53 protein-coding genes, 1 tRNA gene, 1 other RNA gene and 1 pseudogene (1 of these 56 only partly in view) are annotated in these 57,671 nt (G+C 67.5%); 27 read left to right on the top strand and 29 right to left on the bottom strand.

What is annotated here, in order from left to right; translation table 11 throughout:
* The 5 genes from IT779_RS04550 to IT779_RS04570 form a co-directional block, all read right to left on the bottom strand.
* Positions 1-891 carry the 5' end (the start) of an IPT/TIG domain-containing protein gene (locus IT779_RS04550; RefSeq protein WP_196147925.1) on the bottom strand. Its footprint begins 1,197 nt before the window's first position, so 891 of the gene's 2,088 nt are visible here — the first part of the coding sequence; it begins with the start codon at positions 889-891; the stop codon falls past the left edge of the window.
* A complete protein-coding gene (locus tag IT779_RS04555) occupies positions 888-1,124 on the bottom strand; it encodes a hypothetical protein (protein WP_196147926.1) in 237 nt (78 codons plus the stop codon). Before IT779_RS04555 ends, IT779_RS04550 begins: the two co-directional genes overlap by 4 nt.
* A gap of 20 nt (positions 1,125-1,144) precedes the next feature.
* Complete coding sequence (locus IT779_RS04560) at positions 1,145-2,377, bottom strand: YncE family protein (protein ID WP_196147927.1); 1,233 nt, start codon at positions 2,375-2,377, stop codon at positions 1,145-1,147.
* A 587-nt stretch (positions 2,378-2,964) separates the two neighbouring features.
* Entirely contained in the window at positions 2,965-3,411 is a 447-nt protein-coding gene (locus IT779_RS04565) for a hypothetical protein (protein ID WP_196147928.1), read from the bottom strand.
* Positions 3,412-3,672: 261 nt separating this feature from the next.
* A tRNA-Ala gene (locus IT779_RS04570) sits at positions 3,673-3,748 on the bottom strand.
* A gap of 119 nt (positions 3,749-3,867) precedes the next feature.
* Here IT779_RS04570 and IT779_RS04575 point away from each other — a divergent pair.
* Positions 3,868-5,262 carry a DUF222 domain-containing protein gene (locus tag IT779_RS04575; RefSeq protein ID WP_196147929.1) on the top strand — a complete coding sequence of 465 codons (1,395 nt, stop codon included), beginning with the start codon at positions 3,868-3,870 and terminating at the stop codon, positions 5,260-5,262.
* A 73-nt stretch (positions 5,263-5,335) separates the two neighbouring features.
* On the opposite strand, the gene IT779_RS04580 is transcribed toward IT779_RS04575, so the two are convergent.
* The 6 genes from IT779_RS04580 to pgm form a co-directional block, all read right to left on the bottom strand.
* A complete protein-coding gene (locus IT779_RS04580) occupies positions 5,336-6,037 on the bottom strand; it encodes a DsbA family protein (RefSeq protein WP_196148493.1) in 702 nt (233 codons plus the stop codon).
* Between the two features lie 121 nt (positions 6,038-6,158).
* Positions 6,159-7,232, bottom strand: a complete 1,074-nt coding sequence (locus IT779_RS04585) for a polyprenyl synthetase family protein (RefSeq protein WP_196147930.1) — start codon at positions 7,230-7,232, stop codon at positions 6,159-6,161.
* A complete protein-coding gene (locus IT779_RS04590) occupies positions 7,229-9,517 on the bottom strand; it encodes a terpene synthase family protein (protein ID WP_198428194.1) in 2,289 nt (762 codons plus the stop codon). The genes IT779_RS04585 and IT779_RS04590 overlap by 4 nt, the downstream gene beginning before the upstream one ends.
* A gap of 5 nt (positions 9,518-9,522) precedes the next feature.
* The gene (locus tag IT779_RS04595; RefSeq protein ID WP_196147931.1) at positions 9,523-10,551 is read right to left on the bottom strand and encodes a polyprenyl synthetase family protein; all 1,029 of its coding nucleotides are present in this window, start codon (positions 10,549-10,551) and stop codon (positions 9,523-9,525) included.
* A gap of 935 nt (positions 10,552-11,486) precedes the next feature.
* Entirely contained in the window at positions 11,487-12,950 is a 1,464-nt protein-coding gene (locus IT779_RS04600) for an MFS transporter (RefSeq protein ID WP_196147932.1), read from the bottom strand.
* Positions 12,943-14,583 (bottom strand): phosphoglucomutase (alpha-D-glucose-1,6-bisphosphate-dependent), encoded by a 1,641-nt coding sequence (gene pgm / locus IT779_RS04605; RefSeq protein ID WP_196147933.1) that lies wholly within the window; start codon positions 14,581-14,583, stop codon positions 12,943-12,945. Before pgm ends, IT779_RS04600 begins: the two co-directional genes overlap by 8 nt.
* 1,028 nt (positions 14,584-15,611) lie before the next feature.
* Here pgm and IT779_RS04610 point away from each other — a divergent pair.
* Positions 15,612-16,895: a lipase family protein gene (locus IT779_RS04610; RefSeq protein ID WP_196147934.1), complete on the top strand. Its 1,284-nt coding sequence runs from the start codon at positions 15,612-15,614 to the stop codon at positions 16,893-16,895.
* A gap of 115 nt (positions 16,896-17,010) precedes the next feature.
* Here IT779_RS04610 and IT779_RS04615 read toward each other — a convergent pair whose 3' ends face one another.
* Positions 17,011-18,510 carry an MFS transporter gene (locus IT779_RS04615; RefSeq protein WP_196147935.1) on the bottom strand — a complete coding sequence of 500 codons (1,500 nt, stop codon included), beginning with the start codon at positions 18,508-18,510 and terminating at the stop codon, positions 17,011-17,013.
* Between the two features lie 119 nt (positions 18,511-18,629).
* On the opposite strand from IT779_RS04615, the gene IT779_RS04620 reads away from it, so the two are divergent.
* Together IT779_RS04620 and IT779_RS04625 are read left to right on the top strand one after the other, a co-directional pair.
* Entirely contained in the window at positions 18,630-19,307 is a 678-nt protein-coding gene (locus IT779_RS04620) for a TetR/AcrR family transcriptional regulator (RefSeq protein WP_196147936.1), read from the top strand.
* Between the two features lie 60 nt (positions 19,308-19,367).
* Entirely contained in the window at positions 19,368-20,666 is a 1,299-nt protein-coding gene (locus tag IT779_RS04625) for a D-arabinono-1,4-lactone oxidase (protein ID WP_196147937.1), read from the top strand.
* On the opposite strand, the gene IT779_RS04630 is transcribed toward IT779_RS04625, so the two are convergent.
* Complete coding sequence (locus IT779_RS04630; RefSeq protein ID WP_196147938.1) at positions 20,663-21,427, bottom strand: SIR2 family NAD-dependent protein deacylase; 765 nt, start codon at positions 21,425-21,427, stop codon at positions 20,663-20,665. The genes IT779_RS04625 and IT779_RS04630 overlap by 4 nt on opposite strands.
* Before the next feature lie 129 nt (positions 21,428-21,556).
* Between IT779_RS04630 and IT779_RS04635 the strand changes: the two genes are divergently transcribed.
* The 3 genes from IT779_RS04635 (at position 21,557) to IT779_RS04645 (ending at position 23,688) form a co-directional block, all read left to right on the top strand.
* Positions 21,557-22,468 (top strand): oxygenase MpaB family protein, encoded by a 912-nt coding sequence (locus IT779_RS04635; protein ID WP_196147939.1) that lies wholly within the window; start codon positions 21,557-21,559, stop codon positions 22,466-22,468.
* Between the two features lie 357 nt (positions 22,469-22,825).
* Positions 22,826-23,239: an arsenate reductase ArsC gene (locus IT779_RS04640; protein ID WP_196147940.1), complete on the top strand. Its 414-nt coding sequence runs from the start codon at positions 22,826-22,828 to the stop codon at positions 23,237-23,239.
* 56 nt (positions 23,240-23,295) lie between these two features.
* Entirely contained in the window at positions 23,296-23,688 is a 393-nt protein-coding gene (locus IT779_RS04645) for a VOC family protein (protein ID WP_196147941.1), read from the top strand.
* 73 nt (positions 23,689-23,761) lie between these two features.
* Here the strand turns inward: IT779_RS04645 and IT779_RS04650 are convergent, their stop codons facing one another.
* On the bottom strand, positions 23,762-24,505 hold the full coding sequence (locus IT779_RS04650; RefSeq protein ID WP_332838650.1) for a helix-turn-helix domain-containing protein: 744 nt from the start codon (positions 24,503-24,505) through the stop codon (positions 23,762-23,764).
* Positions 24,506-24,550: 45 nt separating this feature from the next.
* On the bottom strand, positions 24,551-25,138 hold the full coding sequence (locus tag IT779_RS04655) for a hypothetical protein (RefSeq protein ID WP_196147943.1): 588 nt from the start codon (positions 25,136-25,138) through the stop codon (positions 24,551-24,553).
* A 252-nt stretch (positions 25,139-25,390) separates the two neighbouring features.
* Here IT779_RS04655 and IT779_RS04660 point away from each other — a divergent pair, with 252 nt between their 5' ends.
* Both IT779_RS04660 and IT779_RS04665 read left to right on the top strand, forming a co-directional pair.
* On the top strand, positions 25,391-26,167 hold the full coding sequence (locus tag IT779_RS04660; RefSeq protein WP_196147944.1) for a dienelactone hydrolase family protein: 777 nt from the start codon (positions 25,391-25,393) through the stop codon (positions 26,165-26,167).
* Between the two features lie 39 nt (positions 26,168-26,206).
* Positions 26,207-27,154 (top strand): serine/threonine dehydratase, encoded by a 948-nt coding sequence (locus tag IT779_RS04665; protein WP_196147945.1) that lies wholly within the window; start codon positions 26,207-26,209, stop codon positions 27,152-27,154.
* A gap of 7 nt (positions 27,155-27,161) precedes the next feature.
* On the opposite strand, the gene IT779_RS04670 is transcribed toward IT779_RS04665, so the two are convergent.
* Both IT779_RS04670 and IT779_RS04675 read right to left on the bottom strand, forming a co-directional pair.
* Positions 27,162-27,458, bottom strand: a complete 297-nt coding sequence (locus tag IT779_RS04670; RefSeq protein ID WP_332838705.1) for a hypothetical protein — start codon at positions 27,456-27,458, stop codon at positions 27,162-27,164.
* 675 nt (positions 27,459-28,133) lie between these two features.
* The gene (locus IT779_RS04675) at positions 28,134-29,432 is read right to left on the bottom strand and encodes a glycosyltransferase 87 family protein (RefSeq protein ID WP_196147946.1); all 1,299 of its coding nucleotides are present in this window, start codon (positions 29,430-29,432) and stop codon (positions 28,134-28,136) included.
* 157 nt (positions 29,433-29,589) lie between these two features.
* Between IT779_RS04675 and IT779_RS04680 the strand changes: the two genes are divergently transcribed.
* Together IT779_RS04680 and IT779_RS04685 are read left to right on the top strand one after the other, a co-directional pair.
* On the top strand, positions 29,590-30,414 hold the full coding sequence (locus tag IT779_RS04680; RefSeq protein ID WP_196147947.1) for a cyclase family protein: 825 nt from the start codon (positions 29,590-29,592) through the stop codon (positions 30,412-30,414).
* A 174-nt stretch (positions 30,415-30,588) separates the two neighbouring features.
* Positions 30,589-32,061, top strand: coding sequence for an ammonium transporter (locus IT779_RS04685; protein ID WP_196147948.1), 1,473 nt, complete (start codon positions 30,589-30,591; stop codon positions 32,059-32,061).
* A gap of 89 nt (positions 32,062-32,150) precedes the next feature.
* Here the strand turns inward: IT779_RS04685 and IT779_RS04690 are convergent, their stop codons facing one another.
* On the bottom strand, positions 32,151-33,047 hold the full coding sequence (locus tag IT779_RS04690; protein ID WP_196147949.1) for a DMT family transporter: 897 nt from the start codon (positions 33,045-33,047) through the stop codon (positions 32,151-32,153).
* A 666-nt stretch (positions 33,048-33,713) separates the two neighbouring features.
* Between IT779_RS04690 and IT779_RS04695 the strand changes: the two genes are divergently transcribed.
* From IT779_RS04695 to IT779_RS04710, 5 genes are all read left to right on the top strand, one after another.
* Positions 33,714-34,847, top strand: coding sequence for a metallophosphoesterase (locus IT779_RS04695; RefSeq protein ID WP_198428232.1), 1,134 nt, complete (start codon positions 33,714-33,716; stop codon positions 34,845-34,847).
* A 288-nt stretch (positions 34,848-35,135) separates the two neighbouring features.
* Positions 35,136-35,825: a DUF899 domain-containing protein gene (locus IT779_RS04700; RefSeq protein WP_196147950.1), complete on the top strand. Its 690-nt coding sequence runs from the start codon at positions 35,136-35,138 to the stop codon at positions 35,823-35,825.
* Between the two features lie 277 nt (positions 35,826-36,102).
* The gene (locus IT779_RS37085; protein WP_198428195.1) at positions 36,103-36,708 is read left to right on the top strand and encodes an ATP-binding protein; all 606 of its coding nucleotides are present in this window, start codon (positions 36,103-36,105) and stop codon (positions 36,706-36,708) included.
* Positions 36,708-37,364, top strand: a complete 657-nt coding sequence (locus IT779_RS37090; protein ID WP_408637731.1) for an ATP-binding protein — start codon at positions 36,708-36,710, stop codon at positions 37,362-37,364. The genes IT779_RS37085 and IT779_RS37090 overlap by 1 nt, the downstream gene beginning before the upstream one ends.
* Before the next feature lie 180 nt (positions 37,365-37,544).
* Entirely contained in the window at positions 37,545-39,107 is a 1,563-nt protein-coding gene (locus tag IT779_RS04710; protein WP_196147951.1) for a hypothetical protein, read from the top strand.
* Between the two features lie 4 nt (positions 39,108-39,111).
* On the opposite strand, the gene IT779_RS04715 is transcribed toward IT779_RS04710, so the two are convergent.
* Positions 39,112-41,088: an NB-ARC domain-containing protein gene (locus IT779_RS04715; protein WP_196147952.1), complete on the bottom strand. Its 1,977-nt coding sequence runs from the start codon at positions 41,086-41,088 to the stop codon at positions 39,112-39,114.
* A gap of 72 nt (positions 41,089-41,160) precedes the next feature.
* Here IT779_RS04715 and IT779_RS04720 point away from each other — a divergent pair, with 72 nt between their 5' ends.
* The 7 genes and pseudogenes from IT779_RS04720 to IT779_RS04750 all read left to right on the top strand — a co-directional run bounded on the left by IT779_RS04720 (position 41,161) and on the right by IT779_RS04750 (position 45,029).
* Positions 41,161-42,057: a pentapeptide repeat-containing protein gene (locus tag IT779_RS04720; protein ID WP_196147953.1), complete on the top strand. Its 897-nt coding sequence runs from the start codon at positions 41,161-41,163 to the stop codon at positions 42,055-42,057.
* 52 nt (positions 42,058-42,109) lie between these two features.
* Positions 42,110-42,244 (top strand): annotated as a pseudogene (locus IT779_RS04725) (Txe/YoeB family addiction module toxin); the annotation flags it as partial.
* 490 nt (positions 42,245-42,734) lie between these two features.
* Positions 42,735-43,058: a type VII secretion target gene (locus tag IT779_RS04730; RefSeq protein WP_196147954.1), complete on the top strand. Its 324-nt coding sequence runs from the start codon at positions 42,735-42,737 to the stop codon at positions 43,056-43,058.
* A gap of 55 nt (positions 43,059-43,113) precedes the next feature.
* Positions 43,114-43,545, top strand: a complete 432-nt coding sequence (locus IT779_RS04735) for a hypothetical protein (RefSeq protein ID WP_196147955.1) — start codon at positions 43,114-43,116, stop codon at positions 43,543-43,545.
* Positions 43,542-44,282 (top strand): hypothetical protein, encoded by a 741-nt coding sequence (locus IT779_RS04740; RefSeq protein WP_196147956.1) that lies wholly within the window; start codon positions 43,542-43,544, stop codon positions 44,280-44,282. Before IT779_RS04735 ends, IT779_RS04740 begins: the two co-directional genes overlap by 4 nt.
* A 226-nt stretch (positions 44,283-44,508) precedes the next feature.
* Positions 44,509-44,709, top strand: a complete 201-nt coding sequence (locus IT779_RS04745; RefSeq protein WP_196147957.1) for a hypothetical protein — start codon at positions 44,509-44,511, stop codon at positions 44,707-44,709.
* Complete coding sequence (locus IT779_RS04750; protein WP_332838652.1) at positions 44,703-45,029, top strand: type II toxin-antitoxin system PemK/MazF family toxin; 327 nt, start codon at positions 44,703-44,705, stop codon at positions 45,027-45,029. The genes IT779_RS04745 and IT779_RS04750 overlap by 7 nt, the downstream gene beginning before the upstream one ends.
* A 310-nt stretch (positions 45,030-45,339) precedes the next feature.
* Here IT779_RS04750 and IT779_RS04755 read toward each other — a convergent pair whose 3' ends face one another.
* Complete coding sequence (locus IT779_RS04755) at positions 45,340-45,903, bottom strand: SAP domain-containing protein (RefSeq protein WP_332838653.1); 564 nt, start codon at positions 45,901-45,903, stop codon at positions 45,340-45,342.
* Positions 45,904-46,921: 1,018 nt separating this feature from the next.
* On the opposite strand from IT779_RS04755, the gene IT779_RS04760 reads away from it, so the two are divergent.
* The 3 genes from IT779_RS04760 to mobF all read left to right on the top strand — a co-directional run bounded on the left by IT779_RS04760 (position 46,922) and on the right by mobF (position 48,562).
* A complete protein-coding gene (locus tag IT779_RS04760) occupies positions 46,922-47,332 on the top strand; it encodes a type II toxin-antitoxin system RelE/ParE family toxin (protein WP_332838706.1) in 411 nt (136 codons plus the stop codon).
* Positions 47,301-47,642, top strand: coding sequence for a helix-turn-helix domain-containing protein (locus IT779_RS04765; protein ID WP_196147958.1), 342 nt, complete (start codon positions 47,301-47,303; stop codon positions 47,640-47,642). The genes IT779_RS04760 and IT779_RS04765 overlap by 32 nt, the downstream gene beginning before the upstream one ends.
* Positions 47,643-47,857: 215 nt before the next feature.
* Positions 47,858-48,562, top strand: coding sequence for a MobF family relaxase (gene mobF, locus IT779_RS04770; protein ID WP_196147959.1), 705 nt, complete (start codon positions 47,858-47,860; stop codon positions 48,560-48,562).
* A 387-nt stretch (positions 48,563-48,949) separates the two neighbouring features.
* Here the strand turns inward: mobF and ssrA are convergent.
* Positions 48,950-49,321, bottom strand: a transfer-messenger RNA (tmRNA) gene (ssrA, locus tag IT779_RS04775).
* A gap of 174 nt (positions 49,322-49,495) precedes the next feature.
* Between ssrA and IT779_RS04780 the strand changes: the two genes are divergently transcribed.
* Entirely contained in the window at positions 49,496-50,797 is a 1,302-nt protein-coding gene (locus IT779_RS04780; RefSeq protein ID WP_196147960.1) for an ABC transporter substrate-binding protein, read from the top strand.
* Positions 50,798-50,842: 45 nt separating this feature from the next.
* On the opposite strand, the gene smpB is transcribed toward IT779_RS04780, so the two are convergent.
* The 8 genes from smpB to IT779_RS04820 all read right to left on the bottom strand — a co-directional run bounded on the left by smpB (position 50,843) and on the right by IT779_RS04820 (position 57,581).
* Positions 50,843-51,316 carry an SsrA-binding protein SmpB gene (gene smpB / locus IT779_RS04785; RefSeq protein WP_196147961.1) on the bottom strand — a complete coding sequence of 158 codons (474 nt, stop codon included), beginning with the start codon at positions 51,314-51,316 and terminating at the stop codon, positions 50,843-50,845.
* Between the two features lie 70 nt (positions 51,317-51,386).
* Positions 51,387-51,599, bottom strand: coding sequence for a hypothetical protein (locus IT779_RS04790; RefSeq protein WP_196147962.1), 213 nt, complete (start codon positions 51,597-51,599; stop codon positions 51,387-51,389).
* 105 nt (positions 51,600-51,704) lie between these two features.
* Positions 51,705-52,781 carry a metallophosphoesterase gene (locus IT779_RS04795; RefSeq protein WP_332838654.1) on the bottom strand — a complete coding sequence of 359 codons (1,077 nt, stop codon included), beginning with the start codon at positions 52,779-52,781 and terminating at the stop codon, positions 51,705-51,707.
* 125 nt (positions 52,782-52,906) lie between these two features.
* Positions 52,907-54,793 carry a DNA helicase RecQ gene (gene recQ, locus IT779_RS04800; RefSeq protein WP_332838655.1) on the bottom strand — a complete coding sequence of 629 codons (1,887 nt, stop codon included), beginning with the start codon at positions 54,791-54,793 and terminating at the stop codon, positions 52,907-52,909.
* A gap of 115 nt (positions 54,794-54,908) precedes the next feature.
* A complete protein-coding gene (gene ftsX, locus IT779_RS04805) occupies positions 54,909-55,811 on the bottom strand; it encodes a permease-like cell division protein FtsX (protein WP_196147964.1) in 903 nt (300 codons plus the stop codon).
* Positions 55,811-56,491, bottom strand: coding sequence for a cell division ATP-binding protein FtsE (gene ftsE, locus IT779_RS04810; RefSeq protein ID WP_198428233.1), 681 nt, complete (start codon positions 56,489-56,491; stop codon positions 55,811-55,813). The genes ftsX and ftsE overlap by 1 nt, the downstream gene beginning before the upstream one ends.
* Positions 56,492-56,551: 60 nt before the next feature.
* Positions 56,552-56,722: a hypothetical protein gene (locus IT779_RS04815; RefSeq protein ID WP_196147966.1), complete on the bottom strand. Its 171-nt coding sequence runs from the start codon at positions 56,720-56,722 to the stop codon at positions 56,552-56,554.
* Between the two features lie 13 nt (positions 56,723-56,735).
* The gene (locus tag IT779_RS04820) at positions 56,736-57,581 is read right to left on the bottom strand and encodes a mechanosensitive ion channel family protein (RefSeq protein WP_408637732.1); all 846 of its coding nucleotides are present in this window, start codon (positions 57,579-57,581) and stop codon (positions 56,736-56,738) included.
* Between the last annotated feature and the right edge of the window lie 90 nt (positions 57,582-57,671).

Here is a 57,671-nt window from a genome sequence, read left to right on the forward strand (position 1 = left end):
TGCGTCGAATCCGCTGCCCCGCAGCGTGACCGGTGTGCCGGGCGGGCCGATGTGCGGGGTGAATTGCCTGCCCTGCGGCCCGAGACTCGGCCGCGGCCATCGGGTGGTCGCGTGTAGCGCCAAGTCGATGCTGTGACCGGGATTGCCGGTCGTCGTGGTGTCGGGCGGTTCGGTCCGCACCCGTGCCGCGGCGGTCAGCACCCCGGCAGGCGCGGGCGGCACCGCAGGCCCGTCGAACCGGATCGCCAACGAGAGCGAGCCCGCCGCAGCGATGACAACCGGCATCGGCGTGGTGATGACGAAAGCCGCAGGCAGTTGCGGCGTCACACCGGTGATCGCGCATTCCACGGTGCCGGAATTGGTGACGACGACGCTCTCGGTTCGCTGCTGGCCTGCCAGCACGTCATAGGTGAGCGCCTTCGGTTCGACGTTCACCCACGGCTGCCGGGCACTGTCGGGATCACCGGCCACGACCAGCGTGCACCCGGTCTCCGCGTGCGGGTCGTCGTTGCGGACCCGCAACCGCCACAGTTCGGTGGTGGCGGCGGTGAACCCCACATGGATTCGATACACACCGTGCTGATCCACCGAGTCGATCCAGGCATCACCGATATAGCCGATATCGCCGGGATTCCGATGCACGGGAGCGGCTTTGGCGTCGAGTGACACCGGATCTCCGCTGCCGCCGACGATCGTGAGCGAGATCGTGGCGCTGCCCTGCACCGCGACGTACACGAACATCATCTGCTCGTAGGGCAGTCCGCCGATCGTCGGTCCGGCGACCTGGGTGATCGCCAGCTCCACGGTACCGCCGACCGCGACCCGTAGCGGCCGACCCGACATCGGGTACACCGCGTAGCGCGGTGCGGACTCCGCGAACGCGCCGGTCATTTCGGCTTCCCCGCAGCTTTGCGCACCACCGGCTGGGCGGTGCGACCGCGCTTCACAGGCTCGACCGCGACGAGGCCGTCGCGTACCAATGCTTCTACGACGGGGTTTCGCCTGCCATCCAGGTCGCCCAGCTCGTCCGAAACCTCGCCGGGACTCAGTCGCAGGTGCGCCCCGTCGGTGAGCGTGATCCACAACGGCCCCGCTGTGGCGAGGCTCTTGATCCGGATCGGCATGTGTGACTCCTCGTCCCGTGTCATCCGACCGTCACGTCGATCGGCGTCAAGGTTCTGTCGTCGTATTCGGCTACGAACACGGCGTGGGTCTGGGTATCGACCGCGACCGCGGCGGGGCTCTTGCCGACATGGATCGTCTCCAGCACAGCACAATTCCGGGAGTCGACCACAGACAGGGAGTCGTCGCCGCTGTTGACCACGTACAGCCTGTTCAGGTCCGTGTCGACCCCGATGGCCGATGGCGCTTTACCCACCACGAACGCCGGCGCGACCGTGCGCGTCCGCGTGTCGATCACCGATACCGTGTTGGCGGCGTTGTTCGTGACATGCACGGTGCGCGTGCGCGGTTCGAAGGCCAAACCGAACGGTTGCGCCCCGACTACCAGAGTGCCGACAACGGCACGTGAATCGGTGTCGATCAGCGTGACGGTGTTGTCGGCGAAGTTCGACACATACGCCGTATGACCTTCGGGATCGACGCACGCACCGCACGGATTGACGCCGACCGCGACGGTCGCGACAACCGACCGGGTCGCCGCGGCGATGATCGACACCGTCTTGTCGGCATTGGCCACCACGAACGCGGCCCGGGTCCGTGGATCGAAACAGGCACTGGCCGAGGCCTTTCCGCTGGGCACGGAGTCCGAAACTTTTTTCGTTCGCTCATTGATCACCGTGGTCTTGGCCTCACCGCAATTGGCGACGTAGACCTCGTGGTTGACTGGATCGAGCGCTAGTGCCCACGGGTTCTTCCCCACCGTGACACGTCCCGACACCGTCCGCGTCGTGGCATCGACGAAGACCACGTCGTTGACCGCCGCGCCTGCGGAGACCTCGAGCACGGCTACGGACGCGAGCCGCAACCCCGGATCGACGATCACGCCACGTGGTCGTGCCGACAGCACGATCGCAGCTCGCTTGGTGTACTGAACGGCGCGCACGTCGACCCACGGCTGCGTACTGTCGACGGCGCTGTCGGCGACCACCCAGGTGAAATCACGGTCGACGGCGGCGTCGTTGTTCCGAATCCGCAACTTCCACGGCTCGTACGTCGGCTGCTCGAACCCCACCAGAACCTGAAAAGCGTTGCCGCCCTCCACGATCAGGAAGACGTCCCCGACGAACCCGACCCCGGCCCCGCCCAGCCCGGTCTCCCGGAACACCGATTTCGAATCGACACCGATCTCCACGGGAGGCCCGCTGCCTGCGATGATCGATAGTGTCGGCGCCGGTGCATCGATGCCGCCAACCATGGCGACTCGCATGTACATCATCCGCTGGTAGGCCCCGGAGAAGTCGGACAGTGGTTCGCCCGCCCGCTGCGTGAACTCCGTGTCGACGAAGGCGCCCTGCTTGCTCACTCGCAGCGCGCGCGACGCCGGATCTGGATAGAGGGTGAATGCCATGGTGACGCTCCTCTGTGCACCGAATGCTCAGCGTGCACCCACGGCGGCACCGTGATGTCCTTGCCGCGTCCCCGCCGCGTCCCCGTTCGATTCAGGGTATGAACGTAAGGGACGGCCATGTCGGGACCACGACGAGGGCCTGGGTTCTGAACGCAGTCGGCGCGCACCCGGGTGACGTCGAATCGGAAGCCGGTGGGCCGGGTGACGTCGTGACTGGTGCGGGCATGGTCGTCGAAGGCATGTTTGCATTCGGTGATCACGTCTGCTCTACGTGACCGGGGTGGCGGGGACCGGAGTCGCGACTTGGACAGGAGTGGCTATGACCGGAGTCGCGACCTGAGCCGGAGTAGCTATGACCGGGCCGGTCGAACCGTCGGAAGAACCTCTCGCTTGATCTACACCGAGGCCACCGGCAAGACCAAGCAGCGCTACGACTACTTCCTTGCCGCGCACGGCAAGACGGTCTTTGCGATCTGCCACATCTCGGTACGGCACTGGTCGAACAGGCGATTGTCGAGCACTACGCCACGCTGCAACTCCCCCGTAAGTTCATCGAGACCGTCCGGGATCTGCTCGATGCCACCCTGGGCGACCAACAGGCCAGCACGAGAGATCGGCACGCCAGTCTGAACCGTCAACCGAAGGCCATCGACGAGAAGACGGCCCGACTGATCGACCTGGCCGCCGACGGCACGATGCCCGTGGGACAGATCAAGACGAAGATCAACGACCTGAAACACCAACGCAGTCGAATCGGAGCTGGGCTGGTGGATACCTCGGAGGAACTGGGCGTCGGTACAGGAGTACTGCGGGATGCCCTGCACCTGATGACCGATCCGCAGCAGCTCTACCGCGACGTCGCCGATCCGGTCCGCCGTCACCTCAACGAGGCATTTTCGAACGGCTGTTCATCGACCAAGAAGACATGGTGGCCGTCACGGACGACAAACAACCATTCGTGGACGAACTGCTCGAAGCACGCCAGATCTGCATGAATCCTGACCTACGCTCACCAGGACTACCGCAGCGAACCGGGGGCGGAAATGCAGAAAGCCCCCGCTCAGCGGAGGCTTTCCGAAACTCTCGTACCTACCCGACCCAAGCCGGTGTTTTTCCGGTCACGGTTTCGAGTAAGGCCGTCATGGTGGAGCTAAGGGGACTCGAACCCCTGACCCCCACACTGCCAGTGTGGTGCGCTACCAGCTGCGCCATAGCCCCTGGTTGTTTGCGTTTGGTTTCCCTCGCGCCTGAAGAAAGTTACACCACCTGTCGGGCTGCGACCAAATCGACTGGGTACGGGGTTGGCGGAGGGGAAAGCTAACGCTAATATCGAACATATGTTCGAAGACAATCGGATCTCCTCCATGGACTTCGGGGCCATGAGTGATGCGGGGCTGATCGACGCCCTTCGGACGGCGCAGGGGGCGGTGGCCGTGGCGCAGGCGGCGGAGGTGTTCGCCGTTCGGGAGTTGTATCGGCGGCGGCGGGCCGAGAGTGTGGAACCGGGGCCCGACGGGGTGCGGGCGGGTGAGTTCGCGGCGGCGGAGGTCGCGGTGGCTTTGCGGGTGGAGGAGGGGACGGCGGGGGCTTTGATCGATATCGGGCTCGCGTTGGAGGAGTCGTTGCCTCGGGTGCGGGCGGCGTTCGCGGCGGGGCGGGTCGATCTGGCGAAGGTGCGGGTGATCGTGGATTGCACGCGGGGGTTGGCGGAGGAATTGGTGGGGGTGCTCGAACCTCGGTTGCTCGAGGCGGCGGGGCGGATCGATCCGGGGCGGCTGCGGCAGACGGCGCGGCGGTGGGTGGCTCGGGTGGATCCCGGTGGGGCGCAGCGGCGTCGGGAACGTCGGCAGAGTGAGCGGGATGTGCGGATCAGGGCAGTGCAGGACGGGATGGCGTTGTTCGACGGGTTGCTGCCCGCGCCCGGTGCGCAGACGGTGGCCATGCGGCTGCGGGAGATGAGTTTGCAGGTGTGTCCGCGGGATCCGCGGACCATGGCGCAGCGGCGGGCCGACGCGCTTGTGGCGTTGGCGGACGGGTCGGGGCGGCTGCGGTGTCGGTGTGAACGCGGTGTGCGCTGCCCGGTTTCGCGAGTGCCGATCGAGGCGCCGCGGCGGGCGTTGATACAGGTCGGGATTTCGGCGGAGGCGCTGTTCGGGTTGCGCGAGGCGCCCGGATTTCTTGCCGGGTACGGTCCCATCGACGCGGCGCTGGCTCGGCTGCTCGCCGAACACGCACGCTTCCAAGCGATTCCGGAGGACGGGCCGGAAGAGGAAGCGGCGGCGCGGCATTCCACGCGGGCGGTGGACGGGTTCTGCCGATTTCCGGGGTGTGTGATGCCTGCGGCGGAATCCGGATCGGCGCACGGTGCGGGCGGGTCGGTGAGTCTGTGCTCGCGGCACGGTCGTTTGAAGGCGTTGGCGGACAAGGGCAGAACCGGGTGGCGGGTGTTCCGCGCGGGGCGGGATCGGCTGCGGTGGACGACGCCGACCGGTGAGACGCACACGACCGTGCGGGAAGGCGCGCGGTATCTGTTCCCGCACACCGATATCGAGGCGCCGGTCGTTCCGCCCGCGCTCACGGGGCGCATCGAGGCCGCGACGGTCGAAACGATGGCGTCGAAAGATCGGCCGACGGCGGAGGATCTGGGTTATCCGCTCGCCGGACACGTCCCGGTGCGTCGGCAACTGTCGCGACTGGCTCCCGAGGACGACATCCCGGACCGGGACCGCTGACGTCCGCTGCCCGGGAGGTACGCGCAGCCTCGTCATCGGGCGCCGGTCAGTGGACCGATGCCCGTCGAGAGGCTCAGCTGGTGACTTCGACCACCCAGTTCTCGTTGTTCACATCGAGACGATTCGGCCCGTCGTACACCGACGGCGTCGCGGCCTTACCGCCGAGCAGGCCGTTGAGCTGGTCCAATGCCGTTTTGGCGTGCACCTTCGCCGCCTCGACCTCGGCGCCGGAGACCACGCACTGCACGACCTCCTCGGAGGCGCCCGCCTTGCGGGCCAGCTCGCCCAACTGCTGGTTGGAGAGGTCGTCGCCGTTCTCCTCGGGCTGGTCGGACACGAACAGCAGCTCGTGGAATTTCGCGTAGACGGGGCCGGAACCGGCCTCGGCGACGCATTCGTTGGCGGCGATGGCGCGGGTGGAGTAGTCCTTGCTCGCCGAGCGCGGGTCGAGGAAGTTCACGAAGCGGTAGCGGACCGCGAGTGCGCCCTCGTCGATCTTCTGGGCGATTTCCTGGGCGTAGACGCGCTCGACCTCGCCGCAGGCCGGGCACAGCGGATCCTCGTACAGGTCGATGGTGTTCGCGGCGTCGACACGGCCGAGCAGGATCGCGCCGTCGGGGGCGAGGACCGAGACGACCGCGGGGTTGTGCACGACGCCGTAACCGTCGTTGCGGACGCCGGCTTCCTCGTTGCTCCAGCGCATCACCAGGATCACGATCAGCGCGATCACCACCACCGCGACACCGCCGAGCGCGTAGGTGGTGGTGTTGGACATGGGCCGCGGCGTGTACTTCTGCGGGGATTCGCTCACGCCGACCACTTTGCCCGAAAACGCGGCGGAGCCGGTCGCCGGGCGGCGGTGTGTCCGGTGCGCTCAGCTCGTGCGCAGCACCGCGTCAGCTCGTGCGCAGCACCGCCGCGTCGGCGATCCGGCGCAGCGCGCCCGCTACCTCCGCCGGATAAGGCGGCTGCCGCAATGCGCCGATGGCCAGTTCCCAGCGCGCGGCGATCATGTCCTCCACGCGTGGCCTGGCGGAGGCGGCGAGGATTTCGCGGCAGTCCTGAGCGGCGCGTTCGTCCAGGTCGGGGTCGCCGAGCAGGGTGCGCAGCCGGGCGGCTTCGGCTTCCGAGGCGTGTTCGAGCGCGAGTGCGACGAGTGCGGTGTGTTTGCCTTCACGCAGATCGTCCAGATTGGATTTGCCGCTGTGGGCCGGATCACCGAAGACGCCGAGGAGGTCGTCGCGCAGCTGGAACGCCTCGCCGAGCGGGCGGGCGTAGGCGGTGAGGGCGGTGCGGACCTCGGGCGGCGCGTCGGCCAGGGCGGCGCCGAGGTGCAGTGGGCGTTCACAGGTGTAGGACACGGTCTTGTAGCGGACGATCTGGAGGGCGCGTTCCAGGTCGTCGGTCGGGCATGCGGTGGCGAGCAGGTCCAGGTACTGGCCGTACATGACGTCGGCGCGCATCGAATCCAGCACGGCGAGGGCCGCGGCGAGACGGTCGTGCGCGAGTTGCGCGGTGTGCAGGAGTTCGGCGGCCCACACCATGGTCAGGTCGCCGAGGACGATGGCCGCGCCCGCGCCGAATCGCTCCGGGTCGCGGCGGTCGCGGTGCAGGTCGGTGAGGACGCGGTGCACGGTGGGCCGGTCGCGGCGGGTGTCGCTGTCGTCGATGATGTCGTCGTGGATGAGGACCGAGGCGTGGAACAGTTCCAGCGACGCCGCGGCCCGCACCACCGGGGCAGGCACCTCGGGGTCGCCGCCGCCCGCCAGCCAGCCGAGTACGCACAGCACCGGGCGGATGCGTTTGCCGCCGCCGAAGAGGAAGCCGTCGAGTGTGGTGACGACTTCCTCGGGCAGTCGCCGTGCCGCGCCGCTGCCCGCCTTCGCGCGCAGGAAGGAAGCGAGGGCGTCGTCGACCCTGGTGCGGATGGAGGTGAGGTCGGCGAGCACGGTCGTCGGGGAGGCGGTCATCGCGGCACCACACTTTCACCGGAGGGAACGAAAAGGCCGTCGATACGCACCGCGCCGGTGCCGAGACCGGACGGGCGCAGCAGGTCGGTCAGGGAAGGTCGCGCGGCGTGCGAGGCGCCGAAGCGGTATCTGGCGTCGAGTTCCTCCTCGATGTAGCGTCCGGAACGCTCGTGCCAGTGCGCGATGGCGGCCATCCAGTCCCTGAGTTCGACGACCCTGCGGTCCAGGGCGGCCCGCGCCGCGGCATCGAGTTCGGATTCGTCGTAGAGGGCGGGCAGTTCGGCGGTCGCGATGCGGTCGAACTGCTCGATGCGCGCGGTCATCAGGTCGTTGACCATGGTCACCGCCTCGTCGCGACCGCACTCGAAGAAGGTGCGCATGACCCGCACGCCGTTGTGCAGGTCGCCCTCGTATTCGGTCTCCTTCTGGTAGGAGTACAGGTCGTTGAGCAGGGTGGCGTAGTCGGTGGCGGTGTTCTCGAGGTCGCGCAGGGTCTGCGCGCGATAGACCTCGGGTGGAACGAGGTCGCCGTGCGAGAGTCGCGACATGGTCTTGGTGAGGTCGGAACCGAAAGTGCGGCGGCGCATTTCGATGTAGTCGACGGGATCGGGGATGCGGTCGACCACGTCGTTGGCGACCTCCCACAGACAGCCCTCGACCAGGTTCATGACCGAGGTGTTGAGCGAATAGCGTTGCGCGGCATTGAGATCGCTCGCCGAGCGGCGCCACAGGTCGGCGAGCCCGCGCTCCATCGCGTTCACCGCGACCGGGGTCGCGGAATCGTCGAGCGGCATGAACTGCTGGAAACGCCTGGTCTGTGCCTGCGCGCCCGCCAGATCGCGGCGGCGGCCGAAGACCTGCGGATAGTAGTCGTCGAGGTAGGTGCCCCACGCCAGCCACGCGGCGGAGTTGTCGAGTTCCTCGGCGGTGGCGTCGGGGTCCATACCCGCCGAGCAGAGCGCGAAATCGAACTGGCGCAGGTCGTTCGGCGTCCACAGCGGCGCGCCGCCGAGTTGCGGGACCGGTTCGTGCAGGCCGATCGCGCAACCCCACTCCAGCAGGGTGGTCCGCGCCGAATCCAGCAGCGGACTCAGTCGAAGTTGGTATGGCACAGTGAGATCCGGGATCGGAGTGCTGCCGACCGGTTCGAATCGGGTGTGCGCGAAACTCCGTGCGCGCACCTGCTCGGCGCGCGGTTCGGCACGCGGCAGCCGCGCCACCGTCACGCCGGGCCCCATCGGCAGCGGCGGACCTTCACCCGCTACCGCGCCGCCCTTGTTCATATAGCGGCTCGACCGCAGATGCCATTCGTGACCGCCCGCCTGCCAGTCCTGCAGACCCTTGGCATAGGCGTAGACGGCGAGCTGTTCCGGCACGTCGACGGCGTGTTCGGCGAACAGCACCGGGACCTCGGTGAGCGCGGTGTGTTCGAACTGTTGCAGGCGCGAGGTCAGCAGGTCGTTGACCAGATTCGCGGCGCGCTGGGTCTCGCAGCCGATGAAACGTTCCATGACGAGCACCGCGTTGGCGTTCTCGCCCTCCGAACGCACCTCGCGCTCATAGGAGAACAGGTCGTTGCGTAGGTGCACGGCGTCGGCGAAGGTGTCGCGCAACACTTCCAGCGGCCTGGTCGCTGCCAGTTGTTCGGGCACTTCGGCGCCCGCCGCGTGCTCGACCAGATTGGCCGACCACGGCGCGCCGCCGACCTGCCTGCGCATTTCGATGTACTCGATCGGATTGGCGATCCGCCCCGCGCTGATATTGGCCAGCTCCCATCGGGATTCCTCCAGCAGGGCGCGGGTGGTCTCGGCGAAGCGGCGACGCCAGTCCACCGACATGGTCGGCACCGTGCGGATCCACAGATCCGCGAGGCCCAGTTCGACCGGATTGGTCGGCTCCGGCATCGGCTCGTCGTTCAGCGGCATGAAGGCGCGCAGCCGATCCAGATAATCCTTAGCGCCCACCGTGTCCCGTGTGCGTTTGAACAGTTCGAGGAAATGGTCGTCGAAATAGAAGACCCACACGTACCAGTCGGTTATGAGGTCGAGTTCGCGACCGTCGCAGTCGGGATGGGTGTAGGCGCACAGCAATCCGTAGTCGTGGCGTTCCAGATCGGTTTCGTCCCAGATGTGTTTGCCGTGTTGTTCGGTGAAGAAACCCATTTCGGTCGCCCACAGCCTGGTGTGGGCGCGCGCGCGATCCACGTGCGGGTTGAGGCGGGCCGGATACGGCATGTAGAAGTCGGGAAGTTCGAAGGGCTGCACGGTATCTCCTGTTCTCGACATTCGTCTCACCGGTCCCGGCACGAGACCAGGTGGGCCAACGCCACCAGGTCTGCCGCGCTCGACGGATCGGCGAGCGCCGCGATCGCGGCCTCCACACGGTCTTGCGCCGCGCGTAGCGTCCGGCGGCGCCCGCCCGCCGACTCCACCAGCGCGGCGGCGCGTTCGGTGTCCATCGGGGACTCGCCCGGTCGGGCGTCGTACATGGCGGCCAGTTCGGAGGCGGCGATGCCGTCGGAGGACAGCGCCGCGACCACCGGCAGCGACATGGTGCGTCGCGCCAGGTCGCCCGCGGGTTTGCCGGTGACGTTCGGGTCGCCCCAGATGCCCATGACATCGTCGACGAACTGGAAGGCCATGCCGAGTTCGCGGCCGAAGGTGGTCATACGCGCGACGGTCGCGGTGTCCGCACCGGCGCACAGCGCGCCGAGCGCGCACGCGCACCCCATCAGCGAACCGGTCTTGGCCATCGCCATCCGCCCGTATTCGTCGACGTCGGCGCGACCGCTCGCGCCGAGTCGGCAGTCCTCGTGCTGGCCTCGGCACATCTCGATGACGGTCTGTTCGAGGTGCGCGACCGCCGCGGCGGCCACGGCGGCGGGCAGACCGCCGACCAGGGTGCGCACCGCGAGCGCGTGCATGGCGTCGCCGAGCAGGATGGCGTCGGCGACGCCCCACACCGCCCACACCGCGGGCCTGCCGCGGCGGTTGCGGTCGCCGTCCATGACGTCGTCGTGCAGGAGTGTGAAATTGTGCACGAGTTCGGTGGCCGCGGCCGCGTCGATCGCCGCGCGAGCGGGCGCGCCGCACGCGACCGCGGCGCCGAGGGTGAGCGCGGGACGCAGCGCCTTTCCCGAATCCGCCGTTGTCGAAGCGCCGTCGGCATCGCACCACCCGAAGTGGTAGCCGCCCATGGTCCGCAGCGGTTCGGGCAGCGACCCGATGGCCGCACGGAGCGCGGGTTCGCACAGCGTCCTGGCACTGGTCAGGATCTCGTCGGCTCGACGGCGATCCGCCGCCGAGGTCATCTCGATCATCGGGCCTACACCTTCCTGTCGGAACGCGACCGGGATCAGATACGGGATTCGTTGCCGGGCATGGATAGCGCGGATCCCCGGACCGCGCGGTCCGGGGCTTGGTGTTCGGGTCCGATCAGACGGGGCGGCGGCGAACAGGTAGCGCGGCCGAAAGGCGGGCGATGCGGCGCCGGGGTGAATCCGTAACGGGCATTGCGACAGTCATGCTGAGTCCTCACCTCGGGAATCGGCGCCGGGAGACTGCGCGAACACGGGTGCGAGCGGACCTCGGACACCACGAACGAGCAGGTCGAACCAACAACGAAGCAACCGCACATGGGCGATCGAATTGACCTATGGGACAGCACATTCCGAACGGGTTCGATGGTATGTCGCGGCGGCCCGCTATCGCCGGGGAACAGCCGAACATCCCGCGCGGTCCGCTCCGCGGATGGTTACGACATGTGCACGAAAGCGCCGCGAACCGGCTACGGGATACGCGTTCGAGCTGGTCAGATGGTCTTCAGTGAGCCGGAATCCGCAGTCCGGCGGCGCGTGGATCCGCCGTGACGTGCCGACACAGCGAGGGACGCGCGAGGTACGGCGTGTTTGCCAGGATTCGGAAACGGCACGTCGGCGCGTCACGAACGGAGTCGAACCCCTCGGCATCGTCGGCCCGGATCACCGCGTGTCACCCAGGATTGCGCGCCGAGGGACTCTCCCCAGCACTGCGCCGTGTGGCGGGCCGGATCTCGGCGGCACCGCGCATCACCCACCAGACCATCGCGTCCCAACGTTCGCGCTTCCGACGGCACCGTCCCGGCTCGATGATCGAGTGGGAATTGTCCGGTTCGTCGTCTGACGACGAAACCCACGGTCGAGCTCATCGGCCGCACCATCCAGACCCGGGGTGGCAGATGAGAACGTGCGGGTCGTCGCTCGCGGCGCGCCGCCGGTCAGCGCCCCGTCCGCCGTACCGGATACTCACAGTCGAGCTCCTCGGTCGCACCATCCGGTGCACGGGCGGCCGGGTCGAACTCGACGGCATCGTGGACTTGCTCCTCGGTGTCACGGCCGTATTCCGCAGCGCCACGCTCGCGTTCCCCGGCATCGAGTTCCGACTCCTCCGGCCGACGGGCGAACTCGTCCGCATCGCGCGGCGCGATCCGCGCGACCGGCGCCGTGCCGTCGGGATCGGGTGTCGTCTCGAACACCGCGACCTTCCGGCGCAACGGTTCCGGCACCATCGACCACCACAGCCCGGCGACCGCCAGCAATCCGCCGGTGACCAGCAGCGCGACACCGTAGGAACTGTGCTGCGCGAGGGCGCCGATCGCGACGGGTCCGATGACGGTGCCGAGGTCGGCCGACATCTGGAAGCCGGCGAGCACCGGACCGCCGCGCGCTTTCGGGCCGATGATGTCGGCCAGCGCGGCCTGCTGGGTGGGGGTGAGCATGCCCGATCCGATGCCCGCGACCACCGAGGTGCCGAGCAGCCAGGTCAGGTCCGGCGCGTAGCCGAGTCCGGCGGTGCCCGCCGCGCAGATCAGCGCGCCCGCCACCAGGAATGGTTTGCGTCCGAAGCGGTCCGAGAGCCCGCCCGCCCAGAACAGTACGGCGACATTGCCCGCCGCGAACGCGGTCAACGCGACCCCGGCCATACCGCTCGGTTGCTTCAGCACCTCGACCACGAGCAGCGGAACCAGCGCCATCCGCACGCCGAAGACCGCCGCACCGTTGGCGAAGTTGGACCACAGCACCGCCCGGTATTCCGGACGGCCGAGTGCCTCGCCGAAACTCAACAGCCGCAGTTCGCCCGAGACTTCCGGCGCCGCCAGCTTCGATCCGCGCAAGCCGAGATGCACGACGAGGGTCGCGATGAGCACGACGACCGCGTAGATGACGAAGGGGGCGCGCAATCCGAGCCCGGCCAGCGCGCCGCCCACCAGCGGCCCGCTCACCGATCCGATCAGGAAACTCGTCGACCACAGACTCGACACCTTGCCGCGGTGTTCGGGCGGCGAGATGCGGATCACCAGGGCCATCGAGGACACCGTGAACATGGTCGAGCCGATGCCGCCGACCGAGCGCAGCGCCAACAACTGCCAGTAACTCTGGGCGAGCGCGCTGGCGCCGGTGGAGGCCGCGACGATGAGCAGACCGCACAGGTAGACCCAGCGCTCCCCCATCCGCTGCACCAACCGCCCGCTGACCGGCGCGAACAACAGGCGCATGGCGGCGAACGCGCTCACGATCGCCGACGCGGCCGCGACGCCGACACCGAAACTGCGGGCGAACTGCGGCAGCACCGGAGCCACGAGACCGAATCCGATGGCGATGACGAAGGCCGCGGCGATCAGCACCCAGATCTCGACGGGTAGCGCGCGGGCGCCACCCGAGGAGTCCGACCGTCTACTCACCAGCCAGCGCCTGCCCCACCAGTTCCTGTGCGGCGGCTTGGACGCGAGCCAGATGGTCCTGGCCGTGGAAGGACTCGGCGTAGATCTTGTACTTGTCCTCGGTGCCCGACGGCCGCGCCGCGAACCACGCGTTCTCCGTGGTGACCTTGAGCCCGCCCAGCGGCGCGCCGTTGCCGCGCGCCCTGGTGAGCACCGAGGTGATGGGTTCGCCCGCGATCTCGGTGGTGGTGATCATGTCAGGGGTCAACTTCGACAGCAGTGCTTTCTGTTCCGCCGTGGCGGGCGCATCGATCCTGGCGTAGGCGGGCGCGCCGTAGCGGCGTTCGAGTTCGACGTAGCGCGCCGACGGACTCTGTCCCGTGACCGCCGCCACCTCGGCCGCGAGCAGCGCGAGCAGGATGCCGTCCTTGTCGGTGGTCCACACGGTGCCGTCGTGGCGAAGGAAGGACGCGCCCGCGCTCTCCTCACCGCCGAACGCGAGGCTGCCGCTGAACAATCCGGGCACGAAGTACTTGAAGCCCACCGGTACCTCGTGCACGTCGCGCCCGAGGACGCCGACCACCCGGTCGATCATGGACGAGGTGACGACGGTCTTGCCGATCTTGGTGAGCGCGTCCCAGCCCATCCGGTTCGCGACCAGGTATTCGATCGCGACGGCGAGGAAGTGGTTGGGATTCATCAGACCGCCGTCGGGGGTGACGATGCCGTGGCGGTCGGCGTCGGCGTCGTTGCCGGTGGAGATGTCGTAGTCGTCCTTGATCGCGACCAGCGCCGCCATCGCGTACCGCGATGAGGGATCCATGCGGATCTTGCCGTCGCTGTCGAGGGTCATGAATCGCCAGGTGGGATCGACGAACGGGTTGACGACCTCGAGTTCGAGGTCGTAACGCTGGCCGATCTCCTCCCAGTAGTCGACGCTCGCGCCGCCCATCGGGTCGGCGCCGAGCCGGATGCCCGCGCCCCGGATCGCGTCCAGGTTCAGCACATTGGGCAGGTCGGTGACGTAGTGGTCGAGGTAGTCGTAGCGCTGCACGCCGTCGCGCAGGGCGTTGGCGAGTGTGGTGCGCTTCACTTCGGACAGGCCGTCGCGCAGCAGTTCGTTGGCGCGCGCGGCGATGGCGTCGGTGGCCTTGTTGTCGGCCGGACCGCCGTGCGGCGGGTTGTATTTGAAGCCGCCGTCGCGCGGCGGGTTGTGCGACGGGGTGACCACGATGCCGTCGGCCTGGTTGCGGGTGCCGCCGCGATTGTGGCGCAGTACGGCGTGACTGAGCGCGGGGGTCGGCGTGTAGCGGTCGCGGGCGTCGACGACCGTGGTGACGTTGTTGGCCGCGAGCACCTCGAGCGCGGTGGTCCACGCCGGTTCGGACAGCGCGTGGGTGTCGCGGGCCAGGTAGATCGGGCCCGTGATGCCGCGCGTCGCGCGGTATTCCACGATCGACTGGGTGATCGCGAGGATGTGCGCCTCGTTGAACGCGGTGTCCAGGCTGGAGCCGCGATGTCCCGAGGTGCCGAACGAGACCAGTTGCGCGGGCTCGGCCGGGTCGGGGATGCGGCTGTAGTAGGCCGTCACCAAGTGGGCGATGTCTTCGAGATCGGTGGGCCGCGCGGGGCGCCCGGCTCGATCGTGGGCCATGCTCGGGCCTCCCTTCCGTGTCGGTTGCGCCCGGCTCGTCATCAAGATCATGTCCGCACCGCTGCCGGACCTGCCGCCACCCCGATCGCGATGACGCCCGCCGTGCGGTGGGCGTCGACGACCGGCCGGACCGTCTCGTAACCGGGTGTGCCGCACGTTCTCAGCGCATCGCGGAAACCGGTTTCGAGGGTGGCGGATACCGAACCGACAATATTAACGGTCGAACCCGCTGGCGGAAGAAGTGATGTGGAACGCACGCCTGCGAACCGATCGGTCGGGTACTGTCGCGCCGACGGTGTTCCTCGGCCCGACGCTCGACCCCGGCACACGGGCTCCGCGCGCACAGCCTGATGCGCGCACGGGGGGACAACACCGGTACTCGCGCCCCGCATGCCAGACCCCTTCCGTAGGCGTTCCAGGTTATCCACAGCGTCACCCCCCGCCTCGCGCCGTGTCGAACGCCCGCGACCGCCGCGGCGACCGTCGTCCGGGGCCGGCGGGCGCCTCGATCGCCGAACCGGATTCGAGCAGTCTACGAATCCCGAGGCGCCGGGTCGAAAAAACGAGGAGCGAGACGGACGCTTCGCCATCGGAGGCTAGAGGCAGCAGTCTCCGGGCTACCCGCATTCCGGTGGGCGCAACCGCAGGGTTTCCGAGCACGGGCGCGATCCGGCGAGCGCGGCGCGCGATCATCCTCGCCGACCGCGTCGTTCTGGGCTCCTGGCGCGTCACTCGAACGTGTCGCCACCGGGTTCCGCAGCCGTCGCGTGCCGTGATCGGCGGTGTTCGAAGGGGCGCCGCGACCGGGGCACAAGCACGTTCACGCACGGTGTCGACCTCCTGCTACCCCGACTGTCACCGCTGCGACTCTATCGGTCGCCGCGACGGCCGATCCCGTCCGGGACCGGCCGTCATTCACGAACAAGATTGTTCGTTGACATGCGCGCCCGATCCACGTACATATGCCACGAAGGTATCGCCGAATGTGTCATTCCACCCCCTCACACCACTCAGGCCGGGAGCGATCTATGGCGGCAGAACAGACCGTTTCGACCGGGCGCGCGCAGCGGAAGCTGCCGCCGAAGACCGGGATTCAGCAAATCTTTCGCATAAGTTCTGTCGATTCGCTGCGCGCGCTACGCAGACTCGCCGCGGCGGCCATCTCGGCGGCGGCGCTGTGCCTCACCAACGCCGCGCCCGCCACCGCCGCCCCGATCTATCCGATCCCCGAGAGCGACGCCTTCTACTGGGCCCCACCGGATCTGGCGAATTTCCGCTCCGGCGACGTGCTGCGAAGCAGAGCGATGCCGACAGCCGTCTACCCCGGCGCCACCGCGTGGCAGCTGCTCTACCGGACCACCGACTCGCAGAACGCGCCGATCGCGGCGGTCACCACCGTGTTCGTGCCATCGGGCGGCGGCGACAACCGGCCGCTGGTGTCGTATCAGCCGTTCGTGAACTCGCTCGGCACCCGGTGCGCGCCCTCGCACACCCTGTTCAACGGCGGACTGCAGGAGGGTCCGGCGCTGAACGTATTGCTCGCGCGCGGTTGGGCATTGGCCGTGCCCGACCACCTCGGCCCGACGAGCGCCTACGGCGCGGCCCGGCTCGGCGGCCGCATCACCCTCGACGGCATCCGCGCGGCGAAGCGCTTCGAACCCGCCGGGCTCGCGGGCAGTCCGGTCGGGCTCGCCGGCTATTCCGGCGGCGGCATGGCCACCGGATTCGCCGCCGCGCTCGCCCCCGAGTACGCACCCGAACTGCCCATCGTCGGCGCCGCGCAGGGCGGTGTGCCGGTCAATATCGGCAAACTCGCCCTCGAGGTCGGCGGCACTCCGAATCCGTTGTTCGGCTTGGGTTTCGCGGCGGCGATGGGTCTGGAACGCGAATATCCGAACGAGTTGGTGATGGATCGCATTCTCAACACGGGCGGTTCGGAGCTGCGCGCGCGGATCGCCAACGCCTGCACCGACGAGATCATCGCGGCGGGCGCGAATCGCAGCTTCGGCGATGTGTTCACCACCGGCATGGACGCCGACGAGACCACCGTGCGGATCCTGCACGAGAACAGTCTCGAGACCTTTCCCGGCGTGCCGAGGGCGCCGATCTACCAGTGGCACGGCGCCGCCGATCAGGTGAGCCCCGTTCTGGTGCGCGAGGTTTCCGGACGCTACTGCGCCGCGGGCACTCCGGTGCTGCTCGACATGATTCCCGGCGCCGATCACGCAAGCGCGATGCTGCAAGGCATTCCGCGCGCGTTCGACTATCTGGCCGATCGGTTCGCGGGCGTGCCCGCACCGACCAACTGCTGAAGTCGACGGACCGCCCGCCCACACGGACCGCCACCGACACACCGCACGGTGCCCGTGTCGACAGACACGGGCACCGTGGGTGAAACAGTCTCTTCTCAGGCGACGCGACGGGATCTCAGTGCGCGAGCACCGGTTCGCCTTCGGCGGGAACCGGCGCCTTGTTCGGCATCAGCACCGCCGAGACGATCGCACCCGCGACGAAAATCGCGGTGGCCCACCAGAAGCTGGTGGTGTAGCTCTCGATCTGCGCCTGCGCCACGGCGAGCGGATTCGGCTGCGCGCCCGCGAGATAGTCCGAGGCCGCCGACGCCGCGATCGTGCTGAGCAGCGCGGTGCCGATCGAACCGCCGACCTGTTGGCTGGTGTTGATCATCGCCGAGGCAACGCCCGCGTCCTCGTGGCGCACCGCCGAGGTCGCGCCCTGGAAGGCGGTCGCCATCGCGCCGCCGAGTCCGAGGCCGAGCAGGATCAGCGCGGGCAGCACGTGGGTGGCGTATCCGGTGTCGAGGCCGATCCTGGTCAGCCACGCCATGCCCGCCGCGGCGATCAGGAAACCCGCCGTCAAGATGACCTTCGGTCCGACGCGGGGCAGCAGCAGCGACGGCGTCGTCGTGGACGACACGATCATGCCCGCGACCAAGGGCAGGAAGGCGAGGCCGGTGACGATCGGCGAGTACCCCATGCTCAATTGCATGTAGTAGGTGAGGAACAGGAAGATCGCGAACATCCCGATGCCCATCACGAAGACGGTCAGGTAGGAGCCGCCTCGGGTGCGGTCGAGCACGATGCGCAGCGGCAGCAGCGGATGCGCGACCCTGGTCTCGATCACGACGAACACCGCGAGCAGCGCCGCGCCGCCGATCAGGAACAGCAGGGTGACCGGATTGCTCCAACCGGCGCTCTCCGCGTGCGAGAACCCGTACACGATGCCGAACAGCGCGGCCGTGACCACGACGGTGCCGGGAATGTCCAGTTTCGGCCGTTGGGTGACCGTATGCCTCGCGAGCAGCAGCACCGCGCCGACGAGGGCGATCGCGGCGAAGATCAGGTTGACGAACATCACCCAGCGCCATGACGCCCATTCGGTGAGCATGCCGCCGATCAGCAGTCCGAGCGCGCCGCCGGTGCCCGCGACCGCGCCGAAGATGCCGAACGCCTTGGCGCGTTCGGAGGGTTCGGTGAAGGTAACGGTGAGCAGTGACAGCGCCGCCGGTGCGAGCAGCGCGCCGAAGACGCCCTGGCCGACGCGCGCGGCGACCAGCATCTCGAAGCTGGTGGCCGCGCCGCCGACCGCGGAGGCGACGGCGAAGCCGACGAGGCCGGTGATGAAGGTGTTGCGCCTGCCGAACAGGTCGCTGAGCCGCCCGCCGAGCAGCAGCAGGCTGCCGAAGGCGAGGGCGTAGCCGGTGACGACCCATTGCCGGTCGGCGTCGCCGAAGCCGAGGTCGAGTTGGGCGGCGGGCAGTGCGATGTTCACGACGGTGGCGTCGAGTACGACCATCAGCTGTGCGACGCCGAGTACGGCGAGCACCCACCAGCGCATGGCGTGTGAGCCGCGCCTGCCGGAGTCCGGCTTCTCGGGGGCCCGCGCCCCACGATCGATCGTGGTAGTCATATGTCCCCTCATGGCGAATCAGATTATCCGGAGGAATCCCCTCCGCTTCTATGTGGAACGATAACAGAAGAACGGAGGGATCACCTCCGCTTAATCCCGGCAATTGGTAACATGTTGGTGTGAATCACGCCACGGCCTCCGCCCCGCCTCGACGTCTACGCGCGGACGCCGCTCGCAATCAACAGCGGATCGTCGCCGCCGCACGCGAACTCTTCGCCGATCACGGCCTCGAGATCACCCTCGACGACGTCGCAGAACGCGCGGGGGTCGGCGTCGGCACGGTCTATCGTCGCTTCGCGAACAAGAAGGAATTGATCGCCGAGGTCTTCGAGCAGAACGTCACGGAATTCGCGACCGCCGCCGAGGACGCGGCCCGCCATCCGGACCCGTGGCTCGGACTGGTGCAGTTCTTCGAGTACGCATGCACGCACTTGGCGACCAATCGCGGCTTCAGCGAGGTGATGCTCGAGCTCGAGGACGATATGGACCGCTTCACCAAGGTGCGCGACCGGATGAAGCCGACCATCGCCGCGGTCATCGATCGCGCGGCCGAGGCGGGCGCGCTCGCCCCCGGCGTCGAGGCGAGCGACTTCTTCGCGCTGATCCACATGGTGGACGCGCTGGCCGAGTTCTCCAAGCCGGTGAATCCGACGACCTGGCAACGGTATATGGCGATCGCGCTCAACGGCGTCCGCTCGGATTCGGTGCCGCGGCGCGAACTCAGCGTGCCGCCGCTCACCGACGACGAGGTGGAATTGGCGAAGTCGCACACCTCCTGCGCGGGCCGACGGCGCTGACCGGGACCGATCCAGCGAATAACTAGCGCTCGCCACAGCCGATCCCCTACAGTTGGACGAATGACCAACTCGTGGGTGAACTGGGCGGGCGATCAACGGTGCACGCCCGCCGCCGTCGCCGCCCCACGCGACCCCGACGAGGTGAGCGCGATCCTCACCGGGGCCGCCGCGCGCGGACAGCGCGTCCGGGTCGCGGGCGCCGGACACTCGTTCACCGACACCGTCCTCACCGACGGCGTGCTGATGAACCTGTCGAAGATGAACCGCATCCTCGCGGTCGACGGCGCGAACGGGCTGGTCCGCGTGCAGGGCGGTATCACGCTTCATACCGCGAGCACCGCGCTGCACGCCGCCGGACTCGCCTTCCCCAACCTCGGCGACATCGACGTGCAGACCGTCGCGGGCGCGACCGCCACCGGCACCCACGGCACCGGCGCGACCCTGCAGAACCTCTCGGCGGCAGTCGAATCCGTCGAACTCGCACGCGCCGACGGCACCCGCGTCGAATTGAACGCCGACTCCGACCCCGAAGGTTGGCGCGCCGCACGCGTCGGCATCGGCGCGCTCGGCGTCGTCACCGCCATGACCCTGCGGATGGTCCCGTCCTTCGTCCTCGAAGGCATCGAACGACCGGTCCCGGTCGAGGACGTCCTCGCCGACCTGGACCGATACGTCGACGGCAACGACCATTTCGAGTTCTACATGTTCGCGCACAGCCACCTCGCCCTCACCAAGCGCAACAACCGGGTCGATGTGCTCGAGCAACCGCGCGGCAAGGCCGTCGACTGGTTCGCCGACATCCTCATGTCCAACTACGCTTTCGACGCCATGTGCCATCTCGGCCGGTGGCAGCCGAGCCTGATCCCCTGGATCCACCGGGGCGCGGCATACGCGGGCAGCTACCGCCGCCAGGTCGATCGCTCGTACCGAGTCTTCGCCTCCCCCAGGCTCGTTCGCTTCACCGAGATGGAATACGCGGTGCCGCGCGCGGCCTGCGTCGACGCGATCCGCGAAATCAAGGAACTCGCCAAGGGATTCGACACCCCCATGCCGATCGAGGTGCGCTGGGTGGCCCCCGACGACGCGTACCTCTCGCCCGCACACGGACGCGACACCTGCTACATCGCGGTGCACCAACATCGCGGCGCGGAATGGGAACCGTATTTCCGTGCCTGCGAACAGGTTTTCGACGCCTACGAGGGCAGACCGCACTGGGGTAAACGGCACTTCCAGACCGCGGACACCCTGCGCGAACGCTATCCGGAGTGGGAGCGTTTCGCGGCGGTGCGCCGCCGCCTCGACCCCGGCGGACTGTTCGCCAACGCCTATCTGGAACGCGTGCTCGGGCCGGTCGGCTAGCCGGTCAGATCCTCGCGCGCCGCGAGCAGATCGGCGACCAGCGCGGGCACCGCGACGCCGATGGGTTCGCGGACGACCTCGGTGGCCATCGAATCGTACGGTGTCGGTTCGGCATTCACGATGATCAGGTCCGCGCCGTGCTCGACCGCGATCGCGCACATCGACGCGGCGGGCTCGACCTGCAACGAGGTACCGATGGCCAGGAAGATGTCGCTGGTCTGCGCGGTCAAGGTCGCCTTGAGCAGACTCGCGCGGTCCAGCTGCTGGCCGAACATGATGACGCCCGCCTTGAGGACGGCGCCGCAGTCGGGGCACGGCGGGTCGGGTTCGCCCGCCGCGACGCGTTCGAGGGTCGCGGCCATGCTCGTCGCGTACTCGCATTCGACGCACACCACGTCGAACATGTTGCCGTGGATCTCGATCACCCGATCCGGCGCCGATCCGGCGCGCTGGTGCAGGCGGTCGATGTTCTGGGTGATGATGGTGACCGCGCGCCCGCCGTCGGCGAGTTCGGCCAGCGCCTTGTGCGCCGCGTTCGGCTCGGCGCCCCAGGCCGGATTGTCCCGGCGCGCCTGCCAGGACCGCACCCGCAGGTCGGGGTCGGCGAGGTAGTTGTCGTAGGTGGAGAGCAGTTCGGCGATGGGGTCGGTGGTCCACACGCCGCGCGGGCCGCGGAAGTCGGGGATTCCGGAATCCGTCGAGATGCCCGCGCCGGTCAGTGCGCCGATCCGACCGGGTCGCCCGCGCCACTCGCTCGTCATATCCAGCAGCCTAGCCGGCGCGAGCGGCGGCGACCACCGCCCGGACTTCACGACCGAGCAGAGACGATGAGACGATGTTAGGATAAGTCTCTCATCATCCTGAATTCGGTTGATCGAAGGAGATCGCCCATGACCGCGTCCACGGCAGTCGACCACATCGACGCGCGTGACCTGCCCCCGCGCCGCCCCTTCGCACCCGGATCACGCATGTGGGACGAAACCGGACTGGTCACCTTCTCCCTGACCGCGGGCTCCGCCTTCCTGCTCCAGACCATGGAACCCACCATCTCCGCGGTCGTCGACGAACACTCCACCTTCCGCACCGACCCCACCGGCCGCGCCCTGCGCAGCATCGCCTCGGTGATGATGTGGGTCTACGGCGGCGAGGAAGGCGTCGCCGAGGCCGACCGACTGCGGGCCATGCACGCCCCCCTGAACACCACAACGCCCGACGGGGTGCGACACACGGCGCTGTCGAGCGGCCCGTGGGCCTGGGTATTGCACACGGGCACCTTCGCGTTCACCGAGAACGCCGAATACTTCTCGAAGCGACCGCTCACCGCCGAGGAGAAGCAGGCCTACTATGCCGAGGCCGTGCAACTCCTACGCAATTTCTCGGTGCCGCCCAAGGAGATTCCGCAGGACTACGCCGCCTTCGAGAAATACTTCGAGGACATGGTGGACAACCGCCTCGTCGCCACCGACACCGCGCGCGACTACCTGCGCGTCATCCGCTCGGTCGGCGCGCCGAAACAGCTTCCGCGGGCGCTGGTCCCGGTGTGGAAGGCGGCGCTGTCGCCGGTCGGGAGGTTGCAGCACTTCGTGACCGTCGGTACGACGCCGGACGCCGCGCGGCGCAAACTCGGCCTGGAGTGGAGCGCTGCCGACGAGCGGAAACTGCGGATCATCGGCCGGGTCGTCGCCCACGGTCTGCCGCTGCTCCCGGAACGCCTGCGCTACTTCCCGATCGCCTACGAAGCCCGTCGCCTCGAACGCGATCGGGCCAGGTTGCGCGCGGTCATCGCGCACCGCCCGGTCTGAACCGCGATCGAATCCCCCTCTCGCACCACGCCCGCCGCGATCGGCGGGCGTGGTGTCGTCGTTTCACGGCACGCCGAGCAAGACACGCCGAAGCCCGGCATACCGCCCGCAGGCCGCCACGACGGCGGCGATTCCGGACCGCACCGCCCCTCACCAGCACGGCAATTCTCGGGCTATCACCTACCCGCATACGGCGAGCACGGCCATCGGTGCCCGACGTGACCGGCGATATGCCCGTATCCCTTACGCTACGACAGCGTTTCGACCGAGTGTTCCCCCGAAGATCCCGCACCGGGACGGCCACCCGGCCGCGGGGCACACCACGATACGTTCGATCTTCACACCGAAAGGCGCTCGATGGCCCACACACCCAGTGTGCTGTTCGTCTGCGTACACAATTCCGGATCCTCACCCATGGCCGCCGGATTCCTCACCGCACTCGCCGGTGACCGCATCGAAGTACGAACCGCGGGCAGCGCCCCCGCGGCGAATATCGACCCCGTGGCGATCGCGGCCATGGCCGAGGTCGGCATCGACATCGCCGGCGGCACCCCGAAACAGCTGACCGACGAAGCGGTCGGGCTGTCCGATGTCGTCGTCACCATGGGCTGCGGCGAAGCATGCCCCTACTTCCCCGGCATCAGCTACCGCGACTGGGTCGTTCCCGAAGCGTCGGGACAAGGCATCGAGGTGGTGCGCACCGTGCGCGACCGGATCCGCATCCTCGTGGAGAACCTGATCGCCGAACTGGTGCCCGCGCCGACCCGCTGACCCGGCTGTCCGATTCCTTCAAGACCGCGTCGCGTCGCCCGGCCTACGCTGCCGACATGACACCGCAACTCGACTTCATCGGCATCGTGGTCTCGGATATGGCCGCCTCCCTCGCCTTCTACCGCCGCCTCGGCCTGGAATTCCCGGACGGCGCCGAGCAGGCGCCGCACACCGAGGCCACCATCGCGGGCGGCCTGCGCATCGCCCTCGACACCGAAGCCACCGTGCGATCCTTCCACTCCGAATGGACCCCGCCCCGCGACGGCGGACGCGTCGCCCTCGCGTTCCGCTGCGCCGCCCCGGCCGAAGTCGACGCCGTGTACGCGGACCTGGTCGACGCCGGATATCACGGTGAGCTGAAACCGTGGGACGCGCCGTGGGGGCAGCGCTACGCGGTCGTCAACGATCCCGACGGCAACGGCATCGACCTGTACGCCGCCCTCGGCTAGGCGCCACCCTGCCCCAGACACCACCCTCGGCCAGGCACCACCCTCGTCCCCTCGGCCGAGCACCAGCCTCGGGCTAGCCACCACAGCTCGACCAGCCACCACCGCTCGGCTCAGCACCGCCGCGGGTGAGCAACTCGCCCAATGGCATTCCCGCCAGCTCCCGCACCTCGCGGGACAAGTGGGCCTGATCCGCGTAGCCGGTGGCGGCGGCGGTGTCGGCGGGCGCCGTACCGGCCCGCGCCATCGAGACCGCGCGCTGGAACCGCAGGATTCGCGCCAGCGTCTTGGGGCCGTAGCCGAAAGCCGCGAGCGAACGCCGGTGCAGCGCCCTCGGATGCAGGCCGGTGCGGCGGGCGGTCTCGCCGATCGAGGAACCCGCGTCCAGCGCCGCGACGATGCCGCGCAGCACCGGGTCGGGCGCGGCGACGCGGGACGCGTGGTCCACGGCAAGCGACTCCAGCGCGGTGAGCCGGTCCTCGGCGTCGTCGACCCGCTCGGTGAGTTCACGCACCGTCACGGCGGGCCACAGATCAGCGAGCGCCACCCGCCGGTCCCGTATCTCGTCGGCGGGAACACCGAGTAGGGCGGGCCCGGAACCGGGGAAGAAACGGATGCCCGCGAACTCGGCGCCAACGGGCGCGTCGGGTCGGAAGGCGGCGGTGTCGGGTCCGGCGACGACGAGCAGGCCGTCGCGCCACATCACATCGATGCAGCCGTCAGGGAGCACCGGCACGGCGGCGTCGGCGCCGGTCACCGTGCGGGTCCACAACACCGCACCCGCCAGGCGCGACGGACGTTCGCGATAGGCCGTCTCCACCGCACCCAGGCTACGCATCACCACCGTGGCGCATGTGTCGCCCGCTCAGTTCGGCACGGGGGCGGGGTTCGGCACAGGAGCAACGTTCGGGACCGCAGCCGGGTTCGGTTCAGGAGCGCTCGGAATGGGGGCGGGGTTCGGCACGGGGATCGTGCCTCGGGCCGCGACCAGCACGGTGTGCCGTCCCGCACCCTGGACGCGGGCGCCAGGATCCTTGCAGCCGACGGTCACCTCGGTGGCGGGCTGCGCGGAAAACGTCCACAGCGTGACCCATTCACCACCCGCGATCCGCTCGCGCTTCTTCACATCCGACGACCGTAGATCCTCATTTCGGCCGGTGCTGTCGGTTACCGTGCAGCGCAATCCGGACAGGGCGTCACCCCATTCGGCGGGAGCCTTGATTTCCATGATGGCGTCGGCGGGCACGAATACCGGTCCGGTCTCCCCCACCGCGATGCGCACTCCGCCCTCCTGCGCCTCCGTATGTTGATCGGCCTCCGGCGCGGCGGCCTCGAAGCCAGTGGGTATCGACTCGCCCGACGAGGTCACAGCCGCCTCGGAGGACTCACCACCGGAGCACCCCGCCACCGCGACGGCCAGTAGCGCGGCCGCCGCCATCCAGATCAGTCTCACAGGTCAACCTCTCGTCGCGCCGCGTGACAAGCGCACGGGCAGGATTCAACGATCGAACACAGCGAAAAACATCTTGCGCGGAACACAATACAGTGCTCGAATTTTCGCAATTTGTCGGCAAATGAAATCCGGCGGACTCCGGAAATAGTCGGTCGGCGTGCGGACGCGATCGGGGACTAGGATCGCGCGGGTGGTCGTGACAGCGCCGTCACCCGTCCGCCTTCCAGTCGCCATTCGTCTTGGAGAAACTCGATGACGTTATCCGTCGCATTCCACACACTCGACGTTCCGACTCCGGACGGCGACGCCGACGCCTATCTCGCCCACCCCGACGACGGGCGCGCCCATCCCGGCGTGCTGTTCCTCATGGACGCCTTCGGATTGCGCCCGTGGCTACGCGAAATGGTGGAAACCGTGGCCGCGCACGGCTGCACGGTGCTCGCCCCGAACCTCTTCCACCGCTCCGGGCCGTCCCCGGTGCTCGCCGTCCCGGATTTCTCCGAACCGGACGCGCGCGCGAAGTTCTTCGCCGACCTCGCCCCGATCCGCGCGACCCTCACCCCCGACCTGGCTCTGCGCGACACCGGCGCCTACCTGAACTGGCTCACCGACTCCGAACTCGTCACCCCCGGCGGATTCGGCGTGGTCGGCTACTGCCTCGGCGGGCGACTGACGCTGCGCGTCGCGGGCGAGTACGGCCCGGCCATCGCCGCCGCGGCCAGTTTCCACGGCGGCGGACTGGCTCAGGCGGATCATCCCGACAGCCCCCACCACCGCGCCGACCGGATCGAGGCCGAACTGTTCATCGCGCACGCCTCGAACGACCCCTCCATGCCGCAGGAGCAGATCGAGGTGCTCGACAAGACACTGGAAGCCGCGGGCACCCGCTTCACCTCGGTGACCTACCCCGACGCGGCACACGGCTTCACCATGCGCGATATGCCGATCTTCCGACAGGACGCCTACGACCGCCACCTGCACGACCTGTTCGCCCTCTTCGACCGCAACCTGCCCTTCGACCCGGCCTGAGACATGGCCGCCGTTGGCGCGACAACAGATCGGAGTTCGATGAGCGCGACCGTGGGACACGAGTTGACCTTTGCCGATGTCGAAGCCGCCGCGGCGCGGATCGGCGATCGGATCAGGCCGGTGGTCGTCGCGCCGACCGACTCGCCCACGCTGTGGTTCGCGCTGGAGTTCCTGCAGCACACCGGCACGTTCAAGGCCAGGGGTGCGCTGAATTTCCTGCGGTGGCACCGGGATCGGGACGCGTTGCCCGAGGCGGGCGTCACCATCGCATCGGGCGGCAATGCCGGACTCGCGTGCGCGTGGGCCGCTCGAGCCCACGGCGTCACCGCGACGGTCTTCCTGCCCGCGAACGCGCCCGCCGTGAAAGTGGACCGCCTGCGCGACTACGGCGCGCGGGTGCGGCTGGTCGGTGTCGAGTACGCCGAAGCGCTCGCCGCCTGTCGCGAGTACGCCGAGACGAGCGGCGCGCTCATGTCACATGCCTATGACCATCCGCTCGTCGCGGCGGGCGCGGGCACGCTGATGTCCGAGATCCACCGGCAGTTGCCCGATCTCGACACCGTGGTCGTCGCGGTCGGCGGCGGTGGCCTGTTCGCCGGGGTGGCCACGGCGGCGCGGCGGTTCGGTGTGCGCACGGTCGCGGTGGAGCCGTGGAACTGTCGCGCGTTGGCCGCCGCGCTGGCCGCAGGGCGCCCGGTGGACGTGGAGGTGGATTCGGTGGCGGCCGACTCGCCCGGCGCCCGCAGGGCCACCGCGCTGGCGGTAGCCGCGGCCGATCCCGCGTACACCCGCTCCGTGCTGGTGCGCGACGAGGAGATCCGCGCGGCGCGACGGATGATGTGGGCGCGCCACCGCATCGCCGTCGAGAACGGCGCGGCCACCGCAGTGGCGGCGGTGGCCGATCCCGATCGCGGCTACCGCGCGGAGCCGGGCGAGCGGGTCTGCGTCGTCCTCTGCGGGGCCAATACCGACCCCGCGGATCTGTGAGCTGCGCCTACACGTTGATGACGGCGTTCATGATGGTGCCCGCGCTGGTGGCGACGACACCGCCGATCATGGCGCCCGCCACCATCTTCGGCGACTGGAGTCCGCCGCCGGACCACTTCTCCCAGGCGAATCGGCCGCCCGCGTAGACGATGGCGACGACACCGCCGAGCAGGATGAACCACGTGAAGAAGCGCACGAACTGGAGAATCTTGTCGGCGAGCGGCGGCGCCTCCGGGGTCGGGTTCCCGACCTGCGCGACAACTGTGCCGTACATGTCATATGCCGCAGCGAGAATCATGCTCACAGTCATACCCCTCTAGTGATGGCGCCGAACGGTTCGACAACAGCCGAAGGCGATGGTACTAGCCTACCGCCGGAACTATTGTGGGGCAGCGTGTTTGGAGTGAACAAATACCTACCGGTCTGATTTCTCCGGTCGCCGGACCGCAAATGACGGCGAAACCGGCCGTACGCACGGCGTTTTCGCGGCCGACTCGGCGAATCCCGCTGACCGCGCCGACGAATCACACGCCGGAACCAGCGGGAATCGGCTATCGCGCGGCCGGATCGGAGCAACCTGTCGCGACGAAATCCGCGGCGGGCGACCGTGGTGCGCGGACAGGACGCGGCCATCACGCACGGGCAGAAAGCGCGGCCGGATCGCCCTGCGGCGCGAGTAGGCGACGAGGTATCCCGCGTCCGCTCGGCGATCGCCCGGGCACTCGTTATGCCGAACCCGATCGCCATGCCACGAAACGCACGTCACAAACCGACCTGACCAGTAGGTATCGTGGAACCGGCGATGCGCCTTCGAGTTCCATCCCGCGCATTTCGACGTTCTCAGCAAACTCTCATGGAATGCCACGGCATCGTCTCAGCATCCCCCCGTCTAATAAGTCACGGCTGCCCCGTCCGTGAACACCTCTCACGGGCGGTAGGCAGCGCCAAATCCCGGATCGCGAGCCCGCCGGTCGAGAACCTACTGCGGAACCGCGGGCACCGGAACCACCTCGGGCGTGACCACCGGCTCGCGCCGCGGCTCCCGTTCGACCGCGCGACGCCGAGTGGCCACCAGCGACAAAACCACCAGCAGCACACTCAGCCACACGTAGGTGTCGCCGGTGAAATGCTGCCACGGCGTCCACTGCTCCTCACGCTGATCGCCGTTCGGTAGCCAGTTCTGTGGTCCGTAGACGAACACCGCCGCCGTCACAGCCGTCACCGCATACCACAGCACCGCGCGCCGCCACGGCAATCTGGTGGCGTAACCCGCCATCGCGAACAGCGCGGGCGCGATCCAGATCCAGTGGTGCGACCACGAGATCGGCGAGACGAGCAGGGTGAACACCGCGTTGATGGCCAGTGCCAGCGCGGGCAGGTCGGCGGCGCGGCGCATCGCCGTCACCACGAGGGCGAGCAGGATCGCGCCGAGAACCAGCCACAGGACCGTGAATATCGGCTCGGGCACCTTCAGGCGGGCCAGCACGGCCTGGATGCTCTGGTTGGTGTGGAAGGCCGAACCGCTCAGCCCGTCGACATTGCCGAGTCCGCCGAACCAGTACTCCACCGACGCGCCGGGCAGGATCGCGAAACTCAGCGCGGTCGCCGCGGCGCCCGTCACCGCGGCGGTCACGGCGGCCTTGTAGTCCTTGCGGACCAGGAAGTAGATCACGAACGCGGCGGGAGTGAGCTTGATCGCGGCCGCGATGCCGACCAGCATGCCGCGCCGCCACCGCGGCTTCTCGGTGAGGCAGTCCGCCGCGACCAGCGCCATCAGCAGCAGATTGACCTGCCCGAAATCCAGCGTCGACCGGGTCGGCTCGAGCAGCATGGCCAACGGCGCGGCGCACGCGGTGGCGAACAGGGCGGTGCGCCTCGCGTCGTGACTCGGCCACACCCGGCGCGCGACCAGGTACAGCGTCAGCGCGAGCGCGGCGGTCGAGGTGACGAAGAAGGTGAACGCGGCGGCGTCCCACGGCAGCAACGCGAACGGGCCGAGGAACAGCGCGGCGAACGGCGGGTAGATGAACGGCAGCCCGATGCCGACGGTGGTCTGCGGAAGCTGCCCGTACATGTCGCCGCCGTGGCGGAGGGTCTCCACGCCGAGGCGATACACCTGCAGGTCGATGAATCCGCCGGTGATCTCCTTGCACGGCCAGACCGGCGAGGTGAGACACCACCAGGCCAGGACGACGAGTAGCACCGGGAGAAGCCACATCACGCGCCCGAGACGGCGGTGCGTTGGCTTCGGATTGTCGGCGGCGGGGGAACTACTCATCCGCGGCGACTATACCGGTGGCCTCGCACACATCCGAAGCCTGTCGCGTCCGCGACGAAGCACCGCCCGATAGCCGTAGATTCGCCAGACTCGACGTGTGTGACGTGGCCGATCCGGAATACGCCCGCGACGGGCCGCGGCCGGTATCTTTCGTGCGATGTGCGCACCCGGAGTCGTCCGATCTGCCCACGAGAACGCGGCGCGGCCGAGCCGTCGCGGCCTGCTCGGCGCCCTCGGCGCGGCCGCGGTCGCGACGACCGTGGCGAGCGCCGCGCCGAGAGCCCGCGCGGCCGCACCGCAGCGCGTCATCGATCTCACCCACACCATCGCCCCCGGAATGCCGGTCTGGCCGGGGAATCCGCCGCCGACGCTGCTCCCGGTCGCACTGCACGCCGCGGGCGGATTCGCCCAACACGCACTTGCCATGTGGGAGCACACCGGAACCCATCTCGACGCGCCCGTGCACCGGGTGCCCGGCGGACTGAGCACCGAGGCCATCGCCGCGCCGGACCTGCTCGCCCCGCTGGTGGTCATCGACATCAGCGCGAAGGCCGTCGTCGATCCCGACGCCACTCTCACCCGCGCCGACATCGACGACTGGCAGACCCGATACGGCGCCATCCCGCCGCGCGCCTTCGTCGCCATGTACTCCGGGTGGGAGCGCCGCTTCGCCGACGCGGCCGCGTTCGTCAACCTCGACGGCGACGACGTTCCGCATGCGCCCGGCATCGATCCCGAGGCGGCGCGGTACCTGGTCTCCGACTGCGACGTGGTCGGCGTCGGCGTGGACACCCTGAGCCTGGATGCCGCGACCAGCCCCGACTACGACGCGCACACAGCGATACTCGGCGCGGGCCGCTACGGCGTGGAGATGCTGGCCGATCTCGGCGCCGCACCGGCCTCGGGCGCGACCGTGGTGGTCGGCGCGCCGAAGCACGCCGGTGGTACCGGCGGGCCGTGCCGGGTGCTCGCGCTGGTGTGAGGCGGGCGACCGCGCACACCGCCGGATCCCCCCGGACAGCACCTACGGCGGCCCCTTTCCTGACGCTCAGCAACCGTTCGGCGCAGATTTCACCGAGTCGAAACACACCCGGCGTGTCACAGAAACAGGACCTTCCGATGCTTCACGCGAACCCGTCCGACAAGGGGTACGACAGTGAATTCGGGAGATACCGCCTGGGTGTTGGCGAGTACCGCGCTGGTCATGTTGATGACGCCCGGCCTCGCCTTCTTCTACGGCGGCATGGTCGGCGCCAAGAGCGTGCTCAACATGCTGATGATGAACTTCTGCACCCTCGGTGTGGTCGGCACGCTGTGGCTGCTCTACGGCTACAGCGAGGCATTCGGTGACGACGCGTACCGCGGCCTGGTCGGCGACATGTCGCACGCGCTGTTGCGCGATACCCAGGGCACGCTGTCCGGACCTGCGGGCCACCAGATCCCGACCATGGCCTTCGTCATGTTCCAGCTCATGTTCGCCGTCGTCACCACCGCCCTGATCTGTGGTTCCCTCGCCGAACGCGCCAAATTCTGGGCGTGGATCGTCTTCGCCGTCGGCTGGTGCTCGATCGTCTACTTCCCGGTCGCGCACTGGGTTTTCAACTTCGACGGGTTCACCGACACCGACGCAGCGGGCGTCTCCGACAACACCGGCGGTTGGATAGCCAACGAACTGGGCGCACTCGACTTCGCGGGCGGCACCGCGGTGCACATCAACGCGGGCGCGGCCGGTCTCGCGGTGGCCATCGTGGTCGGCAGGCGACGCGGCTGGCCGCAGAGCACACCGCGCCCGCACAATGTGCCGTTCGTCCTGCTCGGCGCCGCGCTGCTGTGGTTCGGCTGGTACGGGTTCAACGCGGGCTCCGCGCTCGGCGCCAACGACCTCGCGGCACTTGCCTTCACCAACACCACCCTCGCCACCGGGGCGGCCTCGCTGGCGTGGATCATCGTGGAGCAGGTGCGCGACGGTAAACCCACCACCCTCGGCGCGGCGTCGGGGGCCGTGGCGGGGCTGGTCGCGATCACCCCCGCCTGCGGTTACGTCGACCCGGTCGCGGCGGCGGCGATCGGCGCGGTCGCCGGTGTGGTGTGCGCGCTCGCGGTCGCGCTGAAGTTCACGTTCCACTACGACGATTCGCTCGACGTGGTCGGCGTGCACCTGTTCGGCGGACTCGTCGGCACCCTGCTCGTCGGGGTATTCGCCGACGCCGCGGTGAATCCGGCGGGCAGCGACGGGCTGCTGCACGGCGGCGGCTGGCAACAGCTCGCGCGCCAAGCGATCGCGGCGGGCTCGGTGTTCACCTACTCGTTCGTCTGCGCGGCGATCCTGGCCTGGTTGGTGCACAAGACGATCGGCTTCCGTATCGACAAGCACGCCGAGTTCGAAGGCATAGACGAAGCCGAACACGCGGAGACCGCCTACGATTTCGGCACGCGCGCGACAGCGGCCACGGTTCGCGCCACCGCGGTGCGCGTACCGCGACGCGAGGACGGACCGCCGACACCGCGTCCGCCGACACCGCCCGGCGGGACCGAACGCTATCGGCCGCACGAGAATCGGCCCGGGCCTGCACCGGGGCGCGGCTATGCGCCGAATCCGATACCGCCGCGGCGACCGGGTCCGATGTGATCGGCCGACTCGACCCGGTCCGATGTGATCGGCCGACTCGACAGTGGCACGCGCGGTAGGTGGGCACTCGACCGAAGCGCACGCCGGACTCAGCGCGCTCGCGCCGTGACGGTTCTCCTGGCACCGCCCGACCGGGACACCGCGACACCGGACAGGCAGAGCAGCCCGCCGACGATCGCCAGTGGACTCGGCGTCTCCCCCAACGCGAGCCACGCCATCGCCACGACCAACGCGGGCACCGCGTAGGTGGTGACGCCCATCTTCCCGGCCGTCGTGCGCGCCAACGCGTAAGCCCACGTGGTGAAGGCGACAGCGGTCGGGAAGACACCGAGATACAGCACGCTGAGCGTCGAGGTCACCGGCGCGTGCGCGAGCTCACGCACGAGTTGCCCGGTGAACGGCAAGCACGCGACGGCGCCGATCACACATCCGCCGGTGGTGACCTGCAACGCCGAAGCGTGCCGCAGCGCGGGCTTCTGCGCGACCGTGGAGATCGCCCAGGTCGCGGCGGCCGTCAGACACAACAGGACACCCACCGCCGCGTGACCTTCGTCGCCCGAATTGGAGACCCCGACCACGATCGCCCCAGCGAACGAGACAGCCATCCCGGCCATCAGCCGCGCGGGAAACCCTTCCCCGAGCACCAATCCGCCGAGCAGCGCGATCAATACCGGTCCGATGTTGATCACCATCGCGGCCGTGCCCGCGTCGATGTAGCGCTCGCCCCAGTTCAGCGCGACCATGTAGACCCCGAACCACAGCACCCCCGAGATCGCGATCCCGCGCCACGCCGCGCGCGTCGGCAGCCCTTCTCCGGAGATCCGCAGGATGATCACGAGAGCGATGGACGCCGTGAGCAGCCGCCCGAGGGCAAGCGCGCCGGGTGAGAAATCCGTGCCCGCGGAGCGGATGAAGACGAATGCCGAGGCCCACAGCACGACCGTCACCGCGGCGGCCAGGAATGCCGGGCGATCGAGGTCTTTCATGCCGCGCACGCTATAGAACGGGCCGCCGTCGCGCATCCGAATTTCCCAGTTGCGCCGGTCGGCGAAAACTATTACGTATCAGCAGGTTACGGCGTCACGATGTTGCCACATGGATACCTCGCGCGCGATGTCGGCGCGCGTCGCACGCGACCCTCTCCGACGTACCCGCCCGCTGAACCCCCGTGCACGCTTCGACCGGTGCTGCTTTCGGCCGCGTCGTAGGACGCCCCCGCAGGCTCGCACGGGGGCACCGCGTTCGGATCTCACGGGGGGCCACGTTCGGCTCTCACAGAGGGACCGCGTACGGCTCTCACAGAGGGACCACGTTCGAAACTCACGGGGGCCGCCACGTCCAGCTCACGGGGACGCCACGTTCGAAACTCACGGGGGCCGCCACGTTCGGATCTGGCGGGGGCCGCCACGTCCAGCTCTCACGGGGACGCCACATTCGGATCTGGCGGGGACGCCACGTTCGGATCTGGCGGGGGGCCACGTTCCCGCTATGACGCAGATCACCGCGAGAGTCCGTAGCCGCCTTCGGGGGCCGTGAAGGCGTACGAGTGGGCTCGCGGACGGCATCTCGGCTCCTCGCGTGCCGGTATCGTCGGTGAGGCCACATCGTCCGCGGGAGGCGATCCCGCACTCACCCGTCGTTCCGAGGACCTGTTGAAGTACGTGCCCCGTGTGATCCTGTTCCTGGCGATCCCCGCCCTCCTGTTCGCCCTGCCGTGGTGGACGCTGGTGGCCGCGCCCGCCGACGCGGGCGCCTTCTTCTGGATCGGCACCGCCGTCTTCGCCCTCGGCTTCGTGACCCTGCCCGCCTGCATGCTGCTCGGGCACGGCCCGAGGCAATCCGATGCCGCGAGCATCGTCGGCGACACCATGCTCGGCATCGCCTGGGTGTATTTCAGCTGGTCGGTTCTCGGCACGCTAGCGGGCTTCGTCCTCGGGCAGGCGGGAGTCGACGATCCGGCGCCGATAGTCGCGGTCGGGGTATTCGTGATCGCGACCGCGCTGGTCGGCTGGGGTATCGCGGAGGCGAGACGGGTACCGAGAGTACGCACCGTCGAGGTCGCCATCCCCGGACTCGGCGCGGGACTCGACGGACTGCGCGTAGTCGTGGTCACCGACACCCACTACGCGGCGCTGGACAGGCTGCGCTGGTCGGAGCGCGTGGTGGAGACCGTGAACGCCCAGCACCCCGATATCGCCTGCCACGCGGGCGACCTCGCCGACGGTTCCGTCGAGAAACGCCGCGCCCAGGTCGACCCGCTCGGCAAGGTCGTCGCGCCTTACGGACGCTTCTACATCACCGGCAACCACGAATACTTCGGCGATGCCCTCGGCTGGATCGACCACATGACCTCCCTCGGCTGGCAACCGCTACGCAATCAACACGAGATCGTGACCCGCGGCGGCGACCATCTCGTGATGGCGGGCATCGATGACCCCACCGGCGTAGGCCTGCCCGGCCACGGCCCCGACCTCGGCACCGCGCTCGCGGACGTCGATCCGGCCCTCCCGGTCGTCCTGCTCGCCCACCAACCCAGGCAGGTCGCCGAAGCGGCCGCGGCGGGCGTCGCCCTCCAGATCTCCGGGCACACCCACGGCGGCCAGATCTGGCCGTTCCACTACCTGGTTCGACTCGAGCAGCCCGTGGTCGCCGGACTCAGCCGCCACGGCGAACGCACCCAGCTCTACACCAGCCGAGGCACCGGATTCTGGGGCCCCCAACTCCGCGTCTTCGCACCGAGCGAGATCACCCTGCTCATTTTGCGTCGCGAACAGCAGGCCGAATGAGACGCCGACCGATCGGATCGAAAACCGCAGGGCCACATAGGTGCCCGACTACCCATCCGTAGCGACTTTCGCGTCGACGCTTTCACCGCAGCGTGGCGGAGGCACCCCGGACAGCACTCGCAAGTCCGGCACGGCCGCGATCGCACGAGTCCCGCTATCAGCACCGTGCCGCACCGAAGTGGTCACTCGCGATGGGAATCGCGCGGCGCGGAGTACCAGACCGATTAATTCGGTGACCGAACGCGGTCCACATCGATGACACCCGCACCCTGCGATCGCGAGGACTTGATGAGTACCAGCGCACAACCGCCCGTTGTCGACGCCGAAACCTGGCGGCGCGAACTCGACGCTCTGCGTGTCCGCGAGAAGGCCGCGACCCGCGAACTCGACGCCATCGCCGCCCAACGCCGCCGCCTGCCCATGGTGGAAATGCCCGACTACGTGCTCGAAGGCGAGCACGGCCCGACCCGTCTCGCGGACATCTTCGACGGCAGATCCCAGCTGATCGTCTACAACCACATGTGGTTTCCGGGCAAACAGTGGCAGTGCCCCGGCTGCACCGGCTTCACCTCCCAGTTCACCCGCCTGGAGTTCCTCGAAGCCTGGGACGCCCGCTTCGTCGTCGTCACCCAGGGCCCCATCGATGAAGCCCTCGCCTACAAACACCGCGTCGGCAACGCCATGACCTGGTACTCCACCGCCGACAGCCCTTTCGGCGCCGACGTGGGCGCCGCACCCGGCGCAGGCTTCGCCGTCAACGTCTTCCTCCGCGACGGCGACACCGTCTACCGCACCTGGCACACCGACGGCCGCGGCACCGAACAACTCACTCACACCTTCGCCCTCATCGACCTCCTGCCCTACGGCCGCCAAGAGGAATGGCAGGACTCCCCCGAAGGCTGGCCCCAATCCCCCACCTACTCCCGCTGGGCCACCTCCGAACAGGTAGCCGCCCACTACGGCCACCCGAACGCATGACATACCCAGGCCCGATACCCGTTGTCGGGCCTGGGCAGATAGTCAAGCCGTGGCGCCCTCCTTTACCTCGCCCCATAGCGCCGGTTTGCGACCAGAACGACACCTACTGCGCGACCAAAACGACACGGATATAGCGACCATTCGTACACACCATGCCCGACTATTCGGACACACAAGTTGCGACCATTTCGTCATGCGCATGGTCCGATCTGCTAATTTGTAGGTCGGCGCGTCATCCGAACTGTCACCATTGGGCCCGTGGAGTGAGGTGCGTGCAGTGCAGACCCGATTCGGACCCGCGAAACCCCGACGGGCAGAGGCAACGGTGGCCGAGGCACTCACCGATACCCGGGTCGTACTGGTCAACGGCGCTCGGCAATCCGGCAAGAGCACCTTGGTTCGCCTGGTCGCCAAGGATCGGGACACCGAGTGGCGCGATTTGGATGTCGCGTTGACACGCCAATCAGCGATGAGCGACCCCGACGGATTCGTGGAGTCCGTCGACCTGATGGTGATCGATGAGATCCAGCGGGCCCCCGACCTTCTGTTGGCCATCAAAGCGCAAGTGGATGTGGACCCGCGTCCCGGCCGATATCTGCTCACCGGATCCGCCCGTGTTCTCGGATTGCGCGCACTCCCCGACACTCTCGTCGGGCGCATGGAGACCATCGAACTGTGGCCGTTCTCCCAGGGCGAGATCGGCGGCGCCCCCGACGGCTTCATCGACGCGGTCTTCACCACCGGGACGCGATACGCCACAGCACACAGCAACGCCGGGCCGACTATGCCGAACGGATCGTCCGCGGCGGGTTTCCGGAGGCGATCGCGAGAACCAACGACAAGCGCAGGCGCCGTTTTCTCGACTCCTACGTCGACGACCTGATCACACGAGATGTTCGGCAACTCGCCGAAATCGAACGAACAGCCGAGATGCGGACGCTGGTCCGAATGCTCGCGGCGCGCTCGGGTCAACTACTGGTCCCGGGGTCACTCGGCAACGACCTCGGGCTCGTGGCGAATACCGTGAAACGGTATGTCTCGCTTCTCGAAGAGGTCTACCTCATCAAGCGGATTCCGGCATGGTCCCGGATTCTGAGCAGCCGAGCGACCATGACGCCGAAGGTGGCCTTCGTGGATTCCGGAATCGCCGCCGACATCATCGGAACCGACGCCAGGAGCTTGCTCCGCCCCGGCGGCCAGTTCGGCGCATTGCTCGAGGGATTCGTACTGATGGAACTCGCGCGCCAGATCGGTTGGTGCGCGGAAGACGTGAACTTGTTCCATTACCGCACCAAAGATCAAGTGGAAGTCGATGCCGTACTGGAGAATCGGCGCGGCGAGGTGGTCGGCATCGAAGTCAAAGCGGCCTCGACGGTGGGACCCGCCGACTTCCGGCACCTCCGGCACCTTTCCGAGCGACTAGGCGACGAATTCCTTGTCGGCATCGTTCTGCATACCGGCCAACAGACGCTTCCCTTCGGACCGAAGATGCTGGCCATGCCGGTGAGTTCGCTGTGGGAGGTCGCCGCGCCGCACTGAACGCGAGTGCGGCGCACGGTTGCCGAGCGAGGTTGTAGGCATCCATGCGTAGGCTCACCGCGGCGCATTCGCGTGGATTCACTACGATCGCCAATCGTGTCACTCGATCCACGGCCCCGATCGGCGCTCGACCGCGGGCTTCAGTGGGCGACCTTCGTACCCGAGCGGACAGTTCTCGCCGTGACCCACAATGTCACCGCGGCGACCCGGCTGTTCGACACCCTGCCGCTGCTCGCCTGCGACCCGCGTATTCGCATCGTGTTCACCCGCACCGGCTCGTCCGCGTTCGACAGCGGCACCGCGGAATTCCTGGCGCGGCACGGAGTCGAATCCATTCCGTGGGCGGAAGCCGTGCGTCGGGAATTCGATCTCGCGATTTCCGCGAGTTACGGTGGAGATCTGCACGAACTCCGATCACCGTTGATCGTGGTGCCACACGGCATGGGTTACAATAAAATTCTCGGTAATTCGGCATTCGGCCTGTCCGCGGAATGGCTGATGCACGACGGTGCGGTGATTCCGTCCGCGATCGTTCTCTCGCACGCCGAACAACGCGAGCGGCTACGCTCGGCCTGTCCACCCGCCGAGCCGAAAGCGGTCGTCGCCGGGGACATCTGCTTCGACCGGCTACGCGCGAGCCACGGCTTACGTCCGTCGTACCGGCGCGCTTTCGGCCTTTCCGGCGGTCGGAAGCTGGTCGTGATCTCCTCGACCTGGGGACCGCACGCGCTGCTCGACACGGCTCCCGACCTCCCGCTCCGGCTCGCCGAACAACTTCCTGTCGACGAATTCGCCCTGCTGCTTGCCCCGCATCCGAATATCGTCGCCGGACATTCGTCGTGGCAATTCGGAGAGTTGCTCGCGGCGGCGAAACGAGCGGGGGTGACGGTGCCCGACGATGTCGACGCCTGGCGTGCGGCGATCGTCGCGGCCGATCTGGTGGTCGGTGACCACGGCTCGGTTTCTTTCTATTCGACCGCCCTTGGCAATCCCCTGATATTGGCATCCGCGCCGACGCACACCGTCGACCCGAATTCACCGGTCGCACAATTACTGGCCACGGCTCCGGTCCTGGATCCGCACGGGGATCTGCACCGGCAGGTCCGCGACGCCATCGCCACCCATGATCCGAACCACTACTCGGCCATAACGGCGCTCACCACATCGGAGCCCGATGCGAGTCCGGCGATCCTGCGCACACTGATGTATCGCACCTTGGAGCTGACCGAACCGACCGAACCGGCGGAGTTGAGCGCACTTCCGCTGCCGACGGTCACGCTCACCGTTCCCGAGTCCTATCTGGCGGTCGTCAGGGTGGACGCGGAAGGTGTCGCACATCTCACCCGATTCCCGGCCGAGCGGTTGCGCGCACCGGACAGCACCCCGCGCGGGGCGCACCTCGTCATCGGCGTCACCGAACCGCGGCGGCGCTGGCTGCAACTCGCCGACGTCGTCGTGGGGGTATCGGGTCCGGGACCGCGCCGGTGGATCACCGACACGCTGGCCGGTCTACCGGGACTACTGCTCGCCGCGACCCCAACCGAGTCCGGCCGGTGGTGGTTCGGCGACCGGTCGGGAACCATGCTTTCCGCGAGCGGCGACGCACGGGCGTGTCGATCGTTCGCCTCGATCGCCTGCCACCACCTGAGCCGAGGCAAGCGTCTCGCCGAGCTCGGCGGCGAATGGAGGATCGACTGCGCCGGAAGAACATACAGTCTGGTAGTGGCCCCGAGCACCGTATGAACCGCTATCGCGTCAGCCGTTCGCACTCTTCGCGGGCCCGGTTCGCGAGGTCGTCCAGACCGAGATTCGCGTAGATCGCGATCGCCTGCTCGAACCGCGCGCTCGCCGCGCCGAGATCGGCTCGACGCCCGGCTATCTCGGCCAACACGGTGCAGATCTCGGCCTGATCGAAGCTCCGTCGCCGCACCGACATCACCTCGAGGGCCAGTTCGAGTTCGACCACGGCGGAATCGATCTCGTCGCGCTCGGCCAGTTTGCGGCCGCGCCAGTACCGGACCTTGGCGAGGTTCTCGGTTTCGTCCACCGACAGCGCCGAGAATCCCGCGAACGACTCTTCGAGCAGCGGCAGCGCGATATCGGCGGCCTCGGCCTTCGCCCGGTGGAATACCGCGAGCGCGATTCGGCGCGGGTCATCGATCCGGCGGGCGAGTTGTTCGTTGTGGCGCAGGCTGATCCGAGCCTGTTCGATATCGCCTGCCGCCAGTTGCGCCAACCCGAGTCCCTCGTATGCGCTCGCCACGAGTTCGATATTGTCGGTCAGCCCGATCGCGGTGGTGAACGCGGAAGCAGCCGAGTCGAATTCACGCAACCAGTAACGCGCGAAGCCGAGTTGCAGGTGCAGGACCCCTTCGGCGAGCGTATTCGCCGAATTCCTGGCGGCTTCGATGCCGAGACGGTGCAGATCGAGCAGGTCGTCGAGGAACTTCTCCTTCTCGTGGAACGGCCACAGCAGCACACACCACCGAACGACGAGATCCCACTGTCCCGCGTCGAACGCGTACTCGGCTGCCGCGCGCACGCAGCGCCGTTCCGCCGACAACCAGGTGCGGGCCTGTCCCGCGTCGAAGAACCGCGGCGCACCGCCGTTGTCGGAGAACAGCAAACGCCGCCACGGACGGAGCGGGGCGAGCAGTTCGTCGGCCGCCGCGATCCGCTCGTCGTAGTAGCGCAACAGTCGCGCTTCCTCGGCTTCCCGCTCCGAGCTCGCGCGCTCATCGATGTCGCGACTGTGCCGCGCCACCAGCTCGCGAACCCCGTACCGGTCGTCGGTCGCCTGGATCAGATGATTGTCCGCGAGTTCGATCAACCATTCCTCGACCTCGTACTCCGGCGCGCCCAACACCGCGGCGACACTCGACGGGCTCACCACGCCACCGTGCGAACGCAGCCCGAGCACCCGGTAGCAGCGCCGGGCGGGTTCGGTGAGGGCGCCGTAAGCAGCGCCGAAGACCATGTTCAACGACAGTACCGACCGGTGCCTGCGCTCGTCGCGAAGCCGCGTGGCGGTATCCGCGAGCGGCGCCCGCGTGCGCAGCGCCGCTCGGCGGATCATCGACCCCACAATGCTCAATGCCAGTGGTAGGCAACCGCACAGCCGAACGATCTCGACCGCGGCCGCCGACTCCGCACCCACCCGGTCCGCACCGACGATCCCCGCGAGCACCCGCAGCGCCGCCGCCTCGTCCAGCGGCTCCACCACGAACAGCCGCACTCCCTCGGCGTCCACCGGCGTGACAGCACGGGCTTCGGTCACCAGCAGCAGCGACGCGCCGGGACCGGGGCGCAGTGCCCGAACCTGACTGTCGGAGACCACGCCGTCGAGGAACACGATGAGCGACTTGTCAGCTGTCACCGCACGATACTTGGATCGCAGGGCGCTCGGCAGATCCGGAATCTCCTCGGCAGGCACGCCGAGTTCGGCCAGCGCCCAGCGCAATACCTGCGATATCGATTCGGGCTGTTCGGCGTCACCGGAGAATTCGAAGAACAGGCTCCCGTCGGAGAAATGCCGCCCGATCCGATGCACCAACTCCACACCGGTGGCGGTCTTTCCGGCGCCAGGACCACCCGTGATCACCACCGTCTGATTTCCCGCCGCACCGGTGAGCACATGTTCGACCGCGGCGACCAACAACCGTTCGTGATTCTCGAAACGGCTATTGCGTTCCGGCAGGAGTAGATTCGACCTCGTCTCCAACACAGCCACACCCCCGTCGCCCACTACAGTGACCTCGAATACCGAGCACTCTACGACAACGAAACGGCGACGACGATGCGACCACGAGCACTGCTGATCGGCCTCGCCTGCGCTGTCGGCGCGGCCGCGCTGCTGTATGTGCTCTACCAGCTGCCGATCTGGCTCGCCGACGACGAACTCGGGCGCCTCGACACCAAGGACCGTCTCGCCGCCGCGGCCACCCTCCGCGGGCAATTCGTCCCCGTCGTCAGCGTGGTACTCGGCCTGGCCGGTCTCGTCTACACCGCCCGAAAACTCCTGCTCGACAGGGCAAGCCAAACCGTCGACCGCTTCAACACCGCCGTCACCCACCTCGACTCGGACAATCCGGTAACGCGAGGCGGCGGCGCATGGGCGCTGCAAGCCATCATGGACGACGCCCCGCGCGAACGAAACCGAGGCCGCAGACTACTGGCCCATTTCCTGCGCGAACGAACCGCCCACCGCTCTACCGCTGACCTCCCCGGCGACGTCGAAGCAGCCCTCGAAGTACTCCGCAGCCAGCGCCGCCCGGAACGCCGCTACCGCGCCGAAGAACCACTCGACCTCACCGGCCTGCGCGCCCCCCGAGCCGACCTCCACGAATTCCCCCTCACCAACGCCCGCCTCGCCGACACCGAACTCACCGGCGCGAACCTGCGCGCCGCCACCCTCGACGGCGCCCACCTCGACCACGCCAACCTGATCGCCGCGAACCTCACCGACGCATCCCTGAAAAACGCCCACCTCCGCGACGCCCGCCTCAACAACGCCACCTTGACCAACGCCGACCTCACCGGCGCCGACCTCACCCGAGCAACCCTCTCCGCCGCCGACCTCACCGGCACAATCCTGATCGGCGCCAACCTGACCGACGCCATCGGCCTGACCACCCGACAACTCGAACAGGCCCGAACAGACCCCACAACCCGACTCCCCTCCCCCGACAACTGACCGCACCAGCTCGACGACGAACTTCAACCACGTCCGCCTGCCGACCCGGCACGGAATCGGCAAACCGGAGCCATTGAAGGGTGACGAGTCCGGATACTGGTCTCGCCGCATCAACGACGAACATCGCCTGATCTACGCCGTCTCCGAAAACCGCATCCTCATCGCCCAGGCCAGATATCACTACTGACCGAATAAGCGGTCAGTGCCGTCCTCGGTTTTCAGGTGAAACTACTGTGATACCGAGAAGACTTCGAGGCACTCTTGCCGCGACGCTGATTGCGACAGCTCTTTTCGGCGCCGCGTGCGGTACCACGGAGAGCGAAACTCCCACAGCTTCTTCGAGTTCCACGACACCGCAACCGCCGCGTCAGGACGCGGGCCACGCCCGGATCGACCGGCTCGTCGGCGAATGGACCGCCGAGAATTCGACCTACGTTGCGGGCGGCACCCCGGACAAACCGCTGGTCGCCCGCGACGCGGTGTCACGATGGCGGTGGATCACCAAGACCGGCAACAACTTCCTCAACGAACACGCGTCGGCGCCGCATCGGGTGAGGCGTATGCTGACCTCGACTCACGAGGGGGACACCACGGCGGTGGGTGATTGTCGGTAGGACCGGTGACGCACCGATGTCGGGCCCGTCTCGTACTCGTTCGCATCGACAGGAATCACCGACATGACCTATCAGTTCACTGTCGTTCCCGACGACATCGCCGAAGCAGCAGACGAACTGTCCGATCTCGGCGCGGGCAGCACGAAAGCTGTCGACTACGCGAGGAACCACCTGAATCTCGAGGGCAACGCCGGCGTGGTCCTGAAACCACTCATCGGCGTACTCAAGGAAGCCTGTGACGAGTTCGCGACCAACTACACCCGACTCGGCACGAGGACCAGCGAGGCCGCCGCCGAACTGGCGAAGGCCGCGACGATGTACCGCAACCTCGACCGCAACAGGGCCGAAGCCCTCGACCGGACCTACCCGGCGAAGGGCGGCAAATGACCTGCTCGATCTCGTCGGGGGCGATATCGGAATGTCCCGTCATCTCGCGAAGGCGATGAGAATCATCGCGGACAGCCCCGGCGTCGACCCCGATCTGAAGGCGCAACTGGGCGAAATCATGCGTGGACAGGGCAACTTGCACGATCTCATGCACAGCGACGCGTTCGCGCGCCTCACCACCGCGGCCATCCCCCCGGCACTCGTACGGGTGGCGGCCATGTCCACCGAGGAGATCGAGCGCAAAGCCGCTCTCGGCGAGGCGATCCTGGAGAGCTACCGCAACCAGCCATCCGAAACCGCACTGCCCGGAGACCCACTCCCCGACACCCCGACCACACCCCAATTGGCGAGCCGTCCCCAACCCTCTACGAGTCCCGTGATCGCAGGAACCCGCAAACCGAACCGTGATCGCGTCGTCACCCCTGAGGAAGACGACGAGGACGACCTGTACTTCCGCGACCGCAATCAACACGGGTGGCTCCGATGAGGCGCATCACCCCGCGCGGCGAACGCTACCGCCCCAACAGCGGCGGCTTCGAGACCACCGCACAGCCATCCGAACCACTCACCTACCAGCGGCCCCACACCCACGAAAGCGACGTGACCGTCCGCCTGCGCCGATGCCGCGAACCGCTGCCGAACACAGCAACGCTGTGGCTCGTGACCCCGCGGCGACTACGTGTCGAACCTCTCGAACTCGAACTCGCCCAGCCGCTGCCAGACGTGTGCGCGGTCCACGGTCGACCGGCTTCCGCGCGCGAACCCACTCGAACCTACTTGTACGACACCGACATTCACCCTCGCTTCCATCGCACGGCCGTCGAACGGGACCTGGCCAAGGTGATAAGGCTGAGACCGATCGAGACAGCACCCGTTTCCACGATCGTCGTCGGTGAGTGGCCGACGTGCGACCGCTGCCATCGCACATCCCTCCGCTACAAACGCCTCGCCCTCGCACTGCTGTGGTTGATGGCCGCCGACCTCGTCGCCCTGGTGATCGCCGTTGTCGCCGATATCGACGCACTCATCCCGCCCCTGGCACTCGGCCTACTTCCCGGTTCGTTCCCGTTGGGACTGGTGGCGCTCATTCTGCTGCTGAAGAAGAGTTCGAAACGGGTGACTTTCCGCCCGATCTACGACGAGCGCTTCGCGTTCATAGCCGCGCACGCGAATTTCCGTGCGGCGCTGAACCATCCCCCTCCCGACAAGCACGGCCCGCCTTGATCCGCCGCAGATCCTCCCGCTGCGGGAGATGAGCCTGCGATCTGTATCGACCGCCCGACAGCGTCGCCATCCGCCACTTACCAGTTCGCACGTTGTTCCGTCTGGCTCTCCATCGCACCGGCCCAGCCGTCTACGACCGCTGCACCTAACTCGGGCTTGCCCAAGCCGACCTGGATGAACTCGCCCAACCGGGCCGAGCGTCTTACATTTGTCGCATACTTGTACCATGGCCGCGACAATCACTTTCCGCCCCAGCGCCGACGACGAGCGAATCATCGACCGCGCACGCCACGGCGACGAGAACACCACCGATGTGATTCGACGAGCCCTGCGGCTGTTGGACCGGGAGGAATGGCTACAGCAAGCCAGGTCCGACGCCGACCGACTGCGCGACGAAGATCTCAACAACGAGCCGGAAGCGTGGTAGTGCTCATTCGCGGTGCCGTGCACAAGGTCGACCTCGGGGAAGCCAAGCGCGGACACGAGCAGCGCGGCCGGCGCCTCGGCGTAGTGGTCAGCCCCTCGGATTGGCTCGGTTCGACCGTGACGATAGTCCCGACATCCACATCGGCGGGCGGCTCGGTATTCCGACCGCTCGTAGAGATCAACGGCCGAGAGACCAGACTTCTGGTCGACCAGATCCACACCATCGACACCGACTACCTGAAGGATCAGGTGGACAACCTGACCCGCGACGCCATGGCCGAACTCGACGACACACTCGGCAGGTACCTCGGAATCCACTAGAAGACAACACGTTCCCACGCGGCCCGCTCGACATCGGCGATATCCAGCCAACGCCGAACCTCCTCGGCGATCTCGTCGGCGGCATCATGAGCTGTTCATCATCGAGATCGAGCCTGAGGTGCGGGGCTGGGGGTACTGACCGCCAGACACTTCCTCGAAGTCGACGAGTACGTCGGAATACTCGCAGAACAAGCCGAGTCGCTCGGGGACCCGGCGTCGTCCACCACGAGTGCATCGGGATCGACGAACCGGGCCGCCTACCCGGTCAACCGAGCCGTGACCTGGGTGTGGTCCCACGTCGAGGTGGTCACTAGACGCGGCCCCGTTCATCCACCGGGCGGCCCCGATACTCCTGCCACGCCGCGACGAGTTCGCTTCTGGCCCCGTTCGGATGCGCTCGATGCCACGCGCGGGTGAAACGGTTGTACTCGAACTGGGAGTCGATACTCTTCTCGCCCTGATCTCGAGACCCGTACCAGTGCTCGAGGCCGTCGGCGAGAGTGCGGGAACCGTCGGCTCCGGCGAAGAACTCGCGCATCGGGGCGTCGAAACAGAAACCGGGACCGACCTGTTCGGTGAACCACGCCCGCAGGGGCTGACTGCACCGCTGCCCGACCGGAATACGCGAGCCACCATCGAACGGTGCGCGAAGCTGAGCGCCTGCGGCCGGTGGCGGCGGCGCGGGCTCGGTGAAGGCGACGCCGTCGAGAGCCGCGGCGATCCGGTCGGTCAACAGTTGCTTATCGCCGGTGGCCCGAATACCCGACGTGCGCGCGAAATCCGCCAGTTCCTGCTTGAGCCAGTACCAACGACGCAACTCCGCCGCGTCCAGTTCCGAGGACAGCGCGGGACGTCCCGCATCAGATTCACCCACACCACGCACTCTATCGACCCCCACCGACAACCCTGGGGCATCCGCGAGGCCCATCACCGACGCCGGATCACGACCAACCGCCGTAGTTGTCGGCACGCCCGAGAACACCGACCACTCGAGCCCACAGCTGCGAGACGGCAAGGCGACCGGCACGGCTACCTTCCCGCGCCTGACCGCGCACCAACTGAGGCACACCGCCGCATCGCTCATGAGCGGCCCGCACGTGAAGACCGTCCAACGTCAGCTCGGACACAAGACAGCGACGATGACGCTCGATAACTACGGCCACCTGTTCGAGGACGATCTCGACGACGTCGCCGAACGTATGGGCGAAGGGCTGCGCGCCGCCGCTGCGAAGTGTGGGCAAATGTGGGCACGGGCACCGCCAGGGACAGCGCAGCGGCATGAAAAAAAGCCCCTCACCTGGGCTTCAGGTGAAGGGCCTCGAGCGGACCTCGCGGGAACCTACTCGAACCAGGCCCACCCGACGCAACCACAGACGCGGGGGTCCGGGGGGCGAAGCCCGCCGGGTGGGGCGTGGGGGCTGCGCCCCACAGAACACTCAGCGGAACGAGAAAGGCCCACGCCCTCCGTGGGCATGGGCCTCGCACTCGTGGACCTTGCGGGAACTTACTCGAACCGGACCGATATCTTGCAGCGCCTCGCTGAGGTGCAGGAACGGATCGAGAAAAGCGGACCGCGCAGGTCCCAGGGATCACGGTCACAGACATCGGGTGGGCCGAAGAAGCAGCTGAGCCCTGACGAAGTCGCCGAGATCATCGCCAAGTACGAGGCGGGAGCGTCGATGGCTCGGTTGAAGGTCGGGCACCACATGGCCAAGCGGACAGTGGCCAAAGTACTGCGAGACAACAGGGTTACGATCCGACCACGAGGAGGGCAGCGCCGCTTGGGTGGCGATTCCTGCAGCGACAATCCCGCAGGCGGGCTACTGCCGCCAACCCGCCGACCCGAGGCGACGCCTTGCAATATGTTGTCGACGACATATACAGTCGCTGTCGTGGGTGCACTGTTCACCATCGAAATCGAGCCCGAGGTGCGGGACTGGCTTGAAGCACTGCCAGCCAAGCACTTCCTCAAGGTCGACGAATACGTCGGCCTGCTCGCCGAACAAGCAGAGTCGCTGAGCGAACCCTTCGCCCGATACCTCGGCGATGGGGTCCGCGAGCTACGCCCGACACTCGACGGCGCTGCCATCCGTATCACCTATTGGCTCGCTCCAAGACGACGGCCATCCTTCTCACAGTGTTCCGCAAGACCCGGATGCGAGAAGACGCCGAGGTCAAACGTGCGAAACTCGCCCAACAGACCTGCCAGGCAGAACACGAACCCGCCCACCAGGAATTCATCCGCACAATCGAGAGAGGAGAACTGGACCGATGAGCCATGCACACTGGAAGAATCTCCGTGAACGCAAACTCGCCAAAGGCTACACAGAACCCGACAATGTCACCGAGGCCCGACGTGAAATCCGGCTCTCCATGGCACTGGCCAAAGCCGTCTACGACCGCCGGACCGAACTCGGACTCACACAAGCCGACCTCGCCGAACGCGCCGGACTCACACAAGCCAAGATCTCGCGCATCGAAGGCTCCGACACCGTGCCGACCCTGCCCCTGCTCGCCAAACTCGCCGACGCCCTCGACGCCACCCTCAACATCGCCCTCGACGCCGACGACACCCGAGTCAACTTCACCAGCCACCACACCGACGCAGCCTGAAATAAGAGAATGCTCGGCGAAACCTGTAAAATCGGCTATAAGAATAACATCCTGAGCGCTGTTATTGATGAACCGGTTCATCAATAATGTACGAAGCCGACTTGACCGTCCCACGTTCCTGCAGTAAAGCGCAGCCGAGCCTCCTCCTTTGATGTGTGCGACACAACGTTCCGACGTCCGTTTCCGCAGAAAACTGATTCAGCTTGGGGTAGCCAATGGTATTAATTCTCCACAATGTCGAAGATCCGCGCAAACCGTGTGGCGGTGCCGAGTCTCCCGGCCATTACAATGGCGCGCTGGCAACTTCCCTAGGATTCGCCCATCAGACTGTCACACGTACTCAAGCACTGACAAACTTTGCCCAGACGCGCAATGGGCTGGCGATAGCATACGAGATAGTGTTTTCACCGCCACACTCGTGGTCCATAATGTGGGGGCTAAGCGAGTCCGACACGGTGCAGTTGATGGAGAAGGCATATTCTGCGGCAATTGATCGGACCATGAAGTACGTCGAGGAACAGCTGTCGTATACACGCCGCGGACCCAATGGGGTAAGACAAATCGATGCAAGCCTGTTATGGGCGCAGTTCGAGCATTTCTCCGATAGACGTGAACGGCCCGACCGGCATACACACGTAGTAATCGACACGACGGTGCGTGGGTCCGACGAACATTGGGGTCAGCTCGATGTGCGACCGCTTAGAAACAACGCGGAAGCCGGGACGTTTCAAGCAATATTTGAGTCGGCGATTGCAGCCCACAGCAGCCAAATGGTTGGCCTTGCCTTCGAGGAGAGGGCAGCCTTCGAACCAGGCGAAAAAACTCGGTTCGAAGTTGCCGGTGTGCCAGATGAGCTGATAACCAACTTCTTCGGTAGATCTGTATCCAGCTGGCAAGAATCAGACTGGCAAGTCCTTTGACGGCTATTCGAGTAGCGCAGAGCCTTGCTGATGAGACAAGAGGACTCGGCGCAAGCTCGGGGTGCAAGATGACGACGCTCGACGCTACGACCACCTGTTCAACGGCGACCTGAACTTATGGCCGATCGGATAGGCGTCGGCTATGCGCACCGCTTTATGAACCGAGGGTGATCGTATCCCAGCATGAAAGGCCCCTCACTCAAGGTTCGAGTGAGGGGCTTCGAGTGGACCTCGCGGGAACTTACTCGAACCAGGCCTACCCGACGCAACCACAGACGCGGGGGTCCGGGGGCGAAGCCCGCCGGGTGGGGCGTGGGGGCTGCGCCCCCACAGAACACTCAGCGGAACGAGAAAGGCCCACGCCCTCCGTGGGCATGGGCCTCGCACTCGTGGAGCTGCCGGGAATCGAACCCGGGTCCTCCGCCGTGTCTTCAGGGCTTCTCCGTGTGCAGTTCGCTGTGTCTCTACTCGGATCTCCGGGTCTCACGAACAAGCTCGGATGACGATCCCAGTCGCTGTTGGATGTCCCGTCCGGCTCCGCGACCGAGTCGGACGGTGATTCCCTCTAGCTGATGCCAGGCCCCGGGCCGAGGGACGGGCCCGGACTGACAGAGACGACCTGCTACTTAGGCAGCGAGGGCGTACTCGCGCTGATGAGAATCGGCGCTTAATTGGTTGCAGCGACGCTTACGGTGGTCTCTTGCCTGCACCGACACGCTTCCCCTGAATCAACGTACGCAGTCGAAACCGTTCAGCCCCGTACGTGCCCGCGCCTTGCGGGCTAGTCATAGTAACACTCGACCCTACCCCGGTCATTCCCATATTCCGTGCCTCGCGAACCGCTCCGGCGGGACAATGGGGCCGGGTACTGTTCCGATCGTTCGTGCCGGGGTGAAGGGACCCGGGCGGATTGTTCTGAGGGAGCAAAACCATATGGCAATCACACGTGGCAGGCGGTGGCTGGTCCGCGGCGCGGCCGTGCCGTTGATCACCGGTCTGATCCTGGCCGCCTGCTCGACCGAACCCGACCGCAACGCCGGTCCCGGCGTGACGAGCGCGCCGTGCCCACAGGCGGTGCACAAGGACACCGGTTGCATCTACCTGGGTGTGCTGTCCGCTCTCGGGGGTGGACCATATGCGGTGCTCGGGAAATCGTTGCAGGAGGGGCAGATCGCGTTCTGGAACGAGGTGAACAAGGCGGGCGGTATCGACGGGTACGAGGTCGACATCACCAAATACGCCAGGGATACCGAATACGAGCCGCGCAAGCATGCGGAGCAGTACACGCAGATCGAGCCGAACGTGCTGGCGCTGGCCATGAGTCTCGGGACCTCGCAGACGCTGTCGGTGCTGCCGAGGATGGATGCCGCGAATATGATCGCGGCGGCCGGAACGCTGTGGTCGGGCTGGCAATATCGCGACACCGACATGAATCTCGTATTCGACGGCAGCTATTCCTATTGCACGGAAGCGATACTCGGCCTCGACTGGTTCACCAAGAACCACTATCAGCCGCACAATCTCGCGATCGTGGCCTTCCGCGGGAATTACGGCGCCGACTACGCGAACGGCGTGCTGAAGTGGGCGGGCGAGAACGGCTCGCGGGTCGATACGCGCATCGACACCGGGCCGAACAGCGAAGTGGGCAACCAGAGCCGTGCCGTCACCGAAATACTCTCCAAACCAACGGATCTCGTCGCGCTGGCGACCGGGCCTGTCGAGACCGCGGAAATCGTCGGCGCGCTGACCGCCGCGGGCTACACCGGCCGTTTCCTCGGCTCGGCGGCTACCTGGAACGGTGCGCTGCTGCAAACGCCGGTGGCTCATCAGCTGTCGGCGCTCTACAACTACACCTCGCCGGTCGACGGCTGGGACGGCGTGAGCAAAGGCGCGCAGCACGCGCGGGCCGCGGCCCCGCGAGAACCGACGAACTGGGGATACAACCTGGGTTGGGCGGTCTCGTATCCGATGAAGGCGGCCCTCACCGCCGCGGCCGCGCGGGGCGGCTTCAACCGCGCCGCGCTGCGCCGAACGATGGACGATCTCACCGTCGACTCCGAGGGTATGGCGAGCGTCACCACCTATGGCGGGCCCGGACCGAATCTCGCCGCCCAGCAGGCGGTGGTCAATACTCCCGATCCTGACGCGCCACTCGGCTCGCGCACCCTCGACCCCACCTACCACGGCGCCACGCTGGAGAAGATCACCCTGACCGGCCCCTGCGCCGCACTCTGATCGCCGAGGCCCGCGAACCCGACGCTCGCGGGCCTCGGCGATTCCCTACCGCATTCCCTTCACCCGGCGCCCGATCTCCCGCGTGACCTCACGCTCGGCCGTTCGCCGCGCCAGATCCTGGCGTTTGTCGTAGTCCTGCTTACCCTTGGCCAACGCCAGCTCGACCTTGACCTTGCCGTCGGTGAAATACATCGACAGCGGCACCAACGTCTGATTGCCTTCGCGGGACTTGCCGACCAGCCGCTCGATCTCGCTCTTGTGCAGCAGGAGTTTGCGCACCCGCCGCGGCGAGTGATTGGTCCACGTGCCGTGGCTGAACTCGGGAATGTGCAGACCGCGCAACCACACCTCACCGTTGTCCACCGTGGCGAACGCGTCGACCAGGGATGCCTTGCCCTCGCGCAGGCTCTTCACCTCGGTACCGACCAGCGCGATCCCGGCCTCATAGGTGTCGAGGATCGTGTAGTTGTGCCGCGCCTTGCGGTTGGTCGCGATGACCTTGCGCCCCTTCTCCTTCATAACGGTCAACTGTAAGTGACGAGGCAACCGGATTATTCCGAGGTGGATGTCGCCGGGCGATGCAGGTGACTCAGCGCACCGTGAGGTAGAGGGCGAGGACGGCGATGAAGGCGGCGGTCAGGAGCAGGGTGGAGAGTCTGGGGCGGCCCAGGCGCGGCGGGCTGCGTCTGCCGAGCCACACCGACTCCACCGCGGGGTCCAAGGCGTGGCGCGGCGGCGGCCCGTCGGGGGTCTCGGCCTGTGCTGGGCCGGATATCCCGGAGTCGTCGGAGTCTTCACCCATGTGTGCACCGTAACCCCGGTGAGCGCGATCGCGCCCGGTTTGGCGGGCCGGTTTCCAATGCCGTTGCTATACAGTGACGTTCCCGAGCCGGTCCGCCGCCCAGCCTCAGGCGATCGCCCGCTGGAAGGCGACCGTGCCCGCACCGGTGGCGAGATCGGCCGTGACCACGCGCAATTGGATTCCGGAGCGATCGAGGTCGAGCACCATGAATCCGAGTTGGTTGTAGTTTTCGAACAGGGCGGGATGGCCACCGCCGCCGCGCCTCGGTTCCGCGCCTGTGGTTTTCGCGGCCGCGCCGGAGATCAGCTGGCGGGTGCCCTTGGACTCCGGGGTCGGCTCGAGCACTTGGAGCGAGTGATCATGGCCCGACAGGATGAGGTGGCAGCGCCCGACCACGTGTTCGGTGAAGAACCGCTGCACGTGGACGCCGTTGATGGGCTCGATGGGCAAGCCTTCGTAGTTGCCCGCGTCGCCGTGCGATCCGTTGCTCAGGTAGGGGTGGTGGGTGCAGGCGATCTTCCAGGTGGCCTGCGACTCTGCGACGGCGGCGTCGAACCAGGCGCGCTGGGCGTTCATGTATTCGCCGTCGACGGACCAGTACGGCGACAGCACCGGCGGTATGAAGGCGGCGAGCGGATTGAGGTCGAGGACGAAGAATTCGACCACCGGATTCTGTTCCGGTACCCGCACCGAGTAGTAGCGGCTCGGCATCCACCAGCGCGCCGAATTCGCGTGGTATTCGACCTCGTGGTTGCCGCGCAGCAGCCAGCCGCCGTCACCGGGGAACACCGAGCTGGTGTCGTGGTTGCCGAGGACCATGGCCCAGGGCAGATCCAGGCCGGTGTTCGGGTTCTCGAACTTGTCGGTGAACTGGATGTCGGTGGCGCTGTTCGGCCCGGTCTCGTAGATGTTGTCGCCGAGGCCGAGCGCGAGCGAGAACGGCGAACGGCCGTGGTATTCGCGGGCCGCGTCGGCGACCGCCCACTGCGTCCTGGTGCCGGTGCCCGCGTCACCGGTGACGAGGACGCGCACCGCCCGCCCGGTCGGCATCGGGTACTTGGCGACTCCGGCCGCCACCGGCACCGCCTGCGCGGGCGAGAGACCGACCAGTGTCGCGCCTGCCGCCATCGCGGCGGTTCCCGCCAGCAGTTCGCGGCGGCCGATGCCGTGCACGTTGCTCACCCGATGCCCTTCGGTCGGTCCGACAAGCCCGTAGATCCGCACTCATTCTGGACGATCGACCAGGAGAGGTCCACGCCCGGGGACGACAGTTCACCGACTGTCTATCCGATGACCACCGCGCTCCGTCACGCCGCGGCCACTGTCTCGAGTACGCCCTCGCCGTATTTGGCGAGCTTGTTCTCACCGACACCGCTGACCGTACCGAGCTGAGCCAGGCTGTTCGGCTTCGACGCGGCGATCTCGCGCAAGGTGGCGTCGTGGAAGACGACATAGGCGGGGACGCCCTGTTCCTTGGCCGTCGCGGCCCGCCATTCCCGCAGCTTCTCGAACAGCGCCATATCCTCCGGGGCGAGGTCGACGGCGGCCTTCGGCGTCTTGCCGCTCTTGGGCGCGCGCGCCGGTTTGGCGGCGGCGCGCTCCACCTCGCGACGCAGACGGACCTGCCGCCCGGAGAACAGCACGTCGTTACTGGCCTCGGTGAGGGTGAGCACGCCGTATTCGCCGTGCACCGCGAGCAATCCCTGCGCCAGGAGTTGGCGCGCCACACCGCGCCATTCGGTGTCGCGCAGGTCGGCGCCGACGCCGAAGACCGACAGTTCGTGGTGGGCGTGCTGCTGGACCTTGGGATTGGTCTTGCCGAGCAGGATGTCGACGATATGCCCGGCGCCGAAGCGCTGCCCGCGCTCACGATCCAGCCGCAGCACCGCCGAGAGGAATTTCTGTGCGGCGACGGTGCCGTCCCAGGATTCCGGCGGGGTCAGGCAGGTGTCGCAATTTCCGCACGCGGCCGCCTCGGACTGGCCGAAGTAGGCGAGCAATTGCCCGCGGCGGCATGACACCGTTTCGCACAGCGCGAGCATGGCGTCCAGATGCAACTGCAACTGCCTGCGATGGGCCGCGTCGCCCTCGGAATTGTCGATCAGCTTGCGCTGCTGCACGACGTCGTTGAGGCCGTAGACCATCCACGCCGTTGACGCAAGGCCGTCGCGGCCGGCGCGGCCCGTCTCCTGGTAGTAGCCCTCCACCGATTTCGGCAGGTCGAGATGGGCGACGAAGCGCACATCCGGTTTGTCGATGCCCATGCCGAAGGCGATGGTGGCGACCACGACAAGCCCGTCCTCGCGCAGGAACCGGGCCTGGTTCGCGGCCCTGGTCCGATTGTCCAGACCCGCGTGATAAGGGATGGCCGGGACGCCGTTCTCGGTGAGGAACGACGCCGTCTTCTCCACCGAATTGCGCGACAGGCAGTAGACGATGCCGGCGTCACCGGGATGTTCGGTGCGGATGAACTCGAGCAGCTGCCGTTCGGCGCGGTTCTTCGGCTCGATGCGGTATTGGATGTTGGGCCGGTCGAAGCTCGAGACGAAACGCCGAGCCGAGCCGAGGTCGAGCCGCTCGATGATCTCGTCGCGGGTCTTGGCCGTCGCCGTGGCCGTCAACGCCACGCGCGGCACCTGCGGCCAGCGTTCGTGCAGCACCGACAGCGCCAAGTAGTCGGGCCGGAAGTCGTGACCCCACTGCGAAACGCAGTGCGCCTCGTCGATCGCGAACAGCGAGATCTTGCCGCGCTCGAGCAGTTGCGCGGTGGCCTCGGAGCGCAACCGTTCCGGAGCGAGGTACAGCAGGTCCAGTTCGCCCGCGACGAACTGCGCCTCCACCATCCGACGCTCGTCGGGGAACTGGGTGGAGTTGAGGAAGCCCGCGCGCACACCCAGCGCGCTCAATGCGTCTACCTGATCCTGCATGAGCGCGATGAGCGGTGAGATCACGACACCCACACCCGGCCGCACCAGCGCGGGAACCTGATAGCACAACGACTTTCCGCCGCCCGTCGGCATGAGGACCAGCGCGTCGCCGCCGTCGATCACGTGCTGCACGATCTCGCGCTGATCGCCGCGGAAACTGTCGTAGCCGAAGACCCGCCCTAGGACCTCTTGCGCTGCACCGCTTTCGGAATGGGCGAGGGACTCGCTGTCGATCAGCGATGCGGATGTGGCGTCGGGTGGAGTCACGCGGCCCATCCTACGAGCGCCCGCCGACACCCGCCGCCGACGGCGGGTACGCGACGACGGCGAACGCGAAAGTTGTCCACATGTGGACAAAGTCGCGTCCGCCGCGAGCGAAGACCTATTCCCGCACGTAATAACGCAGAGTGGCGTACGCGGTGACCGCCGCGAAGACGATGCCGACGGGCGCGATGGTCAAGGCGACGATCGCGATGTCGTCGCCGGTGATCCGCGGGAAGACATTGCTGTCGAACAGCGGGCCGAGCGCCCGGTCGATCACCAGCGGGCGCGCGATGAGCAGGCCCGTGATCGCCAGCAGCGAACCCGTCAGCGCCGCGACCACGGCCTCCAATAGGAACGGCAACTGCGTGTACCAGCGGGTCGCGCCGACCAGACGCATGATGTTGACCTCGGTGCGGCGGGTGAACGCGGCGATCTGCATCATGTTCGCGATCAGCAACAGCGCGGCCAGCGCCATCACGACGGCCAGACCGAACGCCGCGTTGCGCAGGCCGTCGAACAGGCGAAGCAGCCGGTCCACGAACTCGCGGTCGTTGGCGACCGTGCGCACCCCGTCGCGATTGTGGAACGCCTCGTAGATGTGCTCGTACTGATCGCCGTCGGTCATCTTGACCCGCATGGACGCGGGCAGCGGCGTCTCGGAGATGTACTGCACCATCTCCGGCTGGTCCTCGAACAGCTTCTTGGCCTCCTCGAGTGCGGCCGCGCGGTTGAGGAACTGCACGCTGACCACGCCCGAGGTCTTCTTCATATCCGCCAGCAGCGACCGGCACGGCTCGGCCGCGCAGTCCGGGTCGTCGGCGGAGATCGCGTCGTCCAGGTAGAACCGCACCTCGAGGCGGCCGGTGAAGTACTGCTCGGTTTTGTCGGCCATCCGCACCGAGAGCAGTCCGCCGCCGAGCATGGCCAGCGAGACCGCGGTGGTCAGGATCATCGCGATGGTCATCGTCACATTGCGGCGCAGGCCGGTGGAGACCTCGCGGAACAGGAAACTCCCGCGCATTATCGACCGACCCCGTACACGCCGGTGGCCTCGTCGCGGACCAGCCGTCCGTTTTCGAGTTCCACCACCCGCCTGCGCATCGCGTCGACTATGTGGTTGTCGTGGGTCGCCATCACCACCGTGGTGCCGATGCGATTGATCCGCTCCAGCAGCATCATGATGTCGGCGCTGGTGTCCGGGTCGAGGTTGCCGGTCGGCTCGTCGGCGAGCAGGACCAGCGGACGGTTGACGAAGGCGCGGGCGATCGCGACCCGCTGCTGCTCACCGCCGGACAACTCGCTGGGCAGCCGATCCGACTTGCCGCCGAGCCCCACCATGTCGAGGACCTCGGGCACGGTGCGGTCGATGAACTGGCGACGCTTCCCGATCACCTCGAGCGCGAACGCCACGTTCTGGGCGACGGTCTTCTGCTGGAGCAGCCGGAAGTCCTGGAAGACGCAGCCGATGCGCTGGCGTAACTTCGGAACCTTGCGGCCCGGCAGCCGGTCGACCCGGAAATCCGCGACCCTGATCTCGCCCGCGGTGGGTTTCTCCTCTTTGAGCAGCAGGCGCATGAAGGTCGACTTCCCCGAACCGGACGGTCCGATGATGAAGACGAACTCACCCTTCGCCACATCGACGGTGATGTTGTCCAGCGCGGGCCGCGTCGAGGTCGGATACGACTTGGTGACGTTGCGCATGGTGATCACGGGGAGCCAGTGTAACCAGACCGCCCCGTCGATTCGCCGACTCGACCTCGCCTACTTGCCCGCGGTCTCGTCCACCGTGGCCGCCGGTGCCGTGTTGATCAGTAAACCGGTGCCGATCGGGACGGTGGTGTCGGGTTTCACGAACAGGTACAGCACGAAGATCGCGACCCAGGCGATCCCGAGCAGCGCGGTCGACTTCCGCGGTCGGACCGACTCGCGCATGATCAGAGTGGAATTAAGTCGTCTCACTGATACCCTCCCGCCGCAGTGCCGCGGCGACTCGCACGCGCAGCTCACGGCCGACTTCGAACTGTTTGCCCGGCAGGGTGCGGGCAACCATCCGGATGTTGATCTGGTCCATCGCGAGATCGTCGATACCCATGACGGTGGGTTCGTCGAGCAGCAATGGCTTCAACCGTGGGTCCTCGTACGCCTCTGTACCGACCCGATGGAGTACTTCGTTGACGCGGGTGATGTCGACGGTGGCCGCGACCGGGACGTCGATCGCGGCGCGCGCCCAATCCTTGGACAGGTTGGTCACTTTGACGATCTGGCCGTTCGGCACGGTGATGACCTCGCCGTCGGAGTTGCGCAGCGTGGTGATCCGCAGGGTGACGTCCTCGACGGTGCCCTCGGCGATCTCCGCCGAACCGGTCACCGAGATGCGCACCACATCACCGAAGCCGTACTGCCGCTCGGTGATCAAAAAGAAGCCCGCGAGGATGTCCTGCACGATGCGCTGCGCGCCGAAACCGAGCGCCGCGCCGAGCACCGCGGCGGGCGCGATCAGCCCGGTGACCTGAAAACCGAGGCGCTGCAACAATTCCATGCCGACCAGCACGTAGACGATGGTCAGCACCACCCACGTCAGCACCTGGGCCAGTGCGTGCCGGTGCTTGGCCGCCTCCGTGCGCACCAAGGCGTCGCTGCTGCGGAATCCGGAATCGATCCGCTGGGTGACCCGGTCGCGCACGAAGGTCGCGAACCGGGCGAACAACACCGCACCCAGCAAGAGCAGGATGATCTCCAGCCCGCTGGACCGCAGCCAGGCCGTGGTGTCCGACGAGATACCGAGCGCGATCACCGAATCGGGTCCCGCGCTGTATCGCCAACCACATAACACACGCCAGACAGGCTACAACGACACGCGCGCCGGTTCCGCGCGTCGCGC

The sequence above is a fragment of the Nocardia bovistercoris genome (assembly GCF_015674855.1).
GTDB classification, from domain to species: domain Bacteria; phylum Actinomycetota; class Actinomycetes; order Mycobacteriales; family Mycobacteriaceae; genus Nocardia; species Nocardia bovistercoris.

What these genes read in the sequence shown, in the direction of transcription:
- IT779_RS04555 (WP_196147926.1), bottom strand. Translation starts at nt 1,124, where the DNA reads ATGCCGATCCGGATCAAGAGCCTCGCCACAGCGGGGCCGTTGTGGATC.
- IT779_RS04560 (WP_196147927.1), bottom strand. Translation starts at nt 2,377, where the DNA reads ATGGTTGGCGGCATCGATGCACCGGCGCCGACACTATCGATCATCGCA.
- IT779_RS04575 (WP_196147929.1), top strand. Translation starts at nt 3,868, where the DNA reads ATGTTCGAAGACAATCGGATCTCCTCCATGGACTTCGGGGCCATGAGT.
- IT779_RS04580 (WP_196148493.1), bottom strand. Translation starts at nt 6,037, where the DNA reads ATGTCCAACACCACCACCTACGCGCTCGGCGGTGTCGCGGTGGTGGTG.
- IT779_RS04585 (WP_196147930.1), bottom strand. Translation starts at nt 7,232, where the DNA reads ATGACCGCCTCCCCGACGACCGTGCTCGCCGACCTCACCTCCATCCGC.
- IT779_RS04590 (WP_198428194.1), bottom strand. Translation starts at nt 9,517, where the DNA reads ATGTCGAGAACAGGAGATACCGTGCAGCCCTTCGAACTTCCCGACTTC.
- IT779_RS04595 (WP_196147931.1), bottom strand. Translation starts at nt 10,551, where the DNA reads ATGATCGAGATGACCTCGGCGGCGGATCGCCGTCGAGCCGACGAGATC.
- pgm (WP_196147933.1), bottom strand. Translation starts at nt 14,583, where the DNA reads ATGGCCCACGATCGAGCCGGGCGCCCCGCGCGGCCCACCGATCTCGAA.
- IT779_RS04610 (WP_196147934.1), top strand. Translation starts at nt 15,612, where the DNA reads ATGGCGGCAGAACAGACCGTTTCGACCGGGCGCGCGCAGCGGAAGCTG.
- IT779_RS04615 (WP_196147935.1), bottom strand. Translation starts at nt 18,510, where the DNA reads ATGACTACCACGATCGATCGTGGGGCGCGGGCCCCCGAGAAGCCGGAC.
- IT779_RS04625 (WP_196147937.1), top strand. Translation starts at nt 19,368, where the DNA reads ATGACCAACTCGTGGGTGAACTGGGCGGGCGATCAACGGTGCACGCCC.
- IT779_RS04630 (WP_196147938.1), bottom strand. Translation starts at nt 21,427, where the DNA reads ATGACGAGCGAGTGGCGCGGGCGACCCGGTCGGATCGGCGCACTGACC.
- IT779_RS04635 (WP_196147939.1), top strand. Translation starts at nt 21,557, where the DNA reads ATGACCGCGTCCACGGCAGTCGACCACATCGACGCGCGTGACCTGCCC.
- IT779_RS04640 (WP_196147940.1), top strand. Translation starts at nt 22,826, where the DNA reads ATGGCCCACACACCCAGTGTGCTGTTCGTCTGCGTACACAATTCCGGA.
- IT779_RS04645 (WP_196147941.1), top strand. Translation starts at nt 23,296, where the DNA reads ATGACACCGCAACTCGACTTCATCGGCATCGTGGTCTCGGATATGGCC.
- IT779_RS04660 (WP_196147944.1), top strand. Translation starts at nt 25,391, where the DNA reads ATGACGTTATCCGTCGCATTCCACACACTCGACGTTCCGACTCCGGAC.
- IT779_RS04665 (WP_196147945.1), top strand. Translation starts at nt 26,207, where the DNA reads ATGAGCGCGACCGTGGGACACGAGTTGACCTTTGCCGATGTCGAAGCC.
- IT779_RS04675 (WP_196147946.1), bottom strand. Translation starts at nt 29,432, where the DNA reads ATGAGTAGTTCCCCCGCCGCCGACAATCCGAAGCCAACGCACCGCCGT.
- IT779_RS04680 (WP_196147947.1), top strand. Translation starts at nt 29,590, where the DNA reads ATGTGCGCACCCGGAGTCGTCCGATCTGCCCACGAGAACGCGGCGCGG.
- IT779_RS04690 (WP_196147949.1), bottom strand. Translation starts at nt 33,047, where the DNA reads ATGAAAGACCTCGATCGCCCGGCATTCCTGGCCGCCGCGGTGACGGTC.
- IT779_RS04700 (WP_196147950.1), top strand. Translation starts at nt 35,136, where the DNA reads ATGAGTACCAGCGCACAACCGCCCGTTGTCGACGCCGAAACCTGGCGG.
- IT779_RS04720 (WP_196147953.1), top strand. Translation starts at nt 41,161, where the DNA reads ATGCGACCACGAGCACTGCTGATCGGCCTCGCCTGCGCTGTCGGCGCG.
- IT779_RS04730 (WP_196147954.1), top strand. Translation starts at nt 42,735, where the DNA reads ATGACCTATCAGTTCACTGTCGTTCCCGACGACATCGCCGAAGCAGCA.
- IT779_RS04735 (WP_196147955.1), top strand. Translation starts at nt 43,114, where the DNA reads ATGAGAATCATCGCGGACAGCCCCGGCGTCGACCCCGATCTGAAGGCG.
- IT779_RS04740 (WP_196147956.1), top strand. Translation starts at nt 43,542, where the DNA reads ATGAGGCGCATCACCCCGCGCGGCGAACGCTACCGCCCCAACAGCGGC.
- IT779_RS04745 (WP_196147957.1), top strand. Translation starts at nt 44,509, where the DNA reads ATGGCCGCGACAATCACTTTCCGCCCCAGCGCCGACGACGAGCGAATC.
- IT779_RS04765 (WP_196147958.1), top strand. Translation starts at nt 47,301, where the DNA reads ATGAGCCATGCACACTGGAAGAATCTCCGTGAACGCAAACTCGCCAAA.
- mobF (WP_196147959.1), top strand. Translation starts at nt 47,858, where the DNA reads ATGGTATTAATTCTCCACAATGTCGAAGATCCGCGCAAACCGTGTGGC.
- IT779_RS04780 (WP_196147960.1), top strand. Translation starts at nt 49,496, where the DNA reads ATGGCAATCACACGTGGCAGGCGGTGGCTGGTCCGCGGCGCGGCCGTG.
- smpB (WP_196147961.1), bottom strand. Translation starts at nt 51,316, where the DNA reads ATGAAGGAGAAGGGGCGCAAGGTCATCGCGACCAACCGCAAGGCGCGG.
- IT779_RS04790 (WP_196147962.1), bottom strand. Translation starts at nt 51,599, where the DNA reads ATGGGTGAAGACTCCGACGACTCCGGGATATCCGGCCCAGCACAGGCC.
- ftsX (WP_196147964.1), bottom strand. Translation starts at nt 55,811, where the DNA reads ATGCGCGGGAGTTTCCTGTTCCGCGAGGTCTCCACCGGCCTGCGCCGC.
- ftsE (WP_198428233.1), bottom strand. Translation starts at nt 56,491, where the DNA reads ATGCGCAACGTCACCAAGTCGTATCCGACCTCGACGCGGCCCGCGCTG.
- IT779_RS04815 (WP_196147966.1), bottom strand. Translation starts at nt 56,722, where the DNA reads ATGCGCGAGTCGGTCCGACCGCGGAAGTCGACCGCGCTGCTCGGGATC.